General features: G+C 51.5%; 28 protein-coding genes. 11 read left to right on the forward strand and 17 right to left on the reverse strand.

The features are described 5' to 3' along the window. Positions 1 to 295 precede the first annotated feature (295 nt). The 4 genes from MES37_RS10225 to MES37_RS10240 form a co-directional block, all read right to left on the reverse strand. Positions 296 to 1,621, reverse strand: coding sequence for an MFS transporter (locus MES37_RS10225; RefSeq protein ID WP_064542225.1), 1,326 nt, complete (start codon positions 1,619 to 1,621; stop codon positions 296 to 298). A gap of 283 nt (positions 1,622 to 1,904) precedes the next feature. Beyond that, positions 1,905 to 2,534: a DapH/DapD/GlmU-related protein gene (locus MES37_RS10230; RefSeq protein WP_237931255.1), complete on the reverse strand. Its 630-nt coding sequence runs from the start codon at positions 2,532 to 2,534 to the stop codon at positions 1,905 to 1,907. A gap of 83 nt (positions 2,535 to 2,617) precedes the next feature. Continuing rightward, positions 2,618 to 3,628 carry an inner membrane protein YhjD gene (gene yhjD / locus MES37_RS10235; protein ID WP_064542232.1) on the reverse strand — a complete coding sequence of 337 codons (1,011 nt, stop codon included), beginning with the start codon at positions 3,626 to 3,628 and terminating at the stop codon, positions 2,618 to 2,620. Positions 3,629 to 3,683: 55 nt separating this feature from the next. After that, the gene (locus MES37_RS10240; RefSeq protein WP_064542234.1) at positions 3,684 to 4,583 is read right to left on the reverse strand and encodes a LysR family transcriptional regulator; all 900 of its coding nucleotides are present in this window, start codon (positions 4,581 to 4,583) and stop codon (positions 3,684 to 3,686) included. A 119-nt stretch (positions 4,584 to 4,702) separates the two neighbouring features. Between MES37_RS10240 and MES37_RS10245 the strand changes: the two genes are divergently transcribed. Continuing rightward, entirely contained in the window at positions 4,703 to 5,461 is a 759-nt protein-coding gene (locus MES37_RS10245) for an SDR family NAD(P)-dependent oxidoreductase (RefSeq protein WP_237931256.1), read from the forward strand. Positions 5,462 to 5,557: 96 nt separating this feature from the next. Here MES37_RS10245 and MES37_RS10250 read toward each other — a convergent pair whose 3' ends face one another. Together MES37_RS10250 and MES37_RS10255 are read right to left on the reverse strand one after the other, a co-directional pair. Then, entirely contained in the window at positions 5,558 to 6,085 is a 528-nt protein-coding gene (locus MES37_RS10250) for a GNAT family N-acetyltransferase (RefSeq protein WP_083963246.1), read from the reverse strand. Between the two features lie 208 nt (positions 6,086 to 6,293). Continuing rightward, positions 6,294 to 6,467: a DUF1127 domain-containing protein gene (locus tag MES37_RS10255; protein WP_074388507.1), complete on the reverse strand. Its 174-nt coding sequence runs from the start codon at positions 6,465 to 6,467 to the stop codon at positions 6,294 to 6,296. Positions 6,468 to 6,643: 176 nt separating this feature from the next. On the opposite strand from MES37_RS10255, the gene MES37_RS10260 reads away from it, so the two are divergent. Beyond that, positions 6,644 to 8,062, forward strand: a complete 1,419-nt coding sequence (locus tag MES37_RS10260) for an aminotransferase-like domain-containing protein (RefSeq protein ID WP_064542240.1) — start codon at positions 6,644 to 6,646, stop codon at positions 8,060 to 8,062. 102 nt (positions 8,063 to 8,164) lie between these two features. Then, on the forward strand, positions 8,165 to 9,781 hold the full coding sequence (locus MES37_RS10265) for an STY4199 family HEPN domain-containing protein (RefSeq protein ID WP_237931257.1): 1,617 nt from the start codon (positions 8,165 to 8,167) through the stop codon (positions 9,779 to 9,781). Positions 9,782 to 9,924: 143 nt separating this feature from the next. Here the strand turns inward: MES37_RS10265 and MES37_RS10270 are convergent, their stop codons facing one another. The 4 genes from MES37_RS10270 to MES37_RS10285 form a co-directional block, all read right to left on the reverse strand. After that, complete coding sequence (locus MES37_RS10270) at positions 9,925 to 10,257, reverse strand: hypothetical protein (protein WP_064542246.1); 333 nt, start codon at positions 10,255 to 10,257, stop codon at positions 9,925 to 9,927. Positions 10,258 to 10,337: 80 nt separating this feature from the next. After that, positions 10,338 to 10,598, reverse strand: a complete 261-nt coding sequence (locus MES37_RS10275) for a hypothetical protein (RefSeq protein WP_133522166.1) — start codon at positions 10,596 to 10,598, stop codon at positions 10,338 to 10,340. A 299-nt stretch (positions 10,599 to 10,897) separates the two neighbouring features. After that, positions 10,898 to 12,250, reverse strand: coding sequence for a glutathione-disulfide reductase (gene gorA / locus MES37_RS10280; RefSeq protein ID WP_064542251.1), 1,353 nt, complete (start codon positions 12,248 to 12,250; stop codon positions 10,898 to 10,900). 92 nt (positions 12,251 to 12,342) lie between these two features. Further along, positions 12,343 to 13,185 carry a 23S rRNA (adenine(2030)-N(6))-methyltransferase RlmJ gene (locus MES37_RS10285; protein WP_064542254.1) on the reverse strand — a complete coding sequence of 281 codons (843 nt, stop codon included), beginning with the start codon at positions 13,183 to 13,185 and terminating at the stop codon, positions 12,343 to 12,345. 168 nt (positions 13,186 to 13,353) lie between these two features. On the opposite strand from MES37_RS10285, the gene prlC reads away from it, so the two are divergent. Both prlC and rsmJ read left to right on the forward strand, forming a co-directional pair. After that, the gene (gene prlC / locus MES37_RS10290) at positions 13,354 to 15,396 is read left to right on the forward strand and encodes an oligopeptidase A (protein WP_064542256.1); all 2,043 of its coding nucleotides are present in this window, start codon (positions 13,354 to 13,356) and stop codon (positions 15,394 to 15,396) included. An 8-nt stretch (positions 15,397 to 15,404) separates the two neighbouring features. Beyond that, positions 15,405 to 16,157, forward strand: coding sequence for a 16S rRNA (guanine(1516)-N(2))-methyltransferase RsmJ (rsmJ, locus tag MES37_RS10295; RefSeq protein ID WP_237931258.1), 753 nt, complete (start codon positions 15,405 to 15,407; stop codon positions 16,155 to 16,157). Between the two features lie 265 nt (positions 16,158 to 16,422). On the opposite strand, the gene uspA is transcribed toward rsmJ, so the two are convergent. Continuing rightward, positions 16,423 to 16,860 carry a universal stress protein UspA gene (gene uspA / locus MES37_RS10300; protein WP_034460563.1) on the reverse strand — a complete coding sequence of 146 codons (438 nt, stop codon included), beginning with the start codon at positions 16,858 to 16,860 and terminating at the stop codon, positions 16,423 to 16,425. Positions 16,861 to 17,225: 365 nt separating this feature from the next. Between uspA and uspB the strand changes: the two genes are divergently transcribed. Beyond that, on the forward strand, positions 17,226 to 17,561 hold the full coding sequence (gene uspB, locus MES37_RS10305) for a universal stress protein UspB (RefSeq protein ID WP_064542541.1): 336 nt from the start codon (positions 17,226 to 17,228) through the stop codon (positions 17,559 to 17,561). A gap of 78 nt (positions 17,562 to 17,639) precedes the next feature. On the opposite strand, the gene pitA is transcribed toward uspB, so the two are convergent. Then, positions 17,640 to 19,142 carry an inorganic phosphate transporter PitA gene (gene pitA / locus MES37_RS10310; protein ID WP_237931259.1) on the reverse strand — a complete coding sequence of 501 codons (1,503 nt, stop codon included), beginning with the start codon at positions 19,140 to 19,142 and terminating at the stop codon, positions 17,640 to 17,642. 229 nt (positions 19,143 to 19,371) lie between these two features. Here pitA and MES37_RS10315 point away from each other — a divergent pair, with 229 nt between their 5' ends. From MES37_RS10315 to MES37_RS10325, 3 genes are all read left to right on the forward strand, one after another. After that, positions 19,372 to 20,565, forward strand: coding sequence for an NAD(P)/FAD-dependent oxidoreductase (locus MES37_RS10315; protein ID WP_064542265.1), 1,194 nt, complete (start codon positions 19,372 to 19,374; stop codon positions 20,563 to 20,565). A 134-nt stretch (positions 20,566 to 20,699) separates the two neighbouring features. After that, positions 20,700 to 21,254, forward strand: coding sequence for a hypothetical protein (locus MES37_RS10320; protein WP_064542544.1), 555 nt, complete (start codon positions 20,700 to 20,702; stop codon positions 21,252 to 21,254). A gap of 241 nt (positions 21,255 to 21,495) precedes the next feature. After that, complete coding sequence (locus MES37_RS10325) at positions 21,496 to 22,728, forward strand: MFS transporter (protein WP_237931264.1); 1,233 nt, start codon at positions 21,496 to 21,498, stop codon at positions 22,726 to 22,728. Positions 22,729 to 22,734: 6 nt separating this feature from the next. On the opposite strand, the gene MES37_RS10330 is transcribed toward MES37_RS10325, so the two are convergent. The 3 genes from MES37_RS10330 to MES37_RS10340 all read right to left on the reverse strand — a co-directional run bounded on the left by MES37_RS10330 (position 22,735) and on the right by MES37_RS10340 (position 25,028). Further along, positions 22,735 to 23,439: a LuxR C-terminal-related transcriptional regulator gene (locus tag MES37_RS10330; RefSeq protein WP_064542271.1), complete on the reverse strand. Its 705-nt coding sequence runs from the start codon at positions 23,437 to 23,439 to the stop codon at positions 22,735 to 22,737. A 264-nt stretch (positions 23,440 to 23,703) separates the two neighbouring features. Beyond that, entirely contained in the window at positions 23,704 to 24,171 is a 468-nt protein-coding gene (locus MES37_RS10335) for a hypothetical protein (RefSeq protein WP_064542274.1), read from the reverse strand. Beyond that, a complete protein-coding gene (locus MES37_RS10340; protein ID WP_064542277.1) occupies positions 24,168 to 25,028 on the reverse strand; it encodes a winged helix-turn-helix domain-containing protein in 861 nt (286 codons plus the stop codon). Before MES37_RS10340 ends, MES37_RS10335 begins: the two co-directional genes overlap by 4 nt. 667 nt (positions 25,029 to 25,695) lie before the next feature. On the opposite strand from MES37_RS10340, the gene MES37_RS10345 reads away from it, so the two are divergent. Next, positions 25,696 to 26,391 carry a winged helix-turn-helix domain-containing protein gene (locus tag MES37_RS10345; protein WP_064542280.1) on the forward strand — a complete coding sequence of 232 codons (696 nt, stop codon included), beginning with the start codon at positions 25,696 to 25,698 and terminating at the stop codon, positions 26,389 to 26,391. Between the two features lie 91 nt (positions 26,392 to 26,482). On the opposite strand, the gene MES37_RS10350 is transcribed toward MES37_RS10345, so the two are convergent. Beyond that, the gene (locus MES37_RS10350; protein ID WP_133522164.1) at positions 26,483 to 27,064 is read right to left on the reverse strand and encodes an OmpH family outer membrane protein; all 582 of its coding nucleotides are present in this window, start codon (positions 27,062 to 27,064) and stop codon (positions 26,483 to 26,485) included. A gap of 644 nt (positions 27,065 to 27,708) precedes the next feature. Between MES37_RS10350 and MES37_RS10355 the strand changes: the two genes are divergently transcribed. Next, the gene (locus MES37_RS10355; RefSeq protein WP_237931260.1) at positions 27,709 to 41,205 is read left to right on the forward strand and encodes an autotransporter outer membrane beta-barrel domain-containing protein; all 13,497 of its coding nucleotides are present in this window, start codon (positions 27,709 to 27,711) and stop codon (positions 41,203 to 41,205) included. 57 nt (positions 41,206 to 41,262) lie between these two features. Here MES37_RS10355 and MES37_RS10360 read toward each other — a convergent pair whose 3' ends face one another. Further along, positions 41,263 to 42,189 (reverse strand): LysR family transcriptional regulator, encoded by a 927-nt coding sequence (locus MES37_RS10360; protein ID WP_237931262.1) that lies wholly within the window; start codon positions 42,187 to 42,189, stop codon positions 41,263 to 41,265. Positions 42,190 to 42,252: the final 63 nt, after the last annotated feature.

A 42,252-nucleotide genomic window follows, 5' to 3' on the forward strand; every position in this document is an offset into this window, starting at 1 on the left:
AATGTCAGGAACATTTTTGAACAACGCTTGCGTTGGCCACGAAGTGGTTCGGCACAGGGATGTGCCGAATAAACGAATCGCGAACGACCCCGAATGTTGGGTGAAAAACGGTGTTTACCGCTTTAGCGGCGATTGATTTGCCGGGCGCCTGGATTATCAAGGGGTTGGCGTTAACCCCTTGATACGTTCACCGTTTTCTGGAATTAAAGAGATAACTGAACGCACGGGTGAACGGAAAATCAGCGAGGCTTACAGATCTCACCCTGACAAGATTGCCAGGGTGAGGGTGAAAAAACTAAAGCGACAAATGACGGGTCTCTTTAGACACCAGCAACGCAACCAGCGTAATCGCTGACATCGCCGCCAGATACAAACCGACGTAGAACAAACCGTAATTCGCCTGCAGCCAGGTGGCAATATACGGCGCTACCGATGCCCCCAGAATCGACGCCACGTTATACGAGAACGATGCTCCGGTATAACGTACTTCGGTTGGGAATAACTCTGGCAGCAGCGCACCCATTGGGCCGAATGTCAGCCCCATCAGGCTCAGGCCAATCAGCAAGAACGCCATCACCAGCGTCGGGTTACCGGAACCCAACAGCGGCTGGAACACGGCTAACGCAAACACAATCATCAGGCTGGTGATGACAATCATGCATTTACGGCGACCAAACTTATCCGCCAGATAACCGGCAATCGGCACCATTACGCCAAAACCAATTACCGCCATCATCAGCATCCACAACACATCGTTGCGTGAGAAGCCGAGGCCCTTCGGCACCGCAGCGGTGCTGAAGGTCATCGAATAAACCGTCATGATGTAGAACAGCGTGTAAGTCGCCAGCATGATAAACGTGCCAATAATCGTCGCTTTCAGGTGCTTGCTCAGCAGTGTACCGAGCGGGATTTTCACCTGTTTGCCTGCTTTGGCAATTTTGGCGAACACCGGCGTTTCATGCAGCGAAACACGCACATACAGGCCGATAATCACCAGCACCGCAGACAGGATAAACGGCACGCGCCAGCCCCATGACATGAACTGCTCGTCAGTCAGCAACCAGGAGAGCAGCAGGAAGGTGCCGTTGGCAAAGAAGAAGCCGATTGGTGCACCCAACTGTGGGAATGAACCGTATAGCGCACGTTTGCGCGGCGGAGCGTTCTCAGTAGCCAGCAACGCAGCACCACCCCACTCACCACCCAGACCTAAACCTTGCCCGAAGCGTGCCAGTGCCAACAGCATTGGCGCTAATACACCGATGGTTTCGTAGCCCGGCAACAGGCCAATTAAGACGGTTGAAACACCCATCGTTAAAAGTGATGCCACCAGGGTCACTTTGCGACCAACTCGGTCACCAAAATGGCCGAACAGCGCGGAGCCAATCGGACGAGCCACAAAGGCGATGGCGAACGTAGCTAGCGACTGGAGTGTCGCCGCGGTTGGATCACCTTGCGGGAAGAAGATATGCGGGAAAACAATCACCGCCGCAGTGGCGTAAATATAGAAATCGAAAAACTCGATGGCGGTGCCGACAAGCGAGGCAACGACAACTTTTCCGCGTGAGTTGACCGGCGTGGAGTCAGTTTCGGTATTGATTGAATTAGCGATGGTGGCCTGCATATTATTTTCTTATTTATATCGAACGAAAGGCCATATTACGCACAGCAAAAGGCGTATTTCAACGCGCGCTTGCGCAACGTCCTGTGCGATTAATAAGCAATAAGAGGATAATTTTTAGTCCAGAAAATAAATGTCCATGTCATGCTTCTCATATTTAAAAAATCAGTTAATAAAACTGCTTTTAGGTTAAATAAAAGTTACAGGTTGGATTTATGTGCTGATGGGGGCTTTCGTAGGGCGGATAAGCGCTAGCGTCATCCGCCACATTCACGGAGATAGCGGATTACGCTTCATGCTCCCAGCGTGCGCAAAAGCGCTCAATATCGCCCGCCTGGAAGTCGCTAAGATGCGTCATCAGTTTTTCCAGTGGCCAATCCCACCAGGCAATACGCTGTAGGCTGGTGGCTATCTCTACCGGGAAGCGCGAACGGATCATTTTGGCAGGCACGCCGCCAACAATGGTGTAGGGCGCGACATCTTTGCTCACTACCGCACCGGCGGCTAACACTGCGCCATCACCGATTGTCACGCCAGGCAGCACAATCACACCGTGGCCAATCCAGACATCATTGCCAATTAGCACCTTCGCATCGTGACGATCGGCAAAAAACTGCCGATCGCGGCGGGCATTAGCGTCGTAATACTCCGGGCAATAGGTAAAACGGTGTTGTGAGGCTCTGTCCATCGGGTGATTAGGTGCACCAATGCGTACCTGATTGGCGATGGCGGTGAATTTGCCGATCACGCTATCTGCAACACAACAATGCTCGCCTATGTAGGAAAAGTCCCCGAGCGTGCTGTATTCCATCACGCTGTGCGCGAGGACTTCACATTGTTCACCAATCTGGGTTTCACGCAGGCGGACGCTGGGGGCGATATACGTTTGCTGAAGTTTGGCTGTGGCGGCGGTCATGCTTTTCTTTCCTGGTCAGGTATCGGGATTAGGGATTGCCCGCGTTGGGCAAACCCTAATCATGACAGGAAAGAATGACAGAATTATTTATGCGTTTTGCCCGGCATACGCGGGTCATCTTTGTATTCGGCGGTGGCAATCCACGCGGCGCAGAACAGCGTCAATCTGGCGAAGAAATAGAAAAATGCCATTAAACCTAAGACCGAACCAAACGCCGCGCCAGAAGGGGATTTAATCAGCGCAGGCAGGCTGTAAGTCATGATGATTTTGATCACTTCAAAGCCAATGGCTGCAATCAATGTGCCGCGCATCAGCGCTTTTTTACGCGGGCGGTGGCGTGGCAGTCGCCAGAAAATCCAGAAGAACAGCAGGTAGTTAGCAGAAATAGAAATAACCAACCCGACCAGATGCCAGACCGGTTTTAACCACTCGATGCCGTCGAGATGCAGCAGGCCAATCAGCATGGTTTGCGCGGAACCGGCAACGGAAGTGATGGATAACGTCACTACCAGCGCAACCAGCAAACCTATCAATGACACCAAATCACGCAGATATTTGGTCCAGAATTTTTCCTGGTCTTGCGCTGTCCGCTCCCACTTATCTCGCGATTGCGCGCGCACTGCTTCACGCAAATTGCCCATCCAGTTAATACCGGAATAGAGCGCAATCAGCAGGCCGACCAGGCCGACTGTGGTGCGCTGTTGCACCGCCGTATTGATGGTGTTTTGCAACGTCGCGGCAAGTGTTGGCTCGCTAACATTGGCGAGGATTTTTTCGAAAATCTCCTCCAGCAGCGTGGGGTGCGAGGCGAGGATATAACCGGCGGCAGCAAACGCCACCATCAGAATTGGGATGAGCGACAGGAACGAAAAATAGGTAATTGCCGCGCCAAACTGGTTCCCCATGCGGTCATTAAACCGTTCGGCTGCCCTTATCAGGTGCGCAACAACAGGGTTACGCTCGACACGCCCGACAGTGTTATTCACGCTGTCGATGGTTTTATTGACCTTCTCATTACTGGTTTTGATTTTGACTATCGGCTCATAGTCGAGTGTTTCCGTTGGGCGTTTTTCGGTGTTATCCGGCACTGTCATCAGGTGATTTTTCCTTTTGTTTTAGCAGGATCTTAAAGAAAGTATAGCGGGGATGCTAATCAACATACCCTTTCACCAGCCCGGTCAGCCACTCCATAAACAAATGAACACGGCGAGAGAGGTTGCGGCGATGGGGATAAAGCAGCGAAACAGGCATCGGTTCGGCGCGGTATTGCGGCAGGATTTCCACCAGTTTTTTACTCTTGAGCTGGTCTTTAACGCCGATGCGCGGTGCCTGAATAATCCCGAGCCCGGCAAGGCACGCCGCTTGATAGGTTTCGGTGCTATTCACGGTGATGACGCCACCGGTTTTTATCCAGCGGGTAGTTTTATCGAGAAAAACTTCAAAGCCTTGCGGACGACTACCGAGGTTTGGCGCGTAATGCACCACCGCGTGAGACGCGAGATCGTCAAGGTTTTCCGGATAACCAAAACGCTCCAGATAATCGGGGCTGGCGCAGTTAATTAAAGAGAGTTTCCCCAATGGCCGTGCAACCAGGCCTGAATCTTTAAGCTGCCCCACGCGCACCACGCAATCGAACCCTTCGCGCACCACATCCACTATGCGATCGCTACTGCTCAACTCAAGTTCAATACCAGGATACTGCTGTAAGAAGGCGGGAAGTTTGGGGATCACCAAATTTTTTGCCACCCCAACGGGCATATCCACACGCAAGCGCCCGCTAACACTGCTGGGGTCATGCAGGAATAGCCCGTCGAGTTCGTCAAGATTGGCTAATAGATCGCGACAGCGCTCGTAATAAACCATGCCGTCTTGCGTCAATTGCACACGCCGCGTGGTGCGATGCAATAACCTTGTTCCCAGCATGCCTTCTAGCGCCTGAATTTGGCGCGATACGCTACCTTTAGGAAGGCCCAGAGTGTCTGCTGCGCGAGAAAAACTCTCCAGTTCAGCCACTCTAATGAATAACTGCATTGCTTGTATTTTATCCACTTTTTTCTCGCATTGTTGTTGTCAGTGAAACAGTGATGCGCAATTTGCACTCTTTATTGATTTTGTAGCAGCTAATAAGCTGTATCTCAATCACCGAACAGTCATCGAAGGGGTAAATCATGAGTCAACCAATCGCATTAGTGACCGGCGGCAGCCGTGGATTAGGTAAAAACGCAGCTTTGAAGCTGGCGGCGCGCGGCGTGAATATAATTCTGACTTACAACAGCCAGCAGCAAGAAGCGCTCAATGTGGTGCGTGAAATTGAGCTAACTGGCGTGAAAGCGGTAGCAATTCAATTGAATGTCGCCGAAAGTGCTGGCTTTAGCGCTTTTGCAACTGAAGTAAAGCAACAGTTGCATGATGTCTGGCAGCGCGACTCGTTTGATTATTTATTAAACAATGCTGGAACGGGTATCGATACGCTGTTCGAAAAAACAACAGAGCAACAATTTGATGATTTAATGAACATCCATTTGAAGGGGCCATTCTTCCTGACTCAGCAGTTGCTGCCACTGATTAAAAACGGCGGGCGTATCCTGAATGTGTCGACGGGTTTAACGCGTTTTACACTGCCGGGAAAAGCGGCTTACGCCGCAATGAAAGGGGCGATGGAAGTGCTGACGAAGTACCAGGCTAAAGAGCTGGGTGCGCGCGGAATTGCGGTCAATATCATTGCTCCTGGCGCGATTGCCACCGACTTTGGCGGCGGTGTGGTGCGTGACAATGAACAGGTGGCCAATGCTATCGCTTCACAAACCGCGCTGGGCCGCGTTGGGCAACCGGATGATATTGGTGATGCGATTGCGGTGCTGCTGAGTGATGAAAGCCGCTGGATGAATGCGCAGCGCATTGAGGTTTCTGGCGGGATGTTCTTGTAAGCCTGGGCCGCGGTTATGTCGGATGACGCTAACGCTTATCCGACCTACAAAACCGCTTTCGTAGGGTGGATTAGCGCAAGCGATATCCACCGTGTTTTATTGGAACTCACCGCGCAACAAGCCAAAAATCCAGTCGTCTTGCCAGATCCCGCCAAGAAAGTAATTTTCGCGCAGTATCCCTTCTGGCTGAAAACCTGCTTTTTCCAGCACCTTCTTTGAACCTATATTGCCTACCGTTACTGTCGCGGTCAGTTTGCGCATCGCGCATTTTTCAAAGGCAAACCGGCACACGGTATGCAGCGATTCATAACCGTAACCTTGCCCGTGAAAGAGCGGGTCGAGGATAAAGCCCACCTCCGCCATGTCGTCGTCACCGCGGACAAAACCAGTGAAGCCAATCAGCGTCCCGTCATGTTTATCGCGCATCGCAAGACACAACCAATGGCGGCTGTGTAATTCCCAGCGCACCAGGCGTGAATTAAATATCTGGCGGATTTCCGCCTCTTTGCGGTTATCAGAGACATAACGCATCACGACGGGGTCTTGTTGTAGCCGTAAAAAGCTCGACCAGTCCTGCTCGCTAATTTGCGTTAAGTTCAGTCGTGGTGTGGAGAGTGAAAGCATGTTGATCGCTCTGCTATGTGGGTACACATAAACATTACATATACCCATCATACTTCAAGTTGCATTTTTGTTGGCTACGCTTACTCACCCGCATCACTTACTTGTGTAAGCTCATCGGGACTCGCTCGTTTGCCGTCGCGATGCATCTTGAATTATTTTGGGCATAGCAAAAAATAACGGCGCCAATATTTAGCACCGTTATTAAGTGTTATTGCCAGCGTGATAAATCATCCGTTGTCAGTCCAATATCGCGTAATTGTTCCTTATTCAGCCCTTTTAGTACGCGCGCCGTCTGGCGTTGTAACCAGCGTTGCCGGAAATAATGATAAATCATCACAAAACCATAAAACGGTTTGCGCGGACGGTTTTCTTCAAAGCCCATGATGTTGCTCCTCTTGTCAGTTCGAGGTTCATCATGCGCCGCCATACAGATAGCTGACAGATTCAAATATTACTTTTATTTAACATACAGAAGCGCTAAAACATGAACTGAATGGCAAGTTTATCGTCATTCTGTACTGGTTTTACTGTCTGTATGGTTGATTAAGAGGATACAGCATGACGCGCTACCAACATCTGGCCACTTTACTGGCCGAACGTATTGAACAAGGGCTGTATCGCAGTGGCGAGCGCTTACCGTCGGTGCGCAGCCTGAGCAGTGAACATGGCGTCAGTATTAGCACCGTACAGCAGGCTTATCATCTTCTTGAAGACAAACAGCTGATTTCACCGCAGCCACGTTCCGGTTATTTCGTCACACAACGCAAAGCACAACCGCCCGTTCCACAACTGACTCGTCCGGTACAGAGGCCGGTTGAGATCACGCAGTGGGACGCTGTGCTTGAGCAACTTGTTGCCCGTGAAGCAGGCGATATTGTCGCTTTTGGTAGCGGTGCGCCGGATGTGACACAACCGACCATCAAACCGTTATGGCGTGAACTCAGCCGCATTGCGCAATATCAGCAACCCGAATTGCTCGGCTATGACAGCATTCATGGTATGCGCACGCTGCGCGAGCAAATTTCCCGCCTGATGCTGGATAGCGGTTGTGTGGCATCGGCTGACGATATTCTGATTACCACCGGTTGTCATGAAGCCTTGTCGATTGCCATCCGCGCGGTCTGCGAGGCGGGCGACATCGTGGCGGTGGAGTCTCCATCATTTCATGGCACCATGCAGATGCTGCGGGCATTTGGTATTAAAGTTGTTGAAATACCAACGGATTCTGTGACAGGGATCAGCGTGGAAGCACTAGAGTTAGCGCTGGAACAGTGGCCGATTAAAGCGGTAATTCTGGTGCCAAACTGCAATAACCCACTCGGGTTTATCATGCCGGATGCTCGTAAAAAAGCGGTGCTGAATCTCGCGCAACGTTTTGATATTGCCATCATTGAGGATGATGTTTACGGCGAGCTGGCCTATGAATATCCCCGCCCGATGACCATCAAGTCGATGGATGTCGATGGCCGAGTGCTGTTGTGTAGCTCTTTTTCTAAAACGCTGGCGCCAGGTTTGCGCGTCGGCTGGATTGTACCGGGCCGCTATCTTGACCGTGCTTTGCACATGAAATACATCGTCACCGGCAGCACTTCGACCTTTGCACAACTCGCGGTGGCGGAGTTTATTCGTAACGGCAACTACCATCGCCACCTGCGGCGGATGCGCCAACTTTATCAACGTAATCTCGAGGATTTTACCTGCCATGTGCGGCACTATTTCCCGTGCGGTATCTGCGTCAGTCGCCCACAGGGCGGCTTTATGATGTGGGTTGAGCTACCGGAAAATATCGATATTGTGCCGATTTGCTGTGCACTGCGCGAAGAGCATATTCATATTGCGGTGGGGTCTTTGCTTTCAGCATCCGGGAAGTATCGTAATTGTTTGCGCCTCAATTACGCCATGCCGTGTGATGCAGCCACCGAAGCGGCGCTGCGTAAAACCGGTGAAGCGTTAAATCAGGTAGTCGAAAACGCGTAGTTTTCCCTCTCTTTTATGGCCATTGTGCAGGTAACTGTTGCGTTAGTCTGTTGCGTAATAGCGCCTTTCTAGTCAGGCGCTCGTACCCAATAAAGGATAACCATGACCAGCACTGCACAGTTGCTGATGCGGGATAAATTTGAGACTTGCCTGAGCGTTTGCCGCCAGGCGTCATTGCAAATCCTGCCACTGCTTTCTATCAAAGCCTCTGAAGGCAAAGATCCGCAATGGTTTTTTCAACAGCTTGAGCAGGCTCGCCTGGCGCTGGGTAGTTGGATGGAGGTAGCAAAGCGGTTAAACCTTAACGATGCGGAGCTTTCGCAGTTCACCCTACTGTTGCGCCATTTCCAGCAGTTGGTGCCGCAATATGAAAGCGGCCAGGAAATCAGCCATAACCAACTTATTTCCGCACTGCGTTTCGTCAGTTATCTCGAGCTGGTACGCCTGAGGCAGCCACTACTGGGTTATTCAACCGATCTCGACACCCATAGTGAAGCGCAGCAACAAAAAGCGTTACGCCAGATGCGCGCGCTGGAATTAATGCTGCGAGGGATGATTAATAAATGTTATCCCAGCCAATCGCAGCTGGTGAATAAACTGAAGAAGCAGTTTGGTGCTGACTGTGTGCGTCGTTGGTTAAAACATGGCGAGCAGGGTGATGTGTTAAGTGGGATGCGATTTAGCGAACTGGCGTTATTGGTGGTCGATAAAAAGGAGTTTGCCAACCACTATGCCGAAATACTTCACAGCTCACCGCAGCTGAATCTATTTATTGATCAACGTAAAACACTACAAACCTTCCTCGACGACGTGCGTGAAATTCGCAATAACCTCATTCAACAACCGCCACTCACTTCTGTGCAACTCGTTTTACTGGATAGCTATTACCACGAATGTAGTGCGGCGGTTCAGCGTGCCTTTGATGAAGGGCGGACAACAGTAAACCCATCCGCACTGATGGCCGCTGATGACGCTCAGGTACAAGCATTTATTGAGCTGGCGCAGAAAAAATATCGCGAAGCGGGGCGTGATACGGAAGAAGTGCGTGACACCATTGATCACCCCGACTTGCGGCATAGCAAAAAAAAGCAGGATACCGGTGAAACGCTACGCATGATGATGTGGTGCGTGACAGGTATCGCTTTGATTAGCATCGCTATTTTCGGCATGTACTTTCTGAGTGATCTTACAAATGAACCCGCGCTGGCACAACGTGAGGCGGCGAAAGTGACCGCAATTGATTCACTGCCGCTAAGCGAGAGTGCGCGTGAAAAGCTGGCGAATATTGGCATCACATGGGAAGAGGGTAATTTGCGATCGGCCATTGAGCGTGGTGATTCTACTGTGGTGCGTTTGTTCATGCAAAGCGGCATGAACTGGAAAGTCTATTACACCGAATCCGCGCTGGCCGCAGATTACCGCGATGCACTCTACGCTTTGCTGCAATACCGTTCGCAAATGGATGAAGAACGCCCGTGTCGGCGCATGGTAAGGACTATCAGCCAGGCGATGAACGACGGGCAAAGTCTCACTTCGCTACGTAAACAATTTCTGCAAACTTTTTGCCGTAACCCTGAGGTTATCGAGTGGCAGAAAGAAGATTTAGAACGAGCAAAACAACGGTTAAGTGCGCAACAACAACGCAATTCTGAGCCAGCCACAAGCGACGCAAAACGTGCTGTGGAGATTCAGAAAGCGATTTACGATGCGATACGTTGAAAACAACGGACCGATTTTGTAGGTCGCAGAATCGATAGCGTCATCCGACACTTTTATCTGTAACAACGGGCACAAAGGGTGGATGACGCTATCAATTATCCACCCTTTATCCACCCTTTAACACCCGATTTCAGGCTTCAGGATCAGTGAGAAGCTTCGCCGATCAGCGCACCGCCGCCTGCACCTACTGCCGCGCCTTTCAACACGCTATTGCCGGTTGCGGCCGCCGCAACGCCACCCACAGCAGCACCAATTGCGCCGCCTTTGCGAGCTGCTTTACCGGTGTCTCCGCTCTTGAACATAGCACCTGTACCGCCGCCGACCACCGCGCCACCCACGGTGCTTTTCACGCTTTTACCAGTCGCAGCACCAATTGCAGCACCGGCGAGTGCGCCACCCGATGTTTTATCAAGAGCCAATACGTTGCCTGAAAAAGCGAAAGATAAAATCAATAAACCTGGAATATATTTTTTCACTAACTTGTCCTCCTGGACATAAATATGCGCATTCACTCGCGCTTCGATTTTATTCTGCTCAGCCTTGGAAATTGCCAGTTTTAATATTTAATATCGCGTGCTTCCTGGCGGCCATCTTGTTTGCTTTGGCGTTTATCCTGGCGACAATCATGATTGCTTTTATCATTACTGACCACACAAGAACGTTTATCCTGCCGTGCATCTTGACGCGTGTCCTGACGAGTATCCCGAGCTTCGCGGCGTTGCTGGCCTTGGGTTGTTGCATTTGCAGCACTAATGGATAGTGTTGACATAAGCACTATGCCGGTCAGTATACCAACGAGGGTATATGTCTTGTTCATTAGATAATTCCTGGAATATAAGTGATACGATCCGAATAAATCAAAATTGAAGCAAAAAAAACCTAAGCAGTATAAGTTCGTCAGTTATGTCTAAATGTAACCAAATAGTTTGAAATATATATTATTTTGCACTTATACGGGTTTTATTGCATTTCCAAATAAGAATTAATGAGTTAGCGTTTTGATTATTTGAGCTGGTTTTTTGCGAGGTGGGCTGATGCAGGCATTAAAAAGGCCGTGGATATTAAGATCCACAGCCTGTTGATTTATTTCTCGTCTTAGCAAGACGAAAGCGTAATTTAGCGCATAGTCACGAATTCTTCCGAACCAGTCGGGTGAATTGCCACTGTGTTATCAAAATCTTTCTTAGTCGCACCCATTTTCAGTGCCACCGCGAAGCCTTGCAGCATTTCATCCATACCGTAACCGATGCCGTGAATACCGACGATTTTCTCGTCCGGGCCTGCACATACCAGCTTCATGCGGCATGGCTGGCGGTGTGAGGTTACTGCGGTGTACATCGCGGTGAAGGACGATTTATAGACTTTCACGTTGTCGTCGCCGTATTGCTCACGCGCTTGTGGTTCGGTTAAGCCGACCGTGCCGATTGGCGGGTGGCTGAACACTACTGTTGGCACGTTGCTGTAATCCAGATGCTCATCCGGCTTGTTGTTAAACAAACGCTCAGACAGACGACGGCCTGCCGCTACGGCAACTGGAGTCAGTTCCACCGCACCGGTGTTATCGCCCACGGCATAAATGCCCGGCACGCTGGTGTTCTGGAATTTATCGACTTCGATATAACCTTTGGCGTTGGTTTTCACACCGGTCGCCGCCAGGTTGAAGTTGTCCGTCTCTGGTTCGCGGCCAATCGCCCAAATCAGGCAATCTACCGTTTCGGAACGGCCATCTTCCAGATGCAGAGTCAGGCTGCCATCGGCATTCTTCTCAATGGCTTTTGGCACCGCCTGGGTGTGCAGCGTCGGGCCTTCGGTGTTAATCACTTCCAGCAGCGTTTCGACAATCAGCGGATCAAAAGTACGCAGCGGCGCGTGTTGGCGCACAAACAGGTGAGTTTCGGAACCCAGCGCGTTCACCACACCAGCGATTTCAACCGCGATGTAGCCTGCGCCCACTACAGCAATGCGTTTTGGCAGCGCGGGTAGTGCGAAGAAACCATCGGAATCAATACCGAATTCTGCACCTGGAATGGACGGGCGGCTTGGACGGCCACCGGTGGCAATCAGGATGTGGTCTGCGGTAATGGTTTCGCCGTTGACTTCCACGGTGTGCGCGTCGACAAATTTGGCAAAGCCACGAATCACGTCAACGTTGTTTTTACCCAGCACGTTGTCGTAAGAGGTGTGGATGCGGTCGATATACGCGGTACGGCTGGCGATCAGTTTGTCCCAGTCGAACTTATTGACGGTGGTATCAAAACCATAATCCGGACCGTAATTGTGGATGGCTTCGGCGATTTGCGCCGCATGCCACATGACTTTTTTCGGCACGCAACCCACGTTGACGCAGGTGCCGCCCAGCTCTTTCGCCTCAATCAGTGCGCATTTCTTTCCATACATTGCCGCACGGTTAATGGAGGCAATACCGCCGCTGCCGCCGCCAATGGCGAGGTAGTCATAATGTTTGGTCATGATGTTTCCCTTTTGAGTCGAAAAATATGCGCGATTGTAGCGCGCCGAGAAATTTTAGAGCGAAGGTTCCACCGATAGCTGTAATAGCCGGTTTACTCAGGCACAACCCAGCTCAGAGTGGTAGACCCGGTGCCAGCCGGAACCAGGGTTTTATGCAGCCACGGCAGTACATTAGCCATTTGCTGCTCGAGTTTCCACGGTGGGTTGATAACAATCATGCCTGAAGCTGTCATGCCGCGGCGGTCGCTGTCTGGCAGAACGGCCAGCTCGATTTGCAGAATACGGCGAATACCGGTTTCTTGCAGTTCGCGCAGCATACGTTTGATTTGCTGGCGCATAACCACCGGATACCACAGCGCATAAGTCCCTGTAGCAAAACGCTTATAGCCTTCGTTAATGCCTGTCACAACGGCCTGGTAGTCGGTTTTAATCTCGTACGGCGGGTCGATAAGAATCAGACCACGGCGTGAAACTGGCGGCAGTTTTGACTTCAACTGAGTGTAACCGTCCGCACGTTCAACGCGAGCGCGGTTGTCTTTCTGGAATTCAGAACGCAGCAGCGGGAAATCTGATGGGTGCAGTTCGGTCAGTTGCAGGCTGTCTTGCTCGCGCAAAAGCTGGCGCGCAATCAGCGGGGAGCCTGGGTAGTAACGCAGTTGGCCGCTGTGGTTATAAGCTTTAACCGCACCGATGTATGCTTCAAGTTCAGCAGGCAAATCATCGTGTTGCCAGATGCGGCCGATACCTTCCAGGTACTCACCGGTACGCTCGGCGTGCTCGCTGCTCAGTTTGTATCGGCCAGCGCCTGCGTGAGTATCCAGATACAGAAAAGGCTTATCCTTCTCTTTTAAGGATTCAATAATCAGACTTTGAACGGTGTGTTTCAGTACGTCGGCGTGGTTGCCGGCGTGAAAGCTGTGGCGATAACTGAGCATGGCTTGAAGGGTTTCCAAAGACAAAAGAAGAACAACTATTCTGCACAGTATACAGCCTTATGCTCACCGCCTGGCATTGAAATTAACTACACTAAGCCTCATGTTAAAAGGTATTGCTTTTTAGCGCGCCTGGCGCGCTTCACTTATCAGACATCAGGAACCGCGCTTATGACCAATCCATTGTTGACGCCTTTCGACCTGCCGCCGTTTTCCGCTTTGAAACCTGAACATATTGTCCCTGCCGTGCAGCAAGCGCTGGATGATTGCCGTGCGAAAGTCGAAAGTGTGGTGGCGCAGGGCGCACCTTATAACTGGGATAATCTTTGCCAGCCGCTGGCTGAAGTGGACGACCGTCTGGGGCGTATTTTCTCGCCGGTCAGCCATTTGAATTCAGTACAAAACAGTCCAGAACTGCGTGAAGCCTACGAGCAGACGCTGCCGTTGCTGTCCGAATACAGCACCTGGGTGGGTCAACACGAAGGACTTTATCAGGCATACCGCAACCTGCGTGATGGCGCGTATTACGCGGATCTTAGCGTTGCAGAGAAGAAGGCCGTGGATAACGCACTGCGTGACTTCGAGCTGTCTGGCATTGGTTTGCCAGAAGAAAAACAGAAGCGTTATGGCGAAATCGCGGCGCGCTTGTCTGAACTGGGTTCGACCTACAGCAACAACGTGCTGGATGCGACTCAGGGCTGGACCAGGCTGATTACCGATGATGCCGAGCTTTCTGGTATGCCGGAGAGCGCCATGGCGGCTGCTCGTGCGCAGGCCGAAGCCAAAGAACAAGACGGCTGGTTGCTGACGCTGGATATCCCAAGCTATTTGCCGGTGCTGACTTACTGCGACAACCGCGAACTGCGTGAAGAAATGTACCGCGCCTATGCGACTCGCGCCTCCGATCAAGGCCCGAATGCCGGTAAGTGGGACAACACGCCGGTAATGGAAGAGATTCTGGCGCTGCGCCACGAACTGGCGGAACTGCTGGGCTTTGGCAACTATGCAGAAAAATCTCTCGCCACCAAAATGGCCGAAAACCCGCAGCAGGTGCTGGAGTTCTTAACCGATCTGGCGAAACGTGCGCGTCCACAGGGCGAAGCGGAACTGGCGCAACTGCGTGCGTTCACCCAAAAAGAATTTAACGTCACCGAGCTGGAACCGTGGGACATCACCTATTACAGCGAAAAACAGAAACAGCATTTGTATAGCATCAGCGACGAGCAACTGCGCCCGTACTTCCCGGAAGACCGCGCGGTAAACGGCCTGTTTGAAGTGGTGAAACGCATTTACGGCATCACCGCCAAAGAGCGTAAAGATATCGACGTCTGGCATTCTGATGTGCGTTTCTTCGAGCTGTACGACGAGAAAAATGAGTTGCGCGGTAGCTTCTACCTCGACTTGTATGCCCGTGAAAACAAGCGCGGCGGGGCGTGGATGGATGATTGCGTCGGCCAGATGCGCAAAGCTGATGGCTCGCTGCAAAAACCTGTCGCTTACCTGACCTGTAACTTTAATCGCCCGGTCAATGGCAAACCGGCGCTGTTCACTCACGATGAAGTGATCACATTGTTCCATGAGTTCGGCCACGGTCTGCACCATATGCTGACTAAAGTCGAAACCGCGGGCGTTTCTGGCATTAACGGTGTGCCGTGGGATGCGGTCGAGTTGCCGAGCCAGTTTATGGAAAACTGGTGCTGGGAGCCGGAAGCGCTGGCGTTTATCTCCGGCCATTACGAAACCGGTGAGCCACTGCCAAAAGAGCTGCTGGATAAAATGCTGGCAGCGAAGAACTACCAGGCCGCGCTGTTTATTCTGCGTCAGCTTGAGTTCGGCTTGTTCGACTTCCGGCTGCATGCGGAATTTAACCCAGAGCAGGGCGCGAAAGTGCTGGAAACGCTGTACGAAATCAAGAAGCTGGTTGCGGTTGTGCCGTCACCGAAGTGGGGCCGTTTCCCACATGCGTTCAGCCATATCTTTGCTGGCGGTTATGCAGCGGGTTACTACAGCTATCTGTGGGCCGATGTGCTGGCGGCGGATGCGTTCTCACGCTTTGAAGACGAAGGTATTTTCAACCGCGAAACTGGGCAGTCGTTCCTCGATAACATCCTGACCCGTGGCGGTTCTGAGGAACCAATGGAGCTGTTCAAACGCTTCCGTGGCCGCGAACCGCAGCTGGATGCGATGCTGGCTCATTACGGCATCAAGGGCTGATTTATTCTGTGAAAATCTGCCTGATAACTGAAACAGGCGCCGACTCCGGCGCCTTATCTATTTTGAGTGAACGCTGGGGGCTCGAGCATGATGAAGAGTCCCTGATGGCGTTGGTCTTAACGGCTGAACACCTTGAGTTGCGTAAACGCGATGAGCCAAAACTCGGCGGTATTTTTGTCGATTTTGTCTCGGGAGCGATGGCACATCGTCGCAAGTTTGGCGGTGGGCGCGGCGAAGCGGTAGCGAAAGCGGTGGGAATTAAGAGCGGTTATCTGCCCAATGTGGTGGATGCTACGGCGGGGTTGGGGCGCGATGCGTTTGTGCTGGCGTCCGTTGGCTGCCGCGTGCGGATGCTGGAGCGCAATCCGGTGGTTGCCGCGTTGCTGGATGATGGTTTGCGCCGTGGTTACCAGGATGCCGAAATCGGCGGCTGGTTGCAGGAACGTTTGCAGCTTATCCATGCTTCGAGCCTGACGGCATTAAGTGATATTACTCCGCGTCCGGAAGTGGTCTATCTCGACCCGATGTTCCCGCATAAGCAGAAAAGTGCGCTGGTGAAGAAAGAGATGCGCGTGTTCCAGTCGCTGGTGGGGCCGGACGAAGATGCTGATGGTTTGCTGGAACCTGCAAGGAGTCTTGCAACAAAACGCGTGGTCGTGAAACGCCCGGATTACGCGCCGCCGCTGGCGGGTGTGGAAACGCATAACGCGGTGGTCACCAAAGGCCATCGCTTTGATATTTATTCGGGTACGGCTGTTTAAACAACCCTCACCCCGACCCTCTCCCTGAGGGCGAGGGGGAAACCATACTATTCCCTCTCCCCCAGGAGGGGGAAACCATACTATTCCCTCTCCCCCAGGAAGGGGAAACCATACTATTCCCTCTCCCCCAGGAGGGGGAAACCATACTATTCCCTCTCCCCCAGGAAGGGGAAACCATACTATTCCCTCTCCCCCAGAAGGGGGAAACCATACTATTCCCTCTCCTGGGGGAGAGGGTTAGGGTGAGGGCTAAAAAGTTTTAAGCTTAATCTTCGTCTTCGTCACGCAATGGAACAATCAACATATCAACGTGAACGGTGTTGATCAGCTGACGAGCGGAAGACATCAGTTTGCTCCAGAAATCCTGGTGGTGACCACAGACCACTAAATCCATATCGTATTTCTTAATCGCATCCACCAGAACCTGGCCAAGATCGCCGCTGCCGCTCAGGGTTTCAGTGATTGGGTAACCCGCACCGGTAGACAGCTCGCTCAGTGCGTGGTGAGTTTCTTCAGAAATGCGTTTCTGCATATCACCCAGATTTACATCGATCAATCCGGTATAGAGATCGGAGTAATTTACATCGACATGAATCAGGGAAACCTTAGCGTTGTATGGACGAGCCATAGAAACTGCTTTTTCCACCAGTACTTTGCTCTCCGGGGAGAGGTCTACCGCGATCAGAATGTGTTTGTAAGCCATAATTTTACTCCTTCCATAAGTTGTCGATGACCAGCCTGGCCGGGTAACACGATGCCGCTAAATAACGTTACCCGCGTGTAAAGACCTAAATTGTAGATGATATTTCTACCCTATAGCGAACGATAGATATCGTAAATGTGTCATCGCCGTATACATTTAAGCTTTATATGGCCTTTATCGCTTTGATAAAGGTTAACGATGTGGCAAAAAAATTAACGGATCTCCTACACTATTAAATAAGCCGTTCCGAAATAGTAATGTGAACTGGATCGGTTTTTTGGGCTCGCTGAACGGTCTTTCTGGTTTTCGGGGTGAGAGGTTGCCCTGGAGTGATGTACTGGGGCTTCACCGGGAGGGGAATTATGATGATCAGCACCGTCGCGCTTTTTTGGGCGCTTTGTGTAGTTTGTGTGGTGAATATGGCGCGTTATTACTCATCTTTGCGCGCATTGCTGGTGGTACTGCGCGGATGCGATCCGCTGTTGTATCAATATGTCGATGGAGGCGGTTTTTTTACCTCTCACGGGCAGCCTAGCAAACAGATTCGCTTAGTGAGTTATATCTACGCCCAGCGTTATCTCGATCATCACGACGACGAGTTTATCCGCCGCTGTGAACGCCTGCGCCGCCAGTTTATTTTGACCAGCGCGTTGTGTGGGCTTGTGATGATTAGCCTGATCGGTTTGATGATTTGGCATTAGGGGTTTGAAAATAGCGCATAAAAAAGCGGGCCAGTATTCTGACCCGCTTTTTGTTGTTTCTATCTCACTGCTTCACGGTTAAATGAAGTGCAGTGAAATCCAGTAAAGAGTACCGGAAAGCACAATCGACACCGGCAAAGTGAACACCCAGGCCATCAGGATGTTGGTTACCGTTTTACGCTGCAAACCACCACCATCAACCACCATCGTCCCCGCTACGGAAGAAGAAAGTACGTGAGTGGGAGAAACCGGCATACCGGTGTAGCTCGCAATACCAATGGAGACGGCGGCGGTCACCTGCGCGGACATACCCTGCGCATAGGTCATGCCTTTCTTACCAATCTTCTCACCGATAGTTGTTGCCACACGACGCCAGCCGATCATGGTACCGATGCCGAGCGCCAGAGCGACCGCCATGATAATCCAGATTGGTGCGTACTCGATGGTATACAGCAAGTCAGTTTTCAGCTTTTTCAGGAAGCGCTTATCGTCCGGTTTGGTTTCCGGCAGCTTAGCGACTTTTTCTGAAGTGTCAGAGATACAAAGCAACAGACGGCGCATCTGGCTGCGCTGTTCAATATTCAGCTTATCGTAGCTGTCGATATTGCCCAGCAACTCTTTGGCACGCTGTACTGCAATCATGGCGCGGCTGGCATCGCAATGGAACTCAGCAGGTTTATCCTGGCCTTTCACTTCTTCAGGCGTTGGGATGGCCGGGTTGAGATCAATCACGTGCTTAATCGCATCGCTGTGCAGCGCGTAGTATTGCTCCAGGTGGGTGATGGCATCACGAGTACGAGCGATGTCGTAACCGGAAGCATTCATATTCACCACAAAGCCCGCAGGCGCCACACCAATCAGCACCAGCATTATCAAACCAATGCCTTTCTGACCATCGTTAGCACCATGAGAGAAGCTCACGCCAATAGCGGAGATAATCAGGGCGATACGGGTCCAGAATGGTGGTTTTTTCTTGCCGTCTTGTTTTTCACGTTCAGCAGGTGTCAGGTGAATACGGCGGCGCTTCTTGGTGCCGCTCCAGTAGCGACGTAGCAAAAAGATTAACCCGCCCGCAACCACCAGACCCACAATTGGCGACAGGATCAACGACATGAAAATTCCAATTACTTTCGGAATATTCAGCGCATCAACCACCGAAGTACCGGTCATCAACGCGTTCGTCAAACCAATACCAATGATGGCACCGATAAGCGTATGGGAGCTGGATGCCGGCAGACCAAAATACCAGGTGCCGAGGTTCCAGATGATAGCGGCCAACAACATAGAGAACACCATGGCGAGGCCATGAGCGGACCCTACGTTCAACAGCAGATCGGTTGGCAACATATGCACAATCGCATACGCCACGCTCAATCCGCCGAGCAGAACGCCGAGGAAGTTAAATAACGCAGCCATTGCCACCGCGAGTTGCGATCGCATTGCACGCGTATAGATAACAGTTGCCACTGCATTCGCAGTGTCATGGAAGCCATTGATCGCTTCGTAGAAGAGAACAAATGCCAGGGCAAGTAATAACAAGAGCCCGGTATGTAGATCCAGGCCGGTAAACAGAAATTCCATAGACGTTACGCCATTGTGAGGACATGAACGCGGCGCATTATGTAAGACAACTCCGTAATGCGCCAACAGAAATATGGCCTTTTCTTGATGTTTGTTAGTTGAACGTCAAACATTGAAAAGATTTACATATTTATTTTCAATCACCTGCAATTGTTAAGACGCATTTAGCTGGTGCGACCTGCCCGCTATCTTTACAATTCCTTTCATTAAGCATAGTCGGGAGTAGGTCGTGGGAAAGTTTGATGCCGTTATTATTGGTGCAGGTGCCGCAGGAATGTTCTGTGCAGCGATGGCAGGACAGGCAGGAAGCCGTGTTTTGCTTATCGATAACGGTAAAAAGCCGGGCCGTAAAATCCTGATGTCCGGAGGCGGGCGTTGCAACTTTACTAATCTTTATATCGAGCCTGCGGCATATCTCAGCCAAAACCCTCATTTTTGCAAATCTGCCCTTGCGCGTTATACCCAATGGGATTTTATCGACATGGTCAGTAAGCACGGTATCGCCTGGCATGAGAAAACGCTCGGCCAACTTTTTTGCGATGATTCCGCGCAGCAAATTGTCGATATGCTGGTGGCCGAATGTGAGAAAGGGCAAGTCATCACGCGCCTGCGCAGCGAGGTGTTAGGCATCGAACGTGACGAAAACGGCTATGCCATCCAATTAAATGGCGATACCGTTCAAGCGGCAAAATTAGTCATTGCGACCGGTGGGTTGTCAATGCCTGGCCTTGGAGCCACACCGTTCGGCTATAAAATTGCCGAGCAGTTTGGGCTGAAAGTGTTACCGACTCGCGCCGGTCTGGTGCCATTTACCCTTCACAAACCTCTGCTCGAACAATTACAGGTACTGTCTGGCGTTTCTGTACCGTCAGTGATCACGGCAGAAAACGGGGTCAGCTTCCGTGAAAGCTTGCTGTTTACCCATCGCGGCCTCTCTGGTCCTGCGGTATTGCAGCTTTCCAGTTACTGGCAACCTGGCGAGTTTGTGAGCGTTAACTTACTTCCTGATACCGATCTCGACGAGCTTCTCAACGAGCAGCGCAACGCGCACCCGAATCAAAGCCTGAAAAACACCTTAGGTATGGTGCTACCAAAACGTCTGGTGGAATGTTTGCAACAGCTCGGGCAAATTCCGGACGTTACGCTAAAACAACTCAACACCCGTCAACAAAGCGAATTGACCGACACCCTGCAAAACTGGCGTGTACAACCGAACGGCACCGAAGGTTATCGCACTGCGGAAGTGACGCTGGGCGGAGTGGACACTAAAGAACTCAGTTCGCGCACCATGGAAGCGCGTAATGTGCCTGGTCTCTATTTCATTGGTGAAGTGATGGACGTTAGCGGCTGGTTAGGTGGCTATAACTTCCAGTGGGCGTGGAGTTCCGCCTGGGCTTGTGCTCAGGATTTGGCTGGTGAGTGAACCATTCAATGTGGCGTAGTGAGGATTTTTAGTATGAAGATACAAGAAGAAGACCTGGTAAAATGGGAAACACAGAACATAAATGATAAATTCCTCACCTTATGTCCTCCCTGTATTTATTGAGAGTGTTCGTAATGAAAGAAAATCCGAACGAGTTTATCCGGCGCTGTGCATTCCATCAGAACATTAGTAGCCAACAAACCGGGTTCATATTTCTGCTGATACTTCCTCTTATGGGATTCAGTGGAATTATGCAGATCCCGCCTTCACCAAGTAACTCTTTGGAAGAAAATATCATCAGCATACTGCTAATATTATTAGTTCTGCTAACTTTGGCCGGAATAATATATGCATATATACAAGCAGGCAAAGCGGCCAAACTTGAGCGCATGAAAATAGCTGAAGCTGGTCAGGATGGTTTTTACATTGACATCTATAAAGAAGGGCTCACTTTCAATCTCTACGATGCTCAATACCGACTCTTTGACCTTAAACAAACATTTGTTGCATGGGAAGATTTTTCCCGTATAGGTCATCATAAAGGGAAGGGTATTGGAAATCGCTTCTTAGCGATCAATTTTTCAAACACCACGGTCATAATTTTAGAACAAAATATGCATGTAGATGATTTTAATATGATCAAAAACCTCAGTCTTATTCATGTGCCAGATGAAAGCTTAGCAATATAGGGCGCTGATTCTTAACAGGTAATATGCTGTTTTTTTATGATGTAGGATATTTTCCTTCTGCAAGCGGGCCCAGATATGGAATGGTCGGCAGGATTTGGGACAAACAGTTATGCACGTTGTAAAATCCAGGTTGACCTTTACCTGTATCCCAAGATTAAGTATGCAACTTTAATGTTATTTTCAATTTTAAGTATACAACTTTATTGTCACTCTACATTGGCGGGCAATTAAGGTGGATAAAGTGCCGGCAGCGATACATTCCAGGCGGGCATTTCACTACGCTGCGTTTCGCCATTTGTTTTTTGCTCGTCTATTGACCGTTCTGGGCAATGGAATTGCACCGATTGCTCTGGCTTTCGCGGTGCTGGATATGGGCGGAACGGCGGCCGATTTGGGGATTGTTATTGCCGCACGTTCAATCTTTAACGTCGCTTTCTTGCTGATTGGCGGGGTGCTTGCCGATCGCTATTCCAGAAGCAAAGTTCTGCTCTATTCATCGGTTATCGCCGCAATATCTCAGGCGATCGCTGCCTGTTTGGTGCTGGATGGCTCAGCAACAATCATGTTGCTGGCGGTGCTGGGCGCAATAAATGGTGCGGCGGCAGGGACCTCATTGCCCGCTTCACAATCCATGGTTCCACAAACTGTGCCGGTGCACAGTCTGCGTGAAGCCAATGCTTTTATTCAGTTGGGTATCTATGGAGGGACGGTGATTGGGGCGTCGTTAGGTGGCGTTCTCACCAGTCTGACAGGTCCTGGATGGGGCCTGATGGTGGATGCCGTAGGATTTGCCGCATCGGCACCTCTTTACCTGATGATTCGCACCAGCTTCGCCCAGCCACAAGGTTCGCAATCTAATATTCTTCAGGATTTAAAAGATGGCTGGACCGAGTTCATTTCGCGCACCTGGGTCTGGGCCATCGTGGTGCAATTTACCATTGTTAATGCGGCATTTAGCGGTGTGATGATGGTGCTCGGCCCGGTCGTGGCGGATTCCACATTTGGCCGGGCGGGCTGGGGAATGGCGATTGCTGCGCAAAGCGTTGGCTTGATCGTCGGTTCCTTTATTGCTCTGCGCTGGCGGCCACGGCGCGATTTATTGATCGGCACCATGCTGGTGATATTTTGCGCCGGGCCGATTGTTATTCTGGCGCTACTCCCATCGACGGCACTACTGATGGCGGCGTTCTTTGTTGCCGGAGTCGGTTTTGGGTTGTTCGGCGTGGTCTGGGCGCAATCTTTGCAAACCCATATCCCACCGGAGAAACTGGCACGTGTGTATGCTTATGACGCGCTAGGTTCCTTCGTGGCGATTCCGATTGGCGAGCTTGCAGCGGGCCCGCTGGCGATGCACTACGGAAACTCCAGAGTCTTACTGGTTTCAGCCCTGGCAGTGGTGATAGCAACCGTTGCCGCAAGTTTCACGCCTGCTATCAGGCGGCTCGACAATTCGGTGCAAATCAGGGAGCACTAGCTAAAGTTATCCCTTTGCTGAGCAACAGGCTTTTTGCCCTGGTTGAAGAGCGGAGTTGAGTGGTATCACTTTCTTATCACTTACCACCGGTACTATCCGCCGGCAATAATAGGTTTCATCATTACGTGACGGCTCAATTTTGGTCTGAAGCTCCATAATGCTGGCGATAGTCCTGACTTCTGATAACGCAAAGAACAGTCTTCCAATACTGTGGGCGTTGGCTTTGAGCATAAATGACCGGCGATGAGCATAGACTGATTTGCAGTCAATCTTCAGTATGTCCTTAATCTCTTTGGTGCTTAATCCCGTTTCAACATACTCAATGATTTGCAATTCACGAGAAGTGGCTTTGTTGCGGTGACTCATTGATACACCCGTCATAAAACACTCTTTTCTCATGATTGCCGTCAGCGTCCTGAGCAGGCGTTCTTTTATATGTCTGTACGGCGCTTTACGATTAATGATCGTGTAATCATGAGAGGGCGACTGAAGGGATGGAATAATGCCATGAACCTTGTCATTTTTTACCACATAGATGAAATGACAATAGTTATTTTTTGCTAAGTGATCCAGAGCGCCTGGGTGCGACACATCGACGATACACATCCTGCCGTTGCACGGCATGTTCTGCATAATTCTCGCAGGAATATCGTCCAGTAATGCTCTGAAACCATTAATGAAATAATGGTCTGTTGATATAAGTTGAATCATAAATTAAAAGCCTAATACAGCGGTCAATATTTAGTTATAGGCTCGGCAGTATGTAAATTCAACAGCGTTAAATCGATATCACCTTACGTGATGGAATATAAGATGGTTAACTTAAGGTTATTAATTGACGTAATTTCGTGATTTTAATGTTTGCAGTTAAATATTTAAAAATGATTCAAAAGATGCTTTTAAAATATATCTAAGGCCATGCTCCGCGAGGAAAGTAGTGATGTTACTCGCGGAGCATGGCCTAAAATTTAGCAGTTAAAACTTACAATAAGCATAAGGCAGGTTTTCTTTTGTCAGCAGGTAAGCTGATTTGTTCAGTCTCTTGATTTCGACGTTGCCAATCCTCGATGGTTCAAGAAAAACCAGAGGAACGAGCCCACGCAGTTGCTCTATCGGGGCTGTATCTGCGACGGCCAGCGAGATCTCTTTCGACATCCAGACTGGGGCATTACCTTGCAGACTGGCCTGGAAGATAATACTACGATTGACCATGTATTCTTTCTTATCTGGCGCAGTAAAATAACCATTAATATTCACCAGACCGCTAGTCGGAGAGACGTTAAAATCAATAAGACCAGAAAAAACACGATCCTTGTTTGTCAATACAATATCAGTCGCACAGGTGAAGTTGGATGTCTTTTGGTTTTTGTTGTAAATCATAACAAGTAACGTTGAAGCAATTATGATGTAAGCAAATGACATTGCGGCGATGATTTTTTTCATTTTCGCACCTGTGGGTAAATTGGATAATAGTACGACACACAACTGGCTTCAGAGAAATAACTGAATTTTTTGTTGCAAACTAAAGCAGATACCCGGCTTATGTTTGTTGGCGCAGTGAGATAAATAATACTCTTGCTCTTACATATCGCATTTTCAGATTTGAGGATGCTATCAATTCTGTCTTTATCGAAGGTATCTGGGTCGATGTAGATGCTGCATTTGTTATCTATCAACGTATATTCGGTATAATCGCTGAAATAATCATCATTCAATAAAGAGTACAGGTAGGCTAATGAGCTTACAAAGAATATGGCTAAGACAGCACAGATAATTTTATTTTTTTTGTCGGTGTTGTGGACTGCCGCGATTGTTTTCTTATTCTTTCCTTCTACCAGGATTTCACACAACTCGTCGTCATGCTCCTCATCAGACTCATTGCTTTGCTCCTCGTCATGAAGAGCCGTAGCGACGACGGGTGTTGAATCGTAGAGGCTGCGTTCTGTCTTTTGCACATCAGTTTCTGATGCAATGCACAGCCCTTTTTTAGGTACTGTGATAATAAATTTATTGCTATAGCCAATGTGTACAAAGGCTTTTCTTAAGTTAAGGATACACTGGTAAAAAGTATTGTATGAGATGTTTTTATGGTTTTCAGGCCAGATAACAGACAGCAAATCATCATAGCTAACGATGTTTCCACGTTGCTCCAGTAAATGGACAAGGCAGCGAGTACATGTTGCATGCAGGGTATTGCTGGTATTTGTCTGCTGGTTGAATAAGCTCCGGGCATGAGGATCAAATATCACTATATTGTCTATGGTGAATATTTTATCTTTTGGCGGGTTCAAATCTGACATAAAACATTCCTGTTAATAAATCTAAAAACAATTCATATTAAATATTAATCCCGTACAAGCTTTACTCTACGCTAAATGGTCTGTTTTTAACATAAAGTGCAGAAAGGTTAATAGGATTTAGTTTTTCTGCCGTCAGAGTAAGGTGTGAAATAAATGTCTTTTAGATCATTGTCTTACGCTGTATTTTGGTAAGTGTTTCTGTTTGTGTAGTTCTTATGTATCTTATTTTATTGTGAATTGTGATGAATACTCCATTTTTCCAGCACTGCTTTCCCCTGGATTTGTCCCTTATTGAAATCACTTATTTATATCACATCGCGCAAGACTACTTTCTATCGCTGTTGGCTGGAGTTCCTTCGTGGTTTAGAAAATTTATAATGCTTTGATGATATTAATTATCATCTTATGGAGCATTTTTTTTGGAATCCTCTTATCACAATAGCTCATAAGTAGTATATCGACGAATAGCATAATAAGTGTTTGTATAAATTGTGATTCATTTGTTATGATGGCTAGTGCATTGATATAAAAAGTAAAAATTCTTACATGATAAATTTAATCCTCGTTGGTTAAATGAAATTTAATGGCTTTATAAGCAAAAGTTAATTTGCTTCGGTTAATCTTTATACGAGTTGGCAGGTGCCAATTGACAGTACGAGGTTAAAGGATGTCCAATCCTGGCGATAAGTATATTATAGATGGTATGGTGGTTTTTGACCCGGAAGATAAAAGTATCTATAACCTTCTTACACATAAGAAGAAAAAGATGCATGCTACCTGTACGCGCTGTTTGATTCTTATGTTGGAAAATCCATCCAGAGTCATTAGCCAGAGTGAATTCCTTTTATTTGCATGGCCAGATACGCATAACGATGTTTCTTATAACACTTTTTATCAGTGCATTCTGAACCTGCGCCGTTCCTTTTCTGAAATTAAGTACGAGCCAAAACTCATAATAACCGTACCTCGTAAAGGGTTATGTTTGTCGTCGAGTATTGATATTGTGAAAACAGATACTCAGACGCAAGCGACAGACAGTAGCACGCAGCCGAAAAATCAAATTCAGGTCGAGCAGAATAAAGAACTGTTAAACACGATTTCAACAATGGATATTGATGCGGAGGATATCCAGACCATAAAGAAGAAGTATAAAGTGCTCATGACTTATGTACTGCCTGCGGCCATGACACTGATATTGGTATTGTGCATTCTGCTAAGAAGAGAACTGGTGCATGAGAGCGAACTCTATATTTCTTCATTCAATAGCGATAAGACCAATGTCAATTCGAAACCCCAATCGGATTGTACTATGGAGCCAGTGACATCTAATAAAGATGCGGTGACTTTTAATAAAAGTGACTGAAAACTAATGTTGTGATTTTCTATCTATTAATTATGAATAATTAAACAGCCGCCAGTGTTATTCGATTCACTGGCGGCTGTATGTTATGGGCTTATTTTGGCTCCATACTTTTTGGTTCAATCTCAGTTTTGCCCATCTGTTTATTGACGACAACTTCCGGCAATTTGCCGTAATCTACCCTGGTGTTGGCAAGTTGGGTAATGATCTGCTGACTGATGTCGTTAGCCGGATTAGAGGCCACAACCTGGCTACTGTCGAGAACCAGGTCGATTTTGTTACCAGTACGGTAGGTTTCAACTACTGCGACAATGGCTTTCACGCTTTTAACCCGCGCACTGCTGCGCTCGATATCCCACTGGCGGTTTAAGGTCATAGCATCAGCTTCGCGGGCTTTCTGTTGTTGATCCGCAGGAATGTTCGCGTAGGTTGCCTGTGCATCTGTACTGGCTTTAACCAGTACATCTTTAACTTTCTCGCCCCATTCTTGTTCTTGCTTACCTATTGGAGACGTTTCCAGAATTTTAGCCATATTCACATAGGCAATTTTTTGTTGGCTCAAACCCATTTGATCGCAGCCAGCAATACTCAACAACGCAATACAAAGAGGTAACTTAACCAGCAAACTTTTATTCCATTTCATCTCTATCTTCTCTTTCAGATACTTGTCTGCCACTCTGTAATACTCCCGGAGGCGTGAGTGTTCAATGAGTTAATTCACAAGATTGGATTTTTTAGAGTCTAAGGCAACAGTAACGTTATCGCAATACATCACGGCGTTGAAATAAAATTGCCGACAAATGATTCTATCATATCTTCTTACGTAGGCATTTTAGTAGGATTTATCTGACCTGGATAATAAGATAAGAAAAAAGTTAAACTCATAGCATGGTTTGTTGCAGATTCTATGTTTGTGAATTATATCAACGGGTTGTGTATTTTGTTCATACAATAAAATCTTACCTTCGCGTGGTGTTAATTTCTTATCTAATTATGTATTTAGTGCCATTTTGTATGGCGAAATAATAGTTTGCGTTAAGTTCAGTACTTTTGGCGATGTAGCTAGTTTGGCAAAAAATATTACTCACCTCGTTTGCATTTGCGTAATGCGAAAGCTATTTTTTTGTTATTACCGTTTGGTAAAATAAAAACATCAAATTGGTATATAAAATAGAAGTTATAAGCGGTGTCAGCATTGTGTGCACGCGCGATCAAAAAACCAAGCTAACACTCCCATCCCTCGGCTTCTTCTGACGAATATCTTTAATTTCAGTACGCGACCTGCGGACAAATATAAATACTCGAAAAGTGAATTAAATCATGAACACTGTTTATCGCATTATATGGAGCGTGGCAAAGCAATGCTGGATGGCCGTCTCTGAGTTGACCAAAGGCCGCAGCAAAAGCTCTCGCAGTAAAACGGGCCCAGGTGTTGTAGTGCTGGCGATGTTTGCATTGTCCGGAACGGTGCATGCTTCAACGGTGACATGGTCCCCAACCGGGCAAGGCTCCGGGGGAAGCGGAACCTGGAATGTGATCGATAGCGAATGGTTCAACGGCACGGTGATGCTGCCATGGAACAACCTGGCTGGGGACAGTGCCTTGTTTGGCGGCACGGCGGGCACCATCACTGTGACTAACCCGATAACCGTTCAGGATCTGTTATTCAACGTCAATGGTTACATTATTAATGGTGGGACGCTGAGTACGGCTTCAGGCACCATGGGGATTAATGTCGGCAGCGGCAACACCGCCACGGTGAATTCTATTATCGCGGGTACTGGCCGTGTGGATATTAATGGCGGCGGTATTCTGGTGCTCGGCGGCACTAACACTTATAGCGGCGGCACCACCATTACCAATAACAGTACTCTGCGAGTCTCCTCGGATAGTAGTTTGGGGGCGGCGGCGGGTTTACTGACTCTGGGTAATTTGTCATCTCTTGGCACGCTGGCTATCACCGGCGGGCCTTTCATTAGTACCCGTAATGTCGCGCTTGCTCAGGGCGGCGGTATTATCAATGTGGCATCGGGTGCAACGGCGACCGTTGGCGGCGTGATGAGCGGTACTGGTGCACTCACCTTAAATGGCGCTGGCACGTTGATCCTCACCGGCGCGAACACTAACACCGGCACAACAACCGTTTCGTCTGGCACCCTGCAAATTGGCAACGGTGGCACGACGGGCGTGCTGGGCAGCAGTGTGGTCACCAATAATGGCACTCTGACTTTCAACCGCAGCAATAGCTACACCTATGCGGGGGCGATTAGCGGTACCGGGCAACTGGTGCAGAGCGGCAGCGGCACCACCATACTCACGGGCGCAAATACCTATAGCGGTGGCACCACCATTAATGCAGGTACGCTGCAAATTGGTGGCGGCGGTGCAACGGGTTCGATTACCGGCAATATCACCAACAACGGTTTACTTAGCTTTAGCCATAACAATACTTATACCCAGGCGGGGGTGATCTCCGGCAGCGGTGCGGTGCAGCAAAATGGCGGCACCACCATCCTCTCGGGCATCAATACTTATACCGGCGAGACACAGATAAAAAGTGGCACGCTGCAAGTTGATAGCGATAACAATCTTGGCGCATCGTCAAGCCAGATCCATTTCACCGGAGGTGGCAACTTTCTTGCTAACTCTTCGTTCACTACCGCGCGTAATGTCGTTATCGACAGCGGGTTTAACAGTTATCTCGGTAGTGCGAATGCCAATGCACCGTTGACTCTGAACGGTGTCGTGTCGGGTGCTGGCGCGCTTGGCGTTTATGCCGGTAACGTGATTCTGACCGGGGCTAACACTTATACCGGCGGCACTAATATCTGGGGTGGTTACCTGTCGGTGTCAAATGATGCCAACCTCGGTGCGGCTACCGGTAGTGTGAATTTCATCAATGGCGGCACGTTGCGTTTGCTCAGCGACTTCACCACATCGCGCAATGTGGTGTTAAGCAATAATGGTACCTTCGAAACCTTCAACGGAACGTCGCTGACGCTAAACGGGACAATTTCTGGCGGTGGCTGGCTTCTGCTCACCAGTGCGGGTAGCCCTGGCGGCACGGTCTACCTCAATGGTACCAACACTTACACCAACACCACTTATCTGCAAGGCGGCGTTAAAGCGATAGTATCCAATGCTGCAGCTTTGGGTAGCGGAAAAGATGTCAATATCGGCAACGGTACGCTGGTGGTGACAGGCAGTTATGCGATTAACAGGATTGGGCTCAACACTGGTGGTGTGACTGTCGATGTCGCACCTAATATGACATTGACCGTTAATAACGACATTTATGGCAGCAACTCCGCTTTACGCAAAACTAATACCGGGACATTGGTGCTGGCGGGGACCAGCTCCTCGACTTCTGGTTTTAACATTGCCGAGGGGACATTGCAGGTCGGCAATGGTGGGGCATCAGGCTCGTTGGGGACGGGGAACGTCGTCAACAGCAGTTCGCTGGTGTTTAACCGGTCAGATGCTTACAGCTACGCGGGGGCGATTTCGGGGACCGGTACGCTCACTCAAAATGGCAGCGGCAGCACTACGCTTTCCGGTAACAGCACCTACACCGGCACGACACGCGTTGCGGCGGGTTCGTTATATATCAACGGTAACCAGACCAATGCTACCGGGGCGACCACCGTCGAATCCGGAGCGACCCTGGGCGGCGCAGGCACCATTGGCGGCGATGTGACGATTGCCAACGGCGGCATTCTGGCACCGGGAGCCTCAGATAGCGCGGCGGGTACGCTGACGATTCGCCGTAACTTGCTGCTTTCTGGCGGTTCGATTCTGAACTATAACCTCGGGCAGTCTGATGTCGTCGGCGGGCAATATAACGACCAGACCGTGGTCGGTGGCAACTTGACGCTGGACGGCACGCTGAACGTCAACACTACCGCCGGTGGGACTTTTGGGGCCGGTGTTTACCGCATCATCAGTTATACCGGGACACTGACCGACAACGGCCTGGCAATTGGGTCAATGCCTGCGGGCTCGAATACTGAGTTGCAGACCTCGGTTAACGGCCAGGTTAACCTGGTCAACTCGTTGGGTAATATGCGTTACTGGGATGTCGCCCAGAACAATGGTGCCGTGAATGGCGGCACCGGGATCTGGAACAGCGGAGCGGGGGCCAACAGTAACTGGTCTAATGCTGCGGGGACGACGAATGGGGTTTACAGCCAGGGTTACGCCGCATTCATGGGCACACCTGGTACCGTCACGGTGGATGACAGTCTTGGCGCGGTGACCTCCGAAGGGATGCAGTTTGCCACCAACGGTTATACCGTCGCTGGCGATGCCATCAACCTGTCCGAAACTACGCCAGGTTCAGGGCAAACCACCATCCGTGTGGGTGATGGGACCACCGCAGGAAGTAACTATGTTGCTACCGTCGGTTCAGTGCTACAGGGCAGTACAGCAGTAACCAAAACCGACCGCGGTACGCTGATCCTCACCGGTGCCAATACCTACACTGGCGGCACAACCGTTAGCGCAGGCACCTTGCAGCTCGGTAATGGCGGCACTTCTGGATCGATTATTGGCGATGTGCTCAACAACAGCGCGCTGGTGTTTAATCGCAGTGATACCGCCACATTCGGCGGCGTGATTTCCAGTACCGGTATCGTCAATCAAATTGGTTCAGGCACCACAATTCTGACCGGTGCCAATAGTTACAGTGGCACCACCACAATTTCATCCGGCACCTTGCAGGTTGGTAATGGCGGCACCACCGGTACGCTGGGTACCGGTGCGGTGACAGTCACCACCCCTGGCGGATTGGTATTCAAACGTAGTGACGCCGTGACCTATGGTGGGGTTATCTCTGGCACCGGTTCTGTGGCACAAAGCGGCACCGGCACCACCATCCTGACGAATAACAATACCTACAGCGGCGGCACGACGATCAACGCCGGCACATTGCAGTTAGGTAATAACGGCGCTGCGGGCTCGGCCACTGGCAATATCGTCAACAATAGCAAACTGCTTTTTAGTCGTAATGCGACATATACCTATGCCGGCGTGATTTCTGGCAGTGGTTCGGTGGAACAGCGCATCGGCTCACTCACCTTGAGCGGAACGAATACTTATGCCGGTGACACGCTGATGTCCGGTAATAACCGTTTATATGTGAGCAGTGACGCCAACCTCGGTGCTACATCAAGCCGTCTACGTTTTACCGGAAATACCGCCACTGCATGGCTTATCGCCAATGGGGCGACCACGCTAGCACGCGACGTGATTATCGACGCTGGTTCTCAGGGGAGTTTTGGGAGTGCCAGCTCGGCAAATCCATTAACGCTGGCTGGAAACATTTCCGGTGGCGGTTTGTTGGGGGTCAGGCAAGGTCGCGTTCTTATGACGGGGAACAGTACTTATACCGGTGGTACCTACATCAATGGCGCGATACTCGGTGTGACGAGTGATGCCAGCATGGGGGCTGTGTCTGGTGGTCTGCAAATGGATAACGGCGCTGTCCTGCAAGCGCTGAACAGCCTAAGTATCGCGCGAAGCATCAGCACAACCAACACCGGGGGAACCATCCAGACCATCAATGGTGCGACGCTGACGTTGAGCGGGTCAATCTCGGGTGGCGGTGCTCTCACATATAACAATTCAGGTTCGGGAAGCGGCACCATTATCATTGCTGGTAATGCCAACCCTAACGGTACTTATGTGAATGGGGTGACGCTGCAAATCGGTAACGGTGGCACCACCGGCGCAGTGGGCGGAAATATCAGCAACAGTGGTACCGTAGTCTTTAATCGCAGCGATATCGCTAACTATGGCGGGGCTATTTTCGGTAGCGGTGGAGTGATACAAAACGGCACGGGTACCACATCCCTGACCGGCGCCAATACTTACACTGGCGGCACCACTATCACGGCGGGTACCTTGCAGCTCGGTAATGGCGGGGCGAGCGGGTCGATTACCGGCAATATCCTCAATAACAGCAACTTAACGTTCAAGCGTAGCGACGTTTATACCTATGCGGGAGCGATAACCGGCAGCGGTACTATTCACCAGAGCGGCACCGGCACCACGATACTGACCGGCACGAATACCAATGCGGGTGATACCACGATTGATTCCGGTACCTTGCAGCTCGGCAATGGCGGCACAACGGGTTCCATTACCGACAATGTCATCAACAACGGCACGCTGGCCTTTAACCGCAGCGACAACGTGACCTTTGCTAATACCATTTCTGGTACTGGCGGCCTGCAGCAAAACGGCTCGGGTTACACCATCCTGACCGGCAACAACAGCTACAAAGGGGCCACCACGGTATCGACGGGTGGGCTGATTGTGAATGGCGATCAAACGGCTGCCACCGGCGCGACCACCGTCGCCGCCAATGCGGTATTGGGCGGCACCGGCACTATTGGCGGTAATGTCACCATCGCTAATGACGGTATTCTGACACCGGGCAGCACCAATGGGACTGGCGGCACTTTAACCGTGAAGGGCAATCTTGCCCTCAATGGCACGTCAATCTTGCGTTATACCTTCGGTTCGGTAAATGGCGTGGCGCAAAATAGCCTGACCAACGTGGGCGGCAATCTGACGCTCGACGGTCGTCTGGACGTGACTATCCCAACCGGCGGTACCTTCGATCCGGGTATCTACCGTATCTTCAACTATGACGGCACGCTGACCAACAACGGTCTGGCGCTGGGCAACATGCCACCGTCAACGACTGTTGCACTGCAAACCGGAGTGCAGGGGCAAATCAACCTGATCAATACCACCGGGAACCTCACCGCAGTGTGGGACGGCAGCAACCCGACCAACTACAACAATGGCGCGGCGGATGGCGGGGCCGGTATCTGGAACCGCAATCTGGCGAACCAGTCCTGGGGTAACGCCAGCAGTTCAATCAACTCAACTTATACTCCAACGTCGTTCGTTATTTTCCAGGGCACGCCAGCGACCGTGACGGTGGACAACACTTACGGCTCGATTTCCACCACCGGCTTACAGTTCGCGGTTAGTGGGTACTCACTGGTGGGCGGGGCGATAGACCTGCTTCAGACGGCATCCGGGACCAACAGCACCACGATAAGCGTCGGTGACCATAGCGATCTCGGAGCCAACTACACCGCGACGATTGGCTCGGTTCTGCAAGGCAGCACCCGACTCACTAAAACCGATAAAGGCACGCTGGTGCTGACGGGGAATAACACCTACAGCGGCGGCACGGCAATTGACGACGGGACGCTACGTGTTTCCAGTGACAGTAACCTCGGCGCGGCGGCGGGCGCATTAAGCCTGAATGGCGGTACGCTGGAAAGCACCAGCACATTCGCTACCGCTCGCACAACCACGCTCAATACCAAGGGTGGAACGTTCAATGTCGACCCAAGCCAGACACTGACTCTGAGTGGTGCCATCGGTGGTGCAGGCAAACTGACCAAAACCGATGCCGGTAAACTGGTGTTGAGTGGCACGAATACGTATAGCGGCGGTACCGACATCAACGGCGGTACGGTAAGCATCTCCAGCGATAGCGGTCTTGGCGCGGCGAGCGGCGCGCTCAGTATCACTGGCGGAACACTGGAAACTACCGCCACTATGGCGTCCGCCCGGGCGACCTCCCTCAATACCGGCGGCGCAACGCTTGACGTTGACGGCGGCACCACACTGACGCTGAACGGCGCTGTCAGTGGCAGCGGTGCGTTGACCAAAATCGACAGCGGTACCTTAGTGCTGGCAGGAACTAATACTTACAGCGGCGGTACCAACTTCAACGCGGGTAAAATCCAGGTATCCAGCGATGCCGGCCTTGGCGCGGCCACTGGCGCATTAACCTTCAATGGTGGATCACTGGAAACTACCACCACGATGACGTCCGATCGAAGTGCGACGATCAATGCTGGTTCGGCGACGTTCGATGTTGATAGCGGCACCACGCTGACCATGAATGGCATTATTTCGGGTACCGGTGCGCTGAATAAAGCGGATGCTGGCACATTGCTGTTGACTACAGCCAACACCTGGAGCGGCGGCACCACCATTTCTGGTGGCTCGCTGAAACTGACCAACACCGATGGCGCGGGTTCAGGCACCGTTAATATTAACGCGGCGGCTGGCCTTGAACTGGCGCTAGCCTCCGCCAGTGTCTTTGATAACGTGCTGGCCGGTGTCGGCACCACCACGGTTAGCGGGGCGCAGGCCACCATCACCGCGAATAACGCGGCTTATACCGGCAGCTGGAACGTGACCAGTAGCGGCACTCTGGCACTCCCTGGCAGCGCAACCAGCAGCACCAGCAATTTGGGAACTGGCGTGGTAGTTATTGCCGCAGGCGGTATCGTCAATACTCAAACCACCGGTGCATTCAGCTTTAACAACGCGCTGACCGGTAGTGGCACGCTGAATGCCTCTAACGGTGGGCAGGCGTTCAGCTTCGGCAGCGGAGTGGGTGCTAACTTCGCTGGGGTCGTCAATCTGACCAACAACAGCTTCGCGTTGTCCGGCAATAACACCACCGCGTTGACCCGCGCCACGCTGAACATGAATACAGGTAACGTCACCACCGTGGGCGCAGGCAGCCAGGCGGTGGGAAACCTGGCCTTCAACGGCGGCACCCTGGCGTTCGCGAACCTGCCGACCGGCACCGTGGCAACGGGTGCACTGGCACTGACCTCAGGCAATGTTCAGCTTGACCCGCAAAACGCCGGCACTTCCGGTAATCTGCTGGTGCAGGACGAAGGCACCACCCAACAGCTGATTTCTGCCACCTCGGTGACAGGCTCTGAAGGCAACCTGGTGCTGAAGGATCAGGCCGGGAATGTACTGACCACCGGCACATCCAGCATCGTTCAGGGCGGCAACACCGTGGCGGTCGGTAGCTATTCCTACGGCCTGGCAACCCGCGCCGCAGGCAGCAGCACCGTGGACGGATTGTACGCCACTTACCGCCTGAGCCAGCTGGCGTTGCAGTCCGGCCAGACGATGACGCTGGCGCAGAATAGCGGTGCCAACGGCACGTCTGCTGATATGTCTGCCAGACTCACCGGTAGCGGTAGCCTGGCGATTGACGCGGGTAACGGTGTGGTGTCGCTGTCTAACGCCACCAACGACTATACCGGTGAAACCAGTGTCACCAGCGGCACGTTGCAGGCGGGCAGTGATAACGCGCTGGGTCACACCAGCAAGTTAAATCTCGCGGATACCACCACGTTTGATCTCAACGGTAAAACGCAGACTATCGGTGCGCTGAATGGCCTCGCGGGTTCAACGCTAAATATCAACAGCGGCACGCTGAATCTCAGTAATGGCGGAGTGTCGGCAGGTGTCTTGACCGGTGCCGGACAACTGAACGTTAACGGCGGAACGCTTGATGTGCTGGGCGCGAACACTGGCCTGACGGCGGCAACGGCGATTGCGACCGGCGCTACCGTTAAGATCAATAATGTCGACAGCCTGGGCAGCGGTGCGATTACCACCGCCGGTACGCTGGTGGTGGACGCGGCAACCGGCTCGCTGGATAACGTCATTAACGGCGCGGGCGCGGCGCAGCTGAGCAATGCCGCCGATGTGACGCTGGCGGGTATTAACACGCTGTCGGGAAGCTGGAACACGGCGGCAGGTACTCGTCTGACCGCCACGGTAGCGGCGAATCTGGGGACGGCGGTTATCAACAATAGCGGGACCTTTAATGTCGATACCACCACCGACTGGACGCTGAATAACGCGATCAATGGTACTGGTGCCGTGACCAAAAAAGGCAGCGGTATGCTGACCATCGCCCACGCCAATACGTACAGCGGCAACACCACGATTTCAGGTGGAGTGCTGAAACTGACCCACACCGACGGTGCAGGAACGGGCGTGGTGAATATCGATACCGCAGCGGGGCTTGAGCTGGCGCTTGCCACAGCCAGTGTCTTCGATAACCAGCTTGCCGGTGCCGGAACCACCACGGTCAGCGGCGCGCAGGCGACCATCACGGCGAATAACTCCGCCTACACTGGTAACTGGAATGTGACCGGTAGCGGCACACTGGCACTGCCGAATTCTGCGACCAGCAGCACCACTAATCTGGGAACGGGCGGCGTGGCTATTGCCGCGGGTGGCACCGTTAATGCTCTGACCAACGGCGCGTTCAGCTTCAACAACCTGCTGACCGGAAGCGGCACGCTGAATGCTACCAGTGGCGGCAATGCGTTTAACTTCGGCAGCGGTGTGGGCGCAAACTTTGCCGGAACCGCGAATCTGACCAACAACACCTTTGATCTTTCCGCTGACAACACCACCGCACTGACCCGCGCCACGCTGAAAGTGGGCAGCGGTAACGTGACCACGGTGGGCGATGGTAACCAGCAGATTGGCGGGCTGACGCTGAACAACGGCACCATGCAGTTCAACGCTAACGCACCGGAGCAGATTATCGCGGATAGCCTGATTACTGCTGGGACGCTGGAAATCAACCATACCGGTACGGTGCGCCTGAGCCTGCCGCAGCCGTTTACACCGAGCCCGCCGGATACGCCAAATACCACCAACTTGCTGATGCAGGATGAGGCGAACGTTGGCGTTCAACTGGTCAGCGCCAGCAGCGTAACCGGTAGCGGTGGTGCCATCGTATTGACCGACCAGAACCAGCGGGTCATCACGGCGGCACGCCAGCTCGATATCAACCAGAATAACCAAAATGTGGCACAGGCGACCTACGACTACCGTCTGACCTCCAGCACTCAGAACAATGGCTTGTATGTGAACTACGGTCTGAAGCAACTGGATCTGTACGCGGGCCAGACGCTGACCCTGGCTGAAGATACCGGTGCCAGCAGCGTTTCTGCTGATATGTCTGCCAAAGTCACCGGCAGCGGTAACCTGGCCATTGACGCCCGTGATGGCGTGGTGTCGCTGTCTAACGTCACCAACGACTACAGCGGAGAAACCAGCGTGATCAGTGGCTCGTTACGCTCTGAATCTGATAACGCGCTGGGTCAGTCCAGTACACTGAATCTCGCGGATACCACCACATTCGATCTTAACGGCATGACGCAAACCCTTGGCGAGTTGAACGATCTCGCGGGTTCAACGCTAAATATCAACAACGGCACGCTGAATCTCAGCAACGGCGGCACTTCCGCAGGCGCACTGACCGGTGCCGGACAACTGAACGTTAACGGCGGCACGCTCGCTGTGCAGGGCGCGAATACTGACCTGACGGCGGCAACCGCGATCGCCAGCGGCGCGATGGTGAAGATCAACGATGTCGACGGTCTGGGCAGCAGCGAGATTACCACCGCTGGTACGCTGGCGGTGGATGCAGTCACCGGCGCACTGGACAACGTCATCAACGGTGCGGGTGCGGTGCAACTGAGCAACGTCGCCGATGTAACACTGGCGGGTATTAACGCGCTGTCGGGGAGCTGGAACACCGATGCTGGTACCCGTCTGACCGCCACGCAAGCGGCGAATCTGGGTACGGCGGCTATCAACAATGCCGGTACTTTTAATGTCGACACTGCGACGGACTGGACGCTGGATAACGCGATTGGCGGTAGCGGTGACGTCACTAAAAACGGCAGTGGCATGCTGACCATCGCTCACGCCAACACTTACAGTGGCGGTACGACGATTTCTGCTGGAATGCTGAAACTGACCGACGCCGATGGCGCAGGAACGGGCGTGGTGAATGTTGACGCGACTGCCGGGCTTGAGCTGGCACTCGCTACAGCCAGTGTCTTTGATAACCAGCTGGCGGGTGCCGGAGCTACCACCGTGAGCGGCGCGCAGGCGACCATCACGGCGGATAACTCCGCGTACACCGGCAACTGGAATGTGACCGACAGCGGCACGCTGGCGGTGGACAGTGCCACAACCAGCAGCACCACCAATCTGGGCAGTGGCAGCGTGGACATTGCCGTCAGCGGCATCGTTAATGCACAGACCACCGGCGCGTTCAGCTTCGACAACGTGCTGAGCGGAACGGGCACCCTGAATGCCTCAAACAACGGGAATGCGTTCAGCTTCGGCAGCGGCGTGGGGGCGAATTTTGCCGGTACTGCCAATCTGACGGACAACACCTTTGATCTGACAGGCGACAACACCACAGCATTAACTCGTGCGACATTACAGGTCGGTACTGGCAACGTGACCACGGTGGGTGACGGCGATCAGCAGATCGGCGGGTTAGCGCTGAATGGCGGCACCATGAAGTTCAACGCCACGGCACCGGATCAAAGTGTGGCGACCAGTCTTATCACTGCGGGTGCGCTAGACATCAACCGCACCGGCACCGTGATGGTGAAACTGCCGGAGCCGCTGACCGCCAGCGCGCCGGACACGCCGAATGCCACTAATCTGTTGATGCAGGATGAGGGCGAAACGGGCGTGCAACTGGTCAGATCCGGCGCGGTCACCGGTAACGGCGGCGCCCTGGATCTGGTGGATCAGAACGGTGTGAAAATCACCGCGGCACGTGAGATTGACGTCAGCCAGAACGGCAATACCGTCGCGAAAGGGACCTATGACTACCGTCTGACGTCCGGCGCGCAGAGCGATGGTCTGTATGTGAACTACGGCCTGACGAAGCTGGATCTGCAGGCAGACCAGACGCTGACGCTGGCACAGGATACGGCGGCGAACGGCGCTTCAGCGGATATGTCGGCGAAAATCACCGGCAGCGGTAATCTGGCTATCGACGCCCGTGGCGGCCTGCTGTCGCTGACTAACATCACCAACGATTACAGCGGTGAAACCAGCGTTAATTCGGGAACGTTGCAGGCGGGCAGTGATAACGCGCTGGGCCAGACCAGCAAGTTAAACCTGGCGAGCGCAAGTGCGTTCGATCTGAACGGCAAAACCCAGACACTCGGCGCGCTGAACGGTGAAACGGGTTCGACCCTGAATCTCAATGGCGGCACGCTGGATCTCAGCAATGGCGGCACCTCAGCAGGCGCACTGGCGGGTGGCGGCAAACTCAACGTCAATGGCGGCACGCTTGATGTGCAGGGCGCGAATAGCGGGCTGACGGCGGCAACGACTGTCGCCGCAGGCGCGACGGTCAGCCTCAATCATGTTGACGGTCTGGGCAGCAGCGAAATCACCAGCACCGGTAAACTGGTGCTGGATGGCGCAACCGGCACGATGGATAACACCATCAAAGGCACGGGCGAAGTTGTTAAACGCGGTGCCGGTGAAGTGGTGATGACCGGTAAAACCGACTGGACGGGTAACACCCTGATTGATGAGGGCGAGCTGACGCTCGACGGCTCACAGGGCGGTGCGCAACTGGTCAGTAACATCATTGCCAAAGACAACACCGCGTTGTCGCTGCGCAACGGTGCCAGCCTGACCGGCTGGATTGATCCGACGGATGTGAACATCGATAGCGCCAGTACCTGGAACATGACGGCGGATTCGCTGGTTGATGACGTTAACCTCGCGGGGACGCTGAATTATGTGGCACCGGGCAGCACGCCAATGGCCGCAGGTCGCACGCTGACGGCGAACAACTGGAACGGCCAGGGCGGCACTCTGGTGCTGAACACCGTGCTGGGGGGTGACAACTCAGTCACCGATAAACTGCTGGTGAACGGCAATACCAGCGGCAACACCTTTATGAAGGTCAACAATGCGGGTGGCAGCGGCGCGCAGACGGTGGAAGGGATCCGCGTGGTGGAAGTGAAAGGCCAGTCTGACGGGACGTTCACCAAATCCGGGCGTATTGTCGCCGGGGCGTATGATTATAGCCTGGTGAAAAAAGGCGCTGACTGGTTCCTCACCAGCCTGGATACCACGGCGAAACCGCCAGAGCCTGCGAAGCCAGGCGAACCATCACCAGAGCCTGAGAAAAAAGGCCAGCCGACGGTGCGTCCGGAAGCGGCGGCTTACACCGCTAATCTGGCGGCAGCCAACACCATGTTTATCACCAGCCTGCATGACCGCCTGGGTGAAACGCAGTACACCGATGCGCTGACGGGCGAGCAGAAAGTGACGAGCATGTGGTTGCGCCAGCTTGGCGGGCAAAACCGCTGGAAAGACAGCAGCGGGCAAATCGAAACCCAGAGCAACCGTTACGTCACGCAACTGGGTGGTGATATCGCCCAGTGGAGCCCGGATGGCCTGCAACGCCTGCACCTCGGGGTGATGGCGGGTTACGGAACCAGCAGCAGTAAAAGCCGCTCGAATGTGACCGGATACCGTGCCGAAGGGTCGGTGGATGGTTACAGTGCCGGGCTGTATGCCACCTGGTATCAGAATGATGAAACCCGTCAGGGCGCGTATGTGGACAGCTGGGCGCAGTACGGCTGGTTCAACAACGATGTGAATGGCCAGGACATTAAGGGTGAGTCCTACAAATCCAGCGGTATCACGGCGTCGCTGGAGATGGGTTATACGCATAAACTGGGTGAATTTGCTGGCAGCCAGGGTTCGCTGAATGAATGGTTTATCCAGCCGCAGGCGCAGGCTATCTGGATGGGGGTTGAAGCTGATGACCACCGTGAAAGCAACGGCACACGCGTCAGCGGTGAAGGCGACGGCAACGTTCAGACCCGTCTGGGTGTGCGTACGTATCTGAAAGGGCACAATAAAATCGATGACGGCAAGGGCCGTACCTTCCAGCCGTTTGTCGAAGTGAACTGGATACATAACACCCAGAGCTTCGGTACGCGTATGGATGGCGTGAGCCTGACGCAAAGTGGCGCCAGAAATATCGGGGAAATTAAAACCGGTGTGGAAGGGCAGCTGAATTCACGGCTCAATATGTGGGGCAATGTGGGCGTGCAGGTGGGGGATAAAGGTTACAGCGATGCCTCGGCGATGGTAGGGGTGAAATACAGCTTCTGATAGAACGTGGATGTCGCTGCGTTAATCCGCCTGCGACATCCACCCTTTTATTTCCCGTTATAATAAGCCTTTGATCGATTTAATAATCGATGAGAAGGCTTTATTTTTCAGCGACTTTTTCTTGTATGTCATATACAGCGTGATATCGGGAATAATAAACTCATCTTTAAACGCCACCGCTGAAAGATTATAAGTCGACTTGAATTTTTCATAAGCTTTAAAGGGTACTAAAGCCAGTAAAGAGGAATTTTCTGCCACGGAAAATAATGTCGTTAATGACGGTGTGGAAAATTGATAGGAAAATTTCCCATGCTGCATTTCGATGGTGTTTTTAATTTTTCTGGCCGCCAGTGAATTGCTTGATATTGATATGTATTTTTCTCTTTGTAGTGAGTCAGAGTCCACTGGTCCGTTGGCAAGATGATGATTTTTACTGCAAATAAAAATCAATGAGTCGTGATAAACCACCTCGCTGGCATAGGCTGGATTATGGTTTTCATTGATATCCAGAACAATGTCAGCATATTGTTTCGATAAAATATCGTCATCTGTGACTTCTACTCCATATTGGTTGACGTGTTGAATACTGTAGTTTTCATTATTTTCATAGATGTTATTGACCAATAATGGGAAGACGTTCCATGAGTAATAATTAGAGCAATAAATAACATAATGGGTTTTGGTATCAGAAGTGACAACATGCCCCACGTAATCAATAAAAGGTTCGAGTTTTTTCTCTATCTGATGATGGAGTTCGTTGGCAAGCAATGTGGCTCTGAGAAGATTATTTTCTCTGATAAACAATGAATCATCAAAGTAGGTTCTCAGCTTCTGTAAGGATTGGCTGATAGCCGATGGCGTAACCTGCATTTTGGTTGCAGCCTTGGTCATGCTTTTGTGTAAATACACCATCTCGAACACGATTAATAAGTTCAAATCGAAATTCTTTATTGCATCAAACTTTCTTGATGAGTCGCTACGCATAACGTCACCTTGCAGAAAATAGCGTTAAAATTTATATGTTTTTTATGGTTAAATGTATATAAC

This window comes from Buttiauxella sp. S19-1, assembly GCF_022134725.1.
In the GTDB taxonomy this organism is placed as follows: Bacteria; Pseudomonadota; Gammaproteobacteria; order Enterobacterales; family Enterobacteriaceae; genus Buttiauxella; species Buttiauxella ferragutiae.

Bases quoted from the DNA above. Each gene is read 5' to 3' on its own strand.
- prlC (WP_064542256.1), top strand. From the start codon at position 13,354: ATGACCAATCCATTGTTGACGCCTTTCGACCTGCCGCCGTTTTCCGCT.
- MES37_RS10360 (WP_237931262.1), bottom strand. From the start codon at position 42,189: ATGCGTAGCGACTCATCAAGAAAGTTTGATGCAATAAAGAATTTCGAT.
- MES37_RS10265 (WP_237931257.1), top strand. From the start codon at position 8,165: ATGACCAGCACTGCACAGTTGCTGATGCGGGATAAATTTGAGACTTGC.
- MES37_RS10245 (WP_237931256.1), top strand. From the start codon at position 4,703: ATGAGTCAACCAATCGCATTAGTGACCGGCGGCAGCCGTGGATTAGGT.
- uspA (WP_034460563.1), bottom strand. From the start codon at position 16,860: ATGGCTTACAAACACATTCTGATCGCGGTAGACCTCTCCCCGGAGAGC.
- MES37_RS10355 (WP_237931260.1), top strand. From the start codon at position 27,709: ATGAACACTGTTTATCGCATTATATGGAGCGTGGCAAAGCAATGCTGG.
- MES37_RS10225 (WP_064542225.1), bottom strand. From the start codon at position 1,621: ATGCAGGCCACCATCGCTAATTCAATCAATACCGAAACTGACTCCACG.
- MES37_RS10275 (WP_133522166.1), bottom strand. From the start codon at position 10,598: ATGAACAAGACATATACCCTCGTTGGTATACTGACCGGCATAGTGCTT.
- MES37_RS10255 (WP_074388507.1), bottom strand. From the start codon at position 6,467: ATGGGCTTTGAAGAAAACCGTCCGCGCAAACCGTTTTATGGTTTTGTG.
- MES37_RS10285 (WP_064542254.1), bottom strand. From the start codon at position 13,185: ATGCTCAGTTATCGCCACAGCTTTCACGCCGGCAACCACGCCGACGTA.
- MES37_RS10335 (WP_064542274.1), bottom strand. From the start codon at position 24,171: ATGAAAAAAATCATCGCCGCAATGTCATTTGCTTACATCATAATTGCT.
- MES37_RS10250 (WP_083963246.1), bottom strand. From the start codon at position 6,085: ATGCTTTCACTCTCCACACCACGACTGAACTTAACGCAAATTAGCGAG.
- MES37_RS10230 (WP_237931255.1), bottom strand. From the start codon at position 2,534: ATGACCGCCGCCACAGCCAAACTTCAGCAAACGTATATCGCCCCCAGC.
- MES37_RS10345 (WP_064542280.1), top strand. From the start codon at position 25,696: ATGTCCAATCCTGGCGATAAGTATATTATAGATGGTATGGTGGTTTTT.
- MES37_RS10320 (WP_064542544.1), top strand. From the start codon at position 20,700: ATGAAAGAAAATCCGAACGAGTTTATCCGGCGCTGTGCATTCCATCAG.
- pitA (WP_237931259.1), bottom strand. From the start codon at position 19,142: ATGGAATTTCTGTTTACCGGCCTGGATCTACATACCGGGCTCTTGTTA.
- uspB (WP_064542541.1), top strand. From the start codon at position 17,226: ATGATCAGCACCGTCGCGCTTTTTTGGGCGCTTTGTGTAGTTTGTGTG.
- MES37_RS10260 (WP_064542240.1), top strand. From the start codon at position 6,644: ATGACGCGCTACCAACATCTGGCCACTTTACTGGCCGAACGTATTGAA.
- yhjD (WP_064542232.1), bottom strand. From the start codon at position 3,628: ATGACAGTGCCGGATAACACCGAAAAACGCCCAACGGAAACACTCGAC.
- MES37_RS10340 (WP_064542277.1), bottom strand. From the start codon at position 25,028: ATGTCAGATTTGAACCCGCCAAAAGATAAAATATTCACCATAGACAAT.
- MES37_RS10330 (WP_064542271.1), bottom strand. From the start codon at position 23,439: ATGATTCAACTTATATCAACAGACCATTATTTCATTAATGGTTTCAGA.
- gorA (WP_064542251.1), bottom strand. From the start codon at position 12,250: ATGACCAAACATTATGACTACCTCGCCATTGGCGGCGGCAGCGGCGGT.